Raw genomic sequence first — 54,281 nt, forward strand, 5'->3', positions numbered from 1 at the left:
TGTGCGTGGAGCGGCCCGCTGGCAAGGGCTGAGGCCCCGATGGCGGAGCGGACGGGCGGCGGGTGCCCGACCGGGCACCCGCCGCCGCCATTTGAGGGCGTGGTGGGTCGGTCGGTCCGGGGGTGGGGTGTCCCGCGCTGTCGCGCTGCGCACCGGGGGGAGCCCACCGGACACCTGGCTGGTGGGCGAAGGGCGAGGCCCGGGCGGGTCAGGCGATCCGGGTCGGGGCGTCCGCCAGGGTGTGGCCGCTGGTGGTGAGCAGGGTGGTGAGGGCGGCGGGGGTCAGGGAGCGGGGGGTGCGGAGGAAGAGTTCGTCGGTGGTGGGGTGGGGGTGGAGGGAGAGGAGGGTGATCCGGTGGTCGGCGAGGGTGGTGTGGGTGTGGGCGAGGGCGGTGGTGCGCACCCGCCAGAGGGTGGTCGGGGGCGGGGCGTGGGGGGACCACCAGGCGTGCAGGAGGGCGGCGGCGAGCAGGGCGACCGCGGAGGAGACGAGGACGACCGGGCCGTCGGAGCCGTGGAGGACGACCTTCGCGATCAGGTCGGCCGCGGTGACGGAGAGGAAGGCGGCGGCGAGCTCGACGGTGTCGCGGCGCCAGCGGCGGGCGCGGTGCAGGGAAGGCTTCGAGTGCTCCATGGCCTCCACCGTGCCCGACCGGTGTTTCCTGATCGCGAACCGACCGTGACCTGGTGGTTAAGGTCCGCGACGGTGTGTTACGACAGCAGGGCGCGGGCGGCGGTCCTGACCTCGGCGAGCAGCAGGTGGAGGTCCTGCTCGGTGGTCGCGGCGTTGAGCAGACAGGCGCGGAGCATCTCCTGCTCGCCGAGGCGGGCGCCGGTGACGAAGACCCGTCCGCGCCGCTGGACCACGACCGGCAGCTCGCGGTTGAGGGCGTTCAGGCCGGCCTCGTCCAGTCCGACGGCCCGGTGGCGGAACGCGACGATGGAGGTCTGGACCTCCGCGAGCAGCTCCAACTCATCGTCGGCCTTGACGAGTTCGCCGAGTCGGCGGGCGAGTGCGGTGCACTGGGCGATGTCCTGGGCGAGGCCGGTGCGGCCGCGGTGGGCGATGGTGGCCCAGACCTTGAGGGCGCGGAACGGGCGGGTCTGCTCGGTGCCGTACTCGGAGAACCAGCCGAGTGCGCCGGCCGCCTCGTCGCGCAGGTAGGACGGGACGAGGCTGAAGGTGCCGCGCAGTTCGTCGGTGTCGCGGACCAGCGCGCAGCCGCAGTCGACCGGGACGCCGAGCCACTTGTGGGGGTCGAGGGCGAGCGAGTCGGCCCGCTCCAGGCCGGCGTAGCGGTGGGCGATGGCGGGGTCGAGGCGGCCGAAGGCGCCGTACGCGCCGTCCACGTGCAGCCACAGGCCCTGCTCCTCGCAGAGGTCGGCGATCGGATCGAACGCGTCCACCGCGCCGGTGCCGACGGTGCCGGCCGAGGCGACCACCAGGAAGGGCAGCAGTCCGGCGGCGCGGTCGCGCTCGACGGCCGCTCGCAACTCGGCGGGGTCGAGGCGTCCGTCGGGGCCGGTGGTGACGGTGCGCAGGTGCCTGCTGCCGAGGCCGAGGAGTTCGGCGGCCTTGCGGACGCAGGAGTGGGTCTCGCCGGTGACGTAGCCGACCAGCGGCGGCAGGCCCGCCAGGCCGTCCTCGCGGAGGTCGTGGCCGGCCCGGCGGGCGGCGCGGTTGCGGGCGGCGGCGAGGCAGACGATGGTCGCCATCGAGGTGCCGGAGGTGAGCAGCCCGCCACCGGCCGGGTGCGGGAAGCCGACCAGTTCGGCGATCCAGCGGACGACGGCGCGTTCCAGGTGGACGTCGGCGTGGTCGCCGCCGGCCGAGCTGGGGTTCATCGCGGCGGCGGCGAGGGTGGCGAGCACCCCGGCGGGGGCGGGGGCGGAGTTGACCCAGCCGAAGAAGCGCGGGTTGCCGTTGCCCATGGGGTGGGGGAGGACGTCCCGCTCGATGGCGGCGAGCAGCTCGCCGAGCGGGCGGCCCTCGGCGGGTAGCGGGGCGTCGAGCAGGGCCCGCCGGGCGGTGTCGTCCATCGGTTGCCAGACCGGGCGGGCGGGCAGCGCGGCGAGGTAGTCCGAGACCAGGTCGGCGGTGGCGTGGGCGGCGCTGCGGAAGTCCTCGGTGGTCATGGCGTGCTCCAGGGAGGCCGTGGGTGGGGACCGGGCCAGGCGCGGCTTCCTCGGTGCACCCTGATCAGGCGATGGTCGGGTGATCCTACGCAAAGGGGCCCGCGCCGTGTGGCGCGGGCCCTCATGCTGGGATCCAGACCGGGCGGGTCAGTCCAGCGAGGCGGACAGTCCGCCGGCGGAGCGGCAGTAACCCTGCATCTCCTTGTCGGTGATCTTCGCGCAGAGCCGCCCGGCCGCGCCGCCGTCGGTGTAGTTGACCGTGTAGTAGCTGACCAGGCCCTCCGCGCAGGCCTTGCGCTGCCAGCCGTCGGCGGCGGTGGCGCACTGCTGGGCGGCCCAGTCCTCGCGGTCCAGGTTGTACTTCATGGTCCGGGAGCCGACGCCGCGGCTGCAGTCCACGGCTCCGCCGGCGGCCTTGCCGTTGAGGCACCACTTGAGGGCCTCGGCGTAGACCTCGGGGTGGTTCGGGTAGTCGTGCGAGGACAGGTAGAAGGTCGGGGCGTAGAAGTAGCAGGCGGACTGGAACAGCGACGGTTGGTCCTTGCACGGGTACAGCGGGTCCTGGGCGAGCTTGTCGGCGGGCAGGTTGGCCTTGGCCTGCTCGTCCTCCTCGTCCGGGCCGAAGAGCTGCATGAACAGGCCCTCTGAGCAGCGGATCCGGTTCTGCTCGGTGGTGAACTTGTTGCACAGGTCGCGGGCCTTGGCGACGTCCTGCTTGGCGACGAACATCGTGCCGTGGCCGACGCCGTGGATGCAGGGCCCGGTGTTCTTGGGGGCGCACAGCTTGAGCAGGTCCACGTCGGGCTGGGCGGAGGCGTTGAGCATCTCCTCGACCGCGCCGTGCAGGTAGCCGGCCGCGCAGGTCTCGTGCGGGAAGGAGATGACCTTCTGGAAGTCCTCGTGGTAGCGCTTGACCGCCGCGTGGCCGAGCTCGTGCGCGATCGGGTGGCAGAAGCGCACGGTGTACGGCTTCGCCTTGGTGATCTTGTCGAGGTCGGCGAGGGCGACGCCGGGGTCGGTGGCGTCCATCTCGGCCATCAGCTTGTTGCGCAGCGTCGAACGGGTCCACACCGCCGGGTCGCCCGTCGGAGAGGCGCCGGCCGTGACCGGCTGGGTGCCCGCGCCGCCGCCCGGGGCGTTCGGGGCGTCCGGGGTGGCCGGGGTCGTGCTGGCCGCCGCGGGCGACCAGTCGGTGACGGCCACCGAGCCGAGGCCCAGGACGCCCAGGAGCAGGGCGGTGAGAATCGCGAAGACTCGCGGCTGCATGACGGGATCCCCCGGCGGATCGAGGTGAACGGTTCGCTCCCATCCTGACGGCACGGGGGCGGGAGGCCGCGTTTTCGCCCGCCATTCGGGAGGTGTCCGCGACGCTACCGCATCGCTCCGACGCCCCGACGCGCCGGGATGGTTCCCGGGTGATCATGCCCTCGCGCATCCGCCGCTCCAGCGGGTCGGCGCACTCCTGGTGCGGGACCTCGGCGAGCGCCTCGCGGTACCGGGCCCGGCGATTGCCCTCCAGGTCGAGCTTGCGGAGCAGTTCGGCGTCGAGGAGTCGCTCGCGCGGGGCGGAGCCGGCGCCGGCGATGGCGGCGACGCTCGCGGCCCGGGGGAAGTCGTCGGCGGCGACCAGGTCGCCGGAGAGCAGCGAGCACAGCGGCACGTCGGGGTCCAGCTGGCGGTGGACGATGTCGTCCAGCAGGGCCCGGACGGTCGCGATCGTCGCCTCCAGGCCGTCGGCGTGCTCGCGCGCCTCCAGGGCAGGTGGCAGCGGGGCATCCGGTTGGTCACCCGCGCTGAAACTCGCGAAGTCTGCCCGATTTCGGGCAAGATCTTTGGCTTCGGTGTGAGCCGCGACCTAGAGTGCTCACTCGTGCCGAGCTCACCCCACCCTCACGAAGACCTCCTCGCCCACCTCACCCGGACCAGCCCGCTCGGGCCCCGGGAGGCGGCGCGGGTCGTGGCGGAGGTGCTGGCGTACTTCTCCGAGAGCACCGAGGAGTACGTCCGTCGCCGCCACGGCGAGCTCCAGGCACGTGGTCTGACCAACGAACGGATCTTCGCCCGGCTCGCCGAGGAGCTGGCCGCCCGCCGCGTCGCGGCGCCGGAGCTCTCGGCCCGCCAACTGCGCCGGATCGTCTACGGCTGAGCACCGGTCCGTTCCCTATACCTGGAGGAGTCCACGCATGTGCGGAATCGTGGCCTACATCGGCCCCAAGGACGCGACCCCCTTCCTGCTGGAGGGACTGGCCCGGCTCGAGTACCGCGGCTACGACTCGGCCGGCGTCGCCGTCGCCGGGCGCACCGGCGGGATCAAGCTCCGCAAGGTCAAGGGCCGGGTCGCCGACCTCGCCGCCGCCGTACCGGCCCGCTTCAAGGGCGGCACCGGCATCGGCCACACCCGCTGGGCCACCCACGGCGTCCCCAGCGACGCCAACGCCCACCCGCACCTGGACAACGCCGAGCGGATCGCCGTCGTCCACAACGGCATCATCGAGAACGCCGACGAGCTGCGCGCCAAGCTGACCGCCGACGGCGCGGTGTTCCGCTCCGAGACCGACACCGAGGTGCTGTCCCACCTGATCGCCGCCCACGCCACCGAGGGCGTCGAGCTCGAGGACGCCGTCCGCGCCGCGCTCGGCCGGGTCGTCGGCACCTACGGCATCGCCGTGCTGGACTCCGAGCAGCCGGACCGGATCGTGGTCGCCCGCAACGGCAGCCCGATCGTCCTCGGCATCGGCGAGAAGGAGATGTTCGCCGCCTCCGACGTCTCCGCCCTGGTCCGCTACACCCGCCAGGTGGTGCACCTGGAGGACGGCGAGCTCGCCACCGTCCGGGCCGACGGCTTCCGCACCTTCACCGCCGACGCCCGCACCACCCACCGCCAGCCGTCCACCGTCGACTGGGAGATCGACTCCTTCGACACCGGCGGCTACGAGCACTACCTGCTCAAGGAGATCCACGAGCAGCCCACCTCGGTCGAGCGCACCCTCAGCGGCCGGCTCGACGAGCGCTTCAGCACCGCCCACCTCGGCGGCCTCAACCTGGACGCCCGGGAACTGCGCGAGATCCGCCGGGTGAAGATCCTCGGCTGCGGGTCCGCCTACTACGCGGGCGAGATGGGCGCCCAGCTGATCGAGGAACTGGCCCGCGTCCCCGCGCACAGCGAGCCCGCCTCCGAGTTCCGCTACCGCAACCCGGTGATCGAGGCCGACACCCTGTACGTCGCGGTCAGCCAGTCCGGCGAGACCTACGACACGCTCGCCGCGGTCCAGGAGATCAAGCGCAAGGGCGGCCGGGTGCTCGGCGTCGTGAACACCGTGGGCAGCGCGATCGCCCGCGAGTGCGACGGCGGCATCTACCTGCACGCCGGACCCGAGGTCTCCGTCGCCTCCACCAAGGCGTTCACCTCCACCGTGGTCGCCTTCGCCCTGCTCGCCCTGCACTTCGGCCGCATCCACGACCTCTCGCCCGCCGACGGCCGCCGGATCGTCTCCGCGCTGCAGGCGCTGCCCGACCAGATCCGCGAGGTGCTCGACCAGAGCGCGGCGATCGCCGAGCTCGCCGCCGAGTACGCCGACTCGGCCGGCATGATGTTCATCGGCCGGGTCCGCGGCTACCCGGTGGCCCGGGAGGGCGCGCAGAAGCTCAAGGAGATCTCCTACGTCCACGCCGAGGCCTACCCGGCGAGCGAGCTCAAGCACGGCCCGCTGGCCCTGATCAGCCCCGAACTGCCCACTGTGGCACTGGTTCCGGACGACGAGCTGCTCGACAAGAACCTCACCACCCTCGGCGAGATCAAGGCCCGCTCCGGCCGGGTCATCGCGGTCGCGCACAAGCGGCCGGAGGACAGGCTCGTGGACCACTGCGTCCTGGTGCCCAAGAGCGAGCCCGAGTTGGACCCGCTGCTCCTCAACATCCCGCTCCAGCTGCTCGCTTACCACGCGGCGGTCGCGCTCGGCCGGGACGTGGACAAGCCGCGCAACCTGGCGAAGAGCGTGACGGTGGAGTAAGTCCGCTGGATCGTAGGGTGGTTGGGCCCGGTCGCGATGTGTGGCGCGACCGGGCCTCGCCGTTGTCAGAACACCGAGCAGCCCGAGAGGGTGGTGAGGGTGTCCAGGGCGGTCACGGCGGCGACCGAGTTGCCGGCCTGGTCGAGGCGGGGACCCCAGGCACAGACGGCCGCGCGACCGGGGAGTATCGCGAGGACGCCGCCCCCGACGCCGCTCTTGCCGGGCAGGCCGACCCGGAAGGCGAACTCGCCCGCGGCGTCGTAGGTGCCGCAGGTCAGCAGGACGGCGTTGATGCGCTTGGCCTCGCTGCGGGTCATCAGACGGGTGCCGTCGGTGCGGACGCCGTAGCGGGCCAGGAAGGCGCCGGCCAGCACCAGGTCGCGGCAGCTGGCGGCGACCGCGCAGTGGGCGTAGTAGTGCTCGAGCACGGTCTCGACCGGGTTCTGCAGGTTGCCGTGGCTGGCGATGAAGTGGGCGAGCGCGGCGTTGCGGTGGCCGTGCTCGGCCTCGGAGGCGGCGACCACCGGGTCGGTGTCCAGCAGTGGGTTGCCGGACTCGCGGCGCAGGAACTCCCGGACCGCGCCGGAGGCGTCGCCGGTCAGGGAGTGCAGGCGGTCGGTGACCACCAGGGCGCCCGCGTTGATGAAGGGGTTGCGCGGGATGCCGTGCTCGGTCTCCAACTGCACCAGCGAGTTGAACGGGTTGCCGGAGGGCTCGCGGCCGACGCCCCGCCAGAGCGCCTCGCCGCCGTCGCTGCTGTGGGCCAGGGCCAGGGCGAGCGAGAACAGCTTGGAGACGCTCTGGATGGAGAACGGCTGCTCCCAGTCCCCGACCCCGTACAGCTCACCGTCGACGGTGGCCACGGCCATGCCGAAGGCCTCCGGGTCGGCCTCGGCGAGGGCCGGGATGTAGTCGGCGACGTGGCCCCGGCCCGTGGTCGCCCGGGCGGCCGCCTCGGCGGCCGCCAGCAGGACGGGGTAGTCCAGGTTCTCCACATCGTTCAAGGTTCTTCACTCCAGGCACGGGCGGGTACGGACACGATCGGGACCGGGGCCGCCGTGCGGCGACACCCGGTCCGACCACTGATTATCCGTGCTCGATTATCCGTGCGGTGCTTTGGGTCAGGCGGCGGCCGGCGCCGGTTCGGGGGACGCGACGGGGGCTTGCTTGCGCAGGCCCTTGAGGAGGACGACGGCCGTGGTGGTGACGAGGGTACCGGCGGCGATCGCGAGCAGGTAGAGGAACGGGCTGCCGATCAGCGGGAGCACCCAGATCCCGCCGTGCGGGGCGCGCAGGGTGGAGCCGAAGGCCATCACCAGGCCGCCGGCCGTCATGCTGCCCGCGATGCCCGCCGGGATGACCCGCAGCGGGTCGGCGGCGGCGAACGGGATCGCGCCCTCGGTGATGAAGGAGGCGCCGAGCACCCAGGCGGCCTTGCCGTTCTCACGCTCCTCGGCGGTGAACAGGCGCCGGCGGACCACGGTGGCCAGGGCCAGGCCCAGCGGCGGGGTCATGCCGGCGGCCATCACCGCGGCCATCACCTTGAGGCTCCCGGCGTCCGGGGTGGCGCCTGCCGTGGTCAGGGCGCCGGCGGCGAAGGTGTACGCGACCTTGTTGAGCGGGCCGCCCAGGTCGAAGGCCATCATCGCGCCGAGCAGCACGCCCAGCAGGACGGCGTTGCTGCCGGAGAGCCCGTTCAGCCAGTTCGTCAGGCCGGTCATCGCGGAGGCGATCGGGGAGCCGAGCACGACGAACATCAGCAGGCCGACGGCCGCCACCGACAGCAGCGGGATCACCACCACCGGCATGATCCCGGCGATGGTCCGCGGGACCTTCCACCGCACCATCCAGAGCACCAGGAAGCCCGCCGCCAGTCCGGAGACGATGCCGCCGAGGAACCCGGCGCCGACCGCGACCGAGACCGCGCCGCCGACGATGCCCGCGGCCAGCGCCGCCCGGTCGGCGATCGCCCAGGCGATGTAGCCGGAGAGGACCGGCACCAGGAAGCCGAAGGAGGTCTTGCCGGTCTGGAACAGCAGGGCGGCCCAGCTGTCCGAGGACGACCAGTCGAAGTGGCCGAGGACGGAGGGCGCGGAGGCGATCCGGTAGCCGCCGATGGCGAAGCCGAGGGCGATCAGCAGACCGCCGGCGGCGACGAAGGGGATCATGTAGCTGACGCCGGTCATCAGGTAGCGGCGCAGGCGCTGGGCCCAGTGCTCGCCGCCTCCGGTCGTACTCGCCGTGGCCGCGGTCGTGGCCGGGCGGGCGGCGGAGCCGGCCTCGGCGACCAGGCGGGCGGCCTCGGCGACGAGCTCGTCCGGGCGGTTGACGCCCGCCTTGACGCCCACGTCCACGGTCGGCTTGCCGGCGAACCGGGCGCGGTCGCGGACCTCCAGGTCATGGGCGAGGATCACCGCGTCGGCGGCGGCGATCACCTCGGGGGCGAGCGGGGTGGAGCCGGCCGAACCCTGGGTCTCCACCTGGATGACGGCGCCGGCCCGGGCGGCGGCCAGTTCGAGGGCCTGGGCGGCCAGGTACGTGTGGGCGATGCCGGTGGGGCAGGAGGTCACGGCGACCAGGCGGAGGGTGGCGTCGGCCTCCGCCTCCGGGTCGGCCTCGTCCGCCGGCGCGGGGGCGGCCGGTTCCGGCGTCGGGCTCTCCTCGCCGTTGACCAGGGCCGCCACCGCCGTCGGGCTCTCGGCGGTCCGCAGGGCGCCGGTGAAGGCCGGGTCCATCAGCCGCCGGGCCAGCGAGGCGAGGATCCCCAGGTGGGCGTCGTCGGCGCCGTCCGGGGCCGCGATCATGAACACCAGGTCCGCGGGCCGTCCGTCCGGGGCGTCGAAGTCCAGGCCCCGGGCGCTGCGCCCGAAGGCCAGGCTGGGTCGGGTGACGTGCGGTGACCGGCAGTGCGGGATGCCGATGCCGTCGCCCAGGCCGGTGGGCGCCTGGGCCTCGCGGGCGGCGATGTCGGCGAGGAAGCCGTCGAGGTCGGTGACCCGGCCCGCGGCGGCCAGCCGCTGCGCGAGCGAGCGCAGGGCCTCGTTCTTGTCCGCGGGGGCGAGGTAGAGGTCGACCAGTGCGGGGGTGATCAGTCCGTCGCCGTCCTCTCCGGTCGGGGTGCTCGATCTGTCGCTCGACGTGTCGCTCATGGTGTCGCTCATCGTGTGGTCCTTCGACTGGTGCCTGAGAGTTGTCCCTTGCCCCCGGGGTGGTGTCCGCCCGGCCGTCCCACACGGCCGGGGCGGAGGTCCTTCGTCAGCCGCGTAGGGTCCGGTCCAGCGGGAGGTCCGCCGTCACGGTCACCGCGGCCGGGTCGAGGTCGGCCGGAGTCGGCATGACGCTGCCCGGCAGTTGGACGGCGGCCGCGCCGTGCGCCAGGGCCGCGGCGAGGGCCCGCGGTCCGCTGCCGCCCGCGCCGAGGAAGCCGGCCAGCGAGGCGTCGCCCGCCCCGACGTCGCTGCGGACGGCGGTGACCGGCGCGGTCCCGTACCAGCTGCCCTCCTCGGCGACCAGCAGCATGCCGTCCGGACCGAGGCTGGCGAGCACCTGCTGGGCGCCGAGCTTGCGCAGCTCGCCCGCCGCGTCCACGGCGTCGCCGAGGGTGGCGAGCGGCCGTCCGACGGCCTCGGCGAGTTCCTCGCGGTTGGGCTTGACCACGTCCGGGCGGGCGGTGAGCGCGGCGAGCAGGGCCGGGCCGGAGGTGTCCAGGGCGATCCGGGCGCCGCCCGCGTGCACCCGGCCGACCAGTTCCGCGTACCACTCGGGTGCCAGTCCGCGCGGGAGGCTGCCGCAGCAGGCCAGCCAGTCGACGGTCGCGCCGGTGAAGTCCTCCTGGGAGACCAGGTCCAGCAGGGCGGCCGACTCGGCGTCGGTGAGCTCGGGGCCGGCCGCGTTGACCTTGGTCAGGCTGCCGCCGGCCTCGGCGATCGAGACGTTGATCCGGGTGTCGCCGGCGATCGGCAGCGCGGCCACCCCGATGCCCTGGCGGCGCAGCAGTTCGGCGAGCAGCCGACCGGAGGGGCCGCCGAGCGGCAGGACGGCGGTGGTGCGGTGGCCGGCGGCGGTGAGCGCGCGGGAGACGTTGACGCCCTTGCCGCCGGGGTCGAGCCGGTCGTGCGCGGCCCGGTTGACCTCGCCGAGCGCGAGGGTGCGCAGCTCGTAGGTGCGGTCCAGGCTGGGGTTCGGGGTGATGGTGACGATCATGCGCGGATGACTTCCGGTCCGAGGTTCGCGATCTGGGCGGCCTGCTCGTCGGTCAGTCCAGTGTCCGTGACGAGGACGTCCACCTGGTCGAGCGAGCCGAAGCGGGCGAAGTGCCGGGCGCCGTGCTTGGTCGAGTCGGCCACCAGGACCACCCGGCGGGCGCCGGTCAGCATCGCCCGCTTGACGGCGGCCTCGGCGAGGTCGGGGGTGGTCAGGCCGTCCTCGACGGAGAACCCGTTGGTGGCGACCACCGCGACGTCCGGGTGGATGTCGGCGAGGTCGCGCAGCGCCCAGGAGTCGACGGCGGCGTGGGTGCGGTGGCGCAGCCGCCCGCCGATCAGGTGCAGCGAGAGGGACGGGTGGTCGGCGAGCCGGGCGGCGACGGGCAGGGCGTTGGTGACGACGGTGAGGGTGGAGTCGACCGGCAGCTGGGCGGCGAGCCGGGAGACGGTGGTCCCGGCGTCGAGCAGCACACTGCCCTCGGTGGGCAGCAGGGCCAGGGCGGCCTTGGCGATCCGCTCCTTCTCCGCCGCCGCGGTGGAGTCCCGCTCGGCCAGGCCGGGTTCCAGGCGCAGGGCTCCCGCGGGCAGCGCGCCGCCGTGCACCCGGTGCAGCAGTCCGGCCTGGACCAGGGCGGTCAGGTCGCGCCGGATGGTCTCCTGGGTGACCGAGAAGTCCTCGGCCAGCGTCGGGACGTCGACCCGGCCGCGCTCCTGGGCGAGGCGGAGGATCTGCTGCTGCCGCTCGGGTGCGTACATGTGGGATCGAGTCCGTTTCATGTCTGTTCGTGCCTGGTTAACCGAGAGCGTACGCCGTTCGGGCGGGAAAGCAAGCGATCGTTGAGTTTTTGTTTCTGTGGCTTTCATGCCCGAATCTGTTGACAGCTGGCTGAGAGCGGGCGTACAACCAATCGAAACAACACGCCGACGGGCGTGGAACCACCGGATCGGGTCCGGGCCGCGCGACTGCCCCCGCGTCGCGGACGGCCACCCACCCCGAACGGCCGACGGGCTCCCACCCCGGGCGGCCGGCCCCGCCCGCCCTCGAGATTGGACCCACCCCCATGTCCTCGATCCAGCTGCACTCGCTCCAGGTGGCGATCGGCTCGCGCAGCGGCCTGCACGCCCGTCCGGCCTCGCAGTTCGTCCAGGCCGCGGCCCGACAGCCCGTCAAGGTCACCGTCGGCCGTCCCGGCCAGCCGTCCGTCGACGCCCGCAGCCTGCTGTCCGTCCTGGCGCTGGCGGCCCGGGCGGGCGAGGTGCTCGAGCTGTCCGCCGAGGGCGAGCAGGCACGGGAGGCGGTCGCGGCGCTCGCCGAGGTGCTGGCGGCCGACCACGACGCGGCGGCCTGAGGGCGTCCTGCGTCGCGCGGTTGCGGCTGTTGCGGCGCGTTGCTCGGCGCCTGGACCGACGGGCCGGTGAGCAGGGTGCCGGCGTCCGAGTAGGGCCAGCCGTTGGGGACGCCGCCGTGCAGGCCCTTGATCTGCTGCATCATCACCGGCACCGGGGCGCCGGGCCCGGGCAGTCGACGTGGCCGTTGCCCAGGACGTGGCCGACCTCGTGGTTGACCGCGAGCGCGTGGTACAGCTCGGGCCGGCCCTGGTAGTACTCGGACGGCTCCGTCCAGCGTCTGAGGTTGATCACCGCCTGGTGCTGGACGCCGGAGTTCACCCAGCCGCCGGTGTCCGGCCCGTACTGGTCGCAGATCCGGTCGGTGGAACCCGGGGTGGCCAGGTGGACCGTGAAGTCCACCGGGTCGGCGGGGGGCGGTGTGGAACTCCGGGCCAGGGCGAGGAATCGGTCCGGGCCTGCGGCGGCGTGGTGCAGGTCGATCAGCGGCTCTGCGCCCGACTCCCGTACGGTGGTGGCCGGGTAGTCGGTGAGCTGCTCGACCGTGCCGCGCCGCGGGACCTGCTCGGCGGGCGCGGGCGTGGCGGTGACCACCGGGTTCACCCGCACCACCGGACGCAGCGCCGCCGGGGCGCGGGCGATCGACGCGGTGCGTCGGTGCATGGGTGGGCCGGTGCGCCCGGACGGTCCCCGTCGGGCGCGGGGCCCGGCCGGTTCCCGGAACCACTCGATGGTGCCACCCCGGCGGCGTGTCCCTGGGCGCGGCGGCTGGATTCCGCTGTTGTGGTGCAGATCGACCGGCCGATCATCCCCGACACGCCATTGGAGGCACCGCCATGTCCATCACCACCACCATCACCACCGTCCTCACCGTCGACGGCATGAGCTGTGGCCACTGCGAGCGGACCGTCAGCGCCGGGCTGGCCGCCCTTCCCGGCGTCACCGACGTCGTCGCGGACGCGCCGAGCGGCAGGGTCACCGTGGCCTCCGCCCGGCCGCTGGAGCCGGCGGCGGTCCGCAGCGCGGTGGACGGGGCCGGGTTCACCCTCGTCGACCAGGCCTGAGCCCCCGGGGGCCTGCCGGCTTCCGAGCGAGCAGGCAGGCCCCCGGCTGGGCTCAGCCCATGCTCTTCGCGCCGTCCAGGGACTCGCGGATGATGTCGGCGTGGCCCGCGTGCTGGGCCGTCTCGGCGACGATGTGCAGCAGCACTCGGCGGGCCGACCACTCGGTGTCCGGCTCGAACCAGGGGGCCTTCGGCAGCGCCCGGGTCGCGTTCAGGTCGGGCAGGGTGGCCACCAACTCATCGGTGCGGCGGGCGACTTCGGCGTACTCGGCGAGGACACCGGCCAGCGTCTCGCCGGGCAGCAGGCGGAACTCGTCGGCCCGGCGGGCGAAATCGGCCTCGGACCAGGTGGAGAAGTCGGGCATCGCGGACGCCCCCTCCACGATGAAGTTCGCCCACAGCCGCTCGACCCCGGTCACGTGCTTGACCAGACCGCCCAGGCACAGCTCGCTCGCGGTGGTCCGCCGGCCGGCCTGCTCGTCGGTGAGGTCGCGGGTGGTGAAGCGCAGGAAGTGCCGCTGCTTCTCCAGTGCCACCAGGAGGTCGGCGCGCTCGCCGGTGACGGGGGCGGGGGTGGTGGCGGGGGTGGTGGACGTGGTCATGGCCTTGGGCCTTCCGTTCGGTCGGTGCTCCTTCGGACAACGACCACGCTACGGGCCATTGCGGCCACTTCCTGTCCTGAATCCAGGACAGAATCGGGGCATGGCGAACACCAGCACCCGAACGCTGCGACTGCTCTCCCTGCTCCAGACCCACCGCTACTGGCCCGGCGAGGAACTCGCCGACCGGCTCGGCGTCTCCGTCCGCACCCTGCGCCGCGACATCGACCGGCTGCGCGAACTCGGCTACCCCGTCGAGGCCCAGCGCGGCGTCGACGGCGGCTACCAACTGGCGGCGGGCGCGGCGCTGCCGCCGCTGGTCATCGACGACGAGGAGGCGGTCGCTCTCGCAATCGGGCTGCAGGCGGCCGCCGAGAGCCCGGTCGAGGGCGTCGCCGAGGCCTCCGTACGGGTACTGGCCAAGGTCGTGCAGGTGATGCCCGCCCGGCTGCGCCGCCGGGTCGAGGCGCTGCGCGCGGTCACCGTCCCCGTCGACTGGGGCGCCTCCGCCGGCTCCGGCGTCGACCCGGACGCCCTCACGACGGTCGCCCTCGCCTGCCGGGACGGCGAGCGGCTCCGCTTCTCGTACACCGCCGCCACCGCCCACCGCACCGAACGGCACGTCGAACCGCACCGGCTGGTCTGCCTCGACCGGCGCTGGTACCTGGTCGCGTACGACCTCGAGCGCGGCGACTGGCGCACCTTCCGCCTCGACCGCCTCACCACCGCCGGGGCAACCGGCGCCCGCTTCGCCCCGCGCCCCCTCCCGGCCGCCGACGCCGCCGAGTACGTCCGCGCGGGCCTCGACGCCGGACCCCGGTCGAACCGTGTAGAGGCCCTCGTCGAGGCCCCGGCGGAGCGCGTCCGCGCCCACGTCGGCCGCTGGGGCGAGGTGGAGGAGGTCGACGCCTCCCGCTGCCGCCTGCGGATGACCGCCGACTCCCTGGACTGGCCCGCCATGGCCCTGGGCTCCCTGGGCGCGGACTTCCAGGTCGTCCGCCCACCCGAACTCCGCGACCTGATGGCCGAGTGGTCCACCCGCTTCGCCCGCGCAACGGAGTAGGAAGTCGACCCCGCCGACTTCCCACTCCAACTGCGACGCCACATGGCCGCGTTGGCCTCGCGGCTGACACGTCTTTGGCCTGGCGGGGCCGCCCATGGGCGGCCTGGCCGACTTTTCGTGCGGGGGATGCGGATCGGCCGACTTCCTGGGCCGTCGGTGCCGGTGCCGGTGCCGGTGGTGCTGTGGGGCGGGGTGATCTTGTCTGACGGGCTGCGCGCAGGAAGTCGGCCTGGTCGACTTTTGGTGCGGTGGGGTGGTGGCGCGGGCTGTGCTCGTCAGCTGAGGGAGTCGCTGACGGTGGAGTGGGAAGTCGGCCCGGTCGACTTCTGGTGTGGGCGGGGTTGTGGGGTGTCAGGGGGCGATGGACTCGATGGTGCTGCGGAGGCGGTGGAGGGCGGCGGGGAGTTCGGAGAGCGGGGGTGTGGCGAGGGCGAGGCGGATGGCGTTGGGGTGGGGGGTGGTGGCGAAGGCGTCGGCGGTGGAGATGAGGATGCCCTCGGCGGCGAGGAGGGCGGCGACCTGGTCGGGGCGTTGGTGGGGTTCCAGGGTGAGCCACTGGACGTAGGAGGTGGGGTGGGCGGTGATGGTGAGGCCGGCCAGGGCGGTGCGGGCGAGGTGTTGCCTGGCGGCGGCGTCGGTGCGGCGCTGCTGTTCGAGGCGGGTGACGGTGCCGTCGGCGAGCCAGCCGGTGGCGAGGGCGGTGGTGAGGCCGGGGGCGCCCCAGGCGGCCGCGCGCAGGTGGGTGGTGGCGGCGCGCAGGTGGCGGTCGGGGAGGACGGCGAAGCCGAACCGCAGGCCGGGGGCCACGTTCTTGGACAGGCCGGCGACGTAGCAGGTGCGGTCGGGGGCGAGGGCGTGCAGCGGTGGCGGCGGTGCGGTCTCCAGGAAGGCGTAGGTGCCGTCCTCGATCAGGGTGCAGTCGTGCTCGGCGGCGACGGCGGCGAGCCGCTCGCGCCGAGGTCGGTCCAGGACCCAGCCGAGCGGGTTGTGGACGGTCGGGATGGTGTAGACGGCGCGGACCGGCCGGGTGCGGCAGAGCCGGTCGAGCGCGTCGAGGTCCGGGCCGGCCGGGGTGGCCGGGACGGGGGTGAGGTCGAGTCCGTGGGCGGCGGCGAGCAGCTTGATGCCCGGGTAGCTGAGCGCGTCGACGGCCAGCACGTCGCCGGGGCGGGTGAGGGTGCGCAGGACGCAGTCCAGCGCCTGCTGCGCACCGCTGGCGAGCAGGACGTTCTCCGGCGCGGTGTCGACCCCGCGGTCCAGCAGGTACCGGGCCACCACCGCCCGGTCGTGCCGGTGGCCGCCGGGCGGATGCTGGCGCAGCAGGGCCTCGGCGTCGCCGGAGGAGGCGAGTGCGCGCAGGGCCTGGCGCAGCAGGTCGCGCTGCTCGGGGGCGAGCGGCTGGTTGAAGGACAGGTCGGCGAGCCGGGGTACCGGGAGGGTGCGGGAGGGTTCGATGCCGTCGTAGTCGGAGCGGACCCGGACGAAGGTGCCCCGGCCCTGCTCGCCCACCACCAGCCCGGCGGCGCCCAGTTCGGCGTACACCCGGGTGGCCGTGGCGAGGGCGATGCGGCGGTCGCGGGCGAGGGCGCGGTGGGTCGGCAGCCGGGTGCCGGCCGGGGGGCGCCGGAGCGGATCGCGGCCGCGTACTCGTCGACGATGGCCTTGTAGGAGGGCGATCGCATGGGTGGTGGCCTGCCGTTTCGTGGTCCGGCGCGGGGGTTCCCCGGAGCGTATCCAGGACAATGACTGGATTGTCCTGGATCGCCTTTCCTAGCCTCGGTCGGGTAGGGACCGAGGCGAAAGGGAGCAGCCGGCCATGACCGTCCGCAGCGAGCGGGACCAGTACGTCGTCACCCTCACCATCGACCGGGAGAAGAAGCTCAACGCTCTCGACTATCCGACGATGGACGCGCTGCTCGCCGAACTCGACCGGATCGACGCCGACGACACCGTCCGCGCCGTCATCCTGACCGGCGCCGGGCAGCGGGCGTTCAGCGCGGGCGCGGACGTCCCGTCCCTGGCGGCCAGCATCGCCGGCGGGCCCGAGCGGGCGCTGCGCGAGTTCGTCCGGCGCGGGCACACCCTGACCCGGCGGATCGAGGAGTTCCCCAAGCCGGTCATCGTCGCGGTCAACGGGCTGGCGTACGGCGGTGGTTGTGAGATCACCGAGGCGGCTCCGCTGGCGATCGCGGCCGAGCACGCGACCTTCGCCAAGCCGGAGATCTCGCTCGGCTTCCCGCCGCCCTTCGGCGGCTCGCAGCGGCTGCCGCGGCACGTGGGCCGCAAGCGCGGGCTGGAGCTGATCCTGACCGGTGACCCGATCCCGGCTGCCCGGGCGGCCGAGCTGGGCCTGGTCAACTCGGTCGTCCCGGTCGGCGAACTCCTGGAGGAGGCAAGGAACTTGGCCGAACGCATCATCCGGCACGCGCCGACCGCGGTGGCGGCCTGCCTGCGGGCCGTCACCCGGGGGATCAACCTGCCGATCGACGAGGGCCTCGCGGTCGAGGCGGCCGCCTTCGCCGCCACCGTGCCGACGGACGGCGTACGGGACGGGATCCGACGGTTCCTCGACCGCCGGCAGGCCCGCTGACCTCCGCCTGGAATTCGCTTGGCCGGAGCGGATTCGGGGCGGATCATGGTGGGATGTCCGATCTGCTTGAGCGCGTGAGCGCCTTCCGTGCCGCCTTCGCCCGCCGCCATGCGGCCGAGATCGTCGAACTGCCGGAGTTTCCCGGGCTCTTCGCGGTCCGGAACGCGCAGTACGTGCTCTCTCACGAGCACAACCAGCTGATCGTCACCGGGCCGGGCACCGATCCGGCGGCGCTGCCCGGTCTGGCGGCACGCTGGCTCGGGCAGCGCCGGCAGTACGCGATCACCGTGCTGGACGAGGAGTGGGGCGAGCGGGCCACCCCGGTGCTGGCCGAGGCCGGGTACGAGCGGAGCACCGTCCTCGTCATGGTCCGCGACACGGCGGGTTGCGCGCTGCCCGAGCCGGCCGCCCTGCCGACGGAGTTCGCCGCCATGCGGGAGGCCGTCCTGCGCCAGGAGTCGGAGTGGTACGAGGGCGAGGAGCTCATCCGGCAGCTCACCGACCGCCGGCCGACCCGGCTGCGCGGCGCCGAGCGGGTGCACTTCCTGGCCGCCCGGACGGCGGACGGCGAGGTCGCGGCCTGGGTCGACCTCTACCTCGAACCGGCCGCCGGGCTGGCCCAGGTGGAGGACCTGGTCACCGCCGCCCGGCACCGCGGGGCGGGCCACGGCGACACCCTGCTCGGCAGCGGCCTGGCGCTGGCGGCGGCCGCCGGGATCCCGCGGCTCTTCCTCCTCGCGGACGCGGACAGCTGGCCGCGCGAGTGGTATGCGCGGCGGGGCTTCACCGAGATCGGCCGCAGCCACTCCTTCCACTCGGCCTGACCGGGGTCCATTCGCCGCACGCTCCGGCCGGCGGACCGGCGGACCGGCGGACCGGCGGACCGGCGGACCGGCGGACGGGCGGACGGGTGGAAGGGTGGAAGGGCGGACGGGATCGACCTCGCCCAGTGGCTGAACGGGCCGTCTGGGAGCCGGTTTTGTGGAACCTGCGGTCCCATCGGTCGGAGCTGCTGCGGCAGTTGCGGTGCGCGCTGCTGGTCGAGGTGGGCGTGGGCCGGCCCCGCTCAGGCGGCGGGTGCGGGCGCGGGTGCGGGTGCGGGTGCGGGGGCGGGGGCGGCCGACGGTGCCGTCGCAGGGCCGCAGTGGGTGGCGACGGTGTCCGCGAAGGCGCGGGCGAGCGGGCCCAGGGTGGCCCATTCGCGGGCGGCCCAGCCGACGGTGAGGCCGGGCAGGTCGGGCAGCGGGACCAGCCGCAGGCCCGGGTGGCCGGGGCCCTGCCACTCGGGGAGGGCGGGTACGACGGCGTGGCCGAGGCCGAGTTCGGCCAGCAGGATCGCGGTGTCCCAGTCCGTGACGCTGGTGTCGAAGACCGGTCGGATGCCCGACTTGCCCAGCCAGTCGTCGAGTTGGGAGCGGGACACCGAGTTCTGCGGCAGTCCGATGAGCGGGGCGTCCTGCAGGTCGGCGGGTTCGATGCGCGCCCGGGCGGCGAGCGGGTCGCCGGCCGCCACGGCGAGGACCCAGGGCAGGGCGGCGACCGGCCGCTGCTCGATGCCCCGGACCGGGGTGCCGAGGGTGATCCAGGCGAGGTCGACGTGGCCGGCGGTGAGCGCCTCCAGGCAGTTGCGGCTGGAGACGCCGGTCTGGAACTCCAGGTTGACCTGCGGGAACCGCTCGCGGAAGTCCACCACGGCCGCGGACATGAAGTGGCGGATGCTGGTGGCGCCGGTGGTGATCCGCACCGACCCGCCCTCGCCGCGGGCGAGTTCGGCGATGGTCCGCAGCGCGTGGTCGATGCCGCCCAGACCGTTGGCCACCGCGGTCTGCAGATGGCGTCCGGCCTGGGTGGGCACCACGCCGCGCGGGTGCCGCTCGATCAGGGTGAGGCCCAGCTCGCGTTCCAGCCGCTTCACGTGCTGGCTGACGGCGGACTGGCTGCAGGCCAGGTCGCGGGCGACGGCGCTGAGCGAGCCGGCCCGGCACACGGCGGCGAAGACGCGGAGGTCGTCGAGGGTCACGAGCGCCCAGGGTACCGCCGGCTCCGAGTCCGTACCCGAGGGGGCCGACCCAAGGCCGAGCTTGGGGGTTTCCCAGGAAATCGGTGGATTGACTTGGATGTTCGGCTGGATCGATCATCGATGGCAGGGCCCGCGAGAAGGGCGGCAACCCGTCCGCTGTCTTCGCGCGTTCCGGACGCTCAGGCGGGGGCACGGCGGGTGCCGACCCGTACGGACGAGTACACCCCGAGGGTGTGAGTACGTCAGGCAATGGAGGGGGAGCGGTATGCGGTACGCCGATGGTCCGGGCACGCAGTGCGAGGTGTTCGTCCAGGCGCCGGTGGAGCGCGTCTGGGCGCTGGTGGCCGACATCGGCCTGCCCGCCCGGCTCAGCCCGGAGCTCCAGCGGGTCGCCTGGCTGGACGGCGCGGACGGCCCCGCCCTGGGCGCGCGCTTCGAGGGGCACAACGCCCGGCCGAACATGCGTGACTGGCGGACGGTCTCCGAGGTGGTGGAACTGGCCGAGCACCGCGCCTTCGCCTGGGCCGTCATGGATGCGGACGGCCGGTTCGGCGACCCGGTGTCGGAGGTGGCCGGCTCGCTGGCCCGGTGGCGCTTCGACCTGATCCCCGAGGACGGCGGCACCCGGCTGCGCCAGTCGGTGGTGATCGGCCCGGGGCGCAGCGGCGTCATCCTGGCCATCGAGGCCCGCCCGGAGGCCGAGGAGAAGATCGTCGACTTTCGCCTGGGGGAGCTGCGGACCGGGATGATGGCCACCCTGGAGGGCGTCAAGTCGCTCGCCGAGGCCGAGAGTTAGGGAACGGTGGAGTTCGAGGAGCTGTTGGCGGAGGTCCGGGCTTCAGCGGCGCGCCTCGGTGCCGACGTGGAGTCGCTGACCGACTGGCAGGCCCGCGAGCCGTCGCGGCTGCCCGGCTGGAGCCGGGGCCATGTGCTCACCCACCTCGCCCGCAGCACCGACGCCTACCGCTGGATGCTCGCCCTGGCCCGTACCGGCACCGCGCCGGGGCCGCGGGCCGACGCCGCCGAGCTGGCACGGCAGTTGGAGGAGGGCGCGGGGCGCGGCGCCGGTGTGCTGGTGGCGGACCTGCGGGACAGCCTGGACGGCCTGCTGCGGGACGCGGCGGAGTTGCCCGCCGAGCGCCGGACGGTGCTGGTGCCCGCGCTGGCGGGCTGGCGGCACCCGGCCTGGTACCTCCTGTGGCGGGCCTGGCGGGAGCTCGAGGTGCACGGCGTCGACCTGAACACCGGCCGTACGTCGGCAGGTTGGCCGGACGGCTTCGTGCTGACCGCCCTCGCGGAGACGGCCGCGACGCTGGGGGCGCGCGAGGTACCGCTTGCCCGGGTCGAGGCGGAGGACCTCGGCCGGGGCTGGGCGGTCGGCGGGTCGGGGCCTGTGGTGAGCGGCTCCGGGCACGAGATGCTCGCCTGGTTCGCCGGGCGCGGCCCGGTGGCGGGGCTGCGCGCGGACGGGCCGCTGCCGGTGCTGCCGGCCTGGCCGTTGCCGCCGGTGCCGGGCTGGGCGTAGGAGCGAGAGCCCGGCGGGGCGTGGAGCGCGGACGGTGAGGGCGAGCTCCTGCCGCGCGAACTCGTCGTCCGCGCGGGCCGGGTGGTCGCCCGCGACGGCGGGCTCACCGCCTGACCCACACCTGCGCGCCTGCCCGACCGACGGGCGGGCGGGGCGGCGGGTGCTCAGTGGTGCCAGGCCCGCCCGCCCGTGTTGTGGATGAACCGCTGCAGGACCTTCAGCGTGGTCAGGTACTCCTCGTCCGAGATGCCCGCATGGCGCTCGGCCCACAGCTCGCCCTGGAGCGCGGCGGTCTTCTCGAAGAAGGCCCGTCCCTCGGCGGTCAGTTCGAGCAGGCCCCCGGCGGACTCGGTGACCCAGCCGTGCTCGACGGTCGCGTCGATTTCGGCGTTCAGGGCCTCCTGGCCGGTGTCGAGGTAGTCGCGCAGCACGGCGCAGACGTCGTCGCGGGTCCTCGGCTCCTCGGCCCGGCCGAGCTGGGCGAGCACCCACCACTGCGGCTGCGTGGTGCCGACCTCGGCCAGCGCGCCGCGGGTGCGGCTGACGACGGCCTTGTAGGCCGCCCAACTCCAGTAGCCGATGGGCTGCTTGATCAGTTCGGCGTCGCTGTGCGAGTACTCCACGGCCGGGCCCTCCGCTTCTCGTCGATCACTACGGTGCGACCGATGCTAGGGGTTCAAGTCGACTTGAGGTCAAGTCCCGGCTTGCACTGCGGGACTTGGGGCCGATCAGCCGGTGGGTGTGCCGATCCGGTCGCGTTCCAGGGCGGAGCGCAGGGCTGCGAAGGTCCGGGCGGCTGCCGAGAGCGAGGCGGCGTCGAGGGTGCCCGTGAGGAGTTCGGTCAGGGTGTCGGTGAAGGTCCGCTGCGCCTCCCCGACGAGCCGGGTGCCGTCGGCGGTCAGGGCGAGCAGCGAGGACCGGCGGTCGGACGGGTTCGGCCGGCGGGCGGCCCACCCCTGCTTCTCCAGGCGGTCGATGCCCTTGCTGGTCGCTCCGACGCCGATGGCGAACTCGGCGGCGATGTCCGCGACCCGGCATCCGGGGTGGCGGCGCAGGTAGTCGAGGAACTCGTACTGCGAGGTGACGATGCCGTGCCGTTCGCGGAGGCGGTCGTTGAGGGCGTTGTACAGGCGGGTCTCGCACCTGACCAAGTCGGCGAACAGGCCGGGGAGTCCGGCTGCGAGGCCGACCCCGTTCGATGTATCTTCCACAGCATATAGTGTACGGGAAGCTACTTGCGGCAGGAGTGTGCCCATGAGCAGGGAACAGCGCATCCGGATCGACGGAATCCTGCGCCAGCTGGGACCGACCGGACCCCGGACGGTCGAGGAGATCCGGGCCGGGTTCAGGGAGGTGATGGCCGGAATGATCGTGCCCCACAGCCGCATCCGGACCGCCGCCACGACCCTCGGCGGCCGACCCGCCCTGCGCGTCGAGCCGAAGGCCGGGCCGGACGCGGCAGCGGAGGACGGCCCGGGCGCCGGGACGATCCTGTACTTCCACGGCGGTGCCTGGGTCTTCGGCTCGCCCGAGACCGCCCTCTCGCTGACCGGGAACCTGGTGGCCAGGACCGGCTTCGGGGCGTACTCGCTGGACTACCGGCTCGCCCCCGAACACCCCTTCCCGGCCGCGATCGAGGACACCCTGAGCGCCTACCGCGCCCTGCTCGACCGCGGCGAGGACCCCTCCACCATCGTCTTCGCCGGGGACTCCGCCGGCGGTGGCCTCGCCGTCACCACCTGCCTCGCCGCCCGGGACGCGGGCCTCCCGCTGCCCGCCGCCCTGCTGGCCTTCTCCCCGGGCCTCGACGCGACCCGGAGCGGCGAGAGCATGACGACCAAGGAGGGCGTCGACCCGATCTTCACCCGCGCGGCCCTCGAACACACCGGAGCCATGTACCTCGCCGGAGCCGACCCGCACCAGCCGCTGCTCAGCCCGGCCATCCACGCCGACCTCATCGGCTTCCCCCCGATGCTGATCCAGGTCGGCGGCAACGAGGTACTGCTGGACGACTCCACCCGCCTGGCCGCGCGGGCGAGCGCCGCGGGCGTGGACGTCGTCCTGGACGTCACCGCCGATGCGCCGCACGTGTTCCAGGCGTTCGCCGGCGTCCTCGACGAGGCGGACGAGGCGCTGGACCGTGCCGCCCTCTTCCTGCGTCAGCGGATCCGGGCCGGGCGGGCGGCGCGGGCGGCGGTCGAGTAGGCGCACCCGGCTGCGGTGGCCGCGATGGTCGGGGTGGCCGTCGCGGTCGAAGGGTCAGGCCTCGGTGCTCGCCCGGCGCAGCAGGTAGGCGCCGGAAGCGGCGGCGAGCGCGGCCATGCAGGCGGCGAAGACCAGGCCGGCGTGCGCCAGGCCGAGCGGACCGGTGAGCAGGCCGACGCCGATGACGGGGATCGAGATGCCGAAGTAGGCGACCACGAACAGCGCCGAGAGGGCGCCGCCGCGGTGCTCCGCCGGGCTCGCGGCGGCGACCTCGCCCACCGCGCCGCGCAGCCCCATGCCCTGACCGGTGCCGCCCACCAGTGCGGCGAGGACCAGCAGCAGCAGGACGGCCCAGGCGAGCGAGCACGCCAGCAGCGCCAGTCCTGCGATCAGCACCAGGCAGCCCAGCGGGATCGTCCGGGCGCTGCCCAGCCGGGGGGCGAGCAGCTGCCCGAAGGTGGACGCGAAGAAGGCCGCGAACACGACGAGGCCCACGACGGCGCGGTTGTGGACGTCCAGGCCCTGGGCGAGGAAGGCCGGGCTGACCGAGGTGAACAGGCCCAGCAGGGAGAACCCGGCGAAGGCGGCGATCCCGGCGGGCACGAACACCCGGCGCACTTCCGGCGGCAGTTCGGGCCGGTTGGGCCGGGCGGTGCGCAGCGGGCGGGCGTCGACGACCGTCTCCGGCAGCAGCAGGACGAGCCCGAAGGACACGGCGAGCAGCGCCAGGTGGACGGCGAACGGCAGCTCCAGGGGCTTCGGCGCGTACTGGGCGAGCAGGCCCGACAGCAGCGGTCCGCAGCCGAGGCCGCCCATGTTGGCCGCGATCGCGACGAAGTTCGCGCGGCCCTCGTGCCGGGATGGGGCGAGCTCCAGGACGTACGCGGTCGCGGTGCCGGTGAACAGACCCGCCGACAGGCCGGACAGCAGCCGACCGAGACAGAGCAGCGGCACGCTGTCCGCGGCCAGGAAGACGACGGCGCTGCAGGCCGCGCAGACCAGCCCGCAGAGCAGGACGGGGCGGCGGCCGACGGAGTCGGAGATGTTGCCGACCAGCAGCAGGATGCCGATGACGGCGAAGGCGTAGACCGCGAACACGACCGTCACGGTCAGCTCGGAGAAGCCGATCCGTTCCTGGTACAGCCCGTACAGCGGGGTCGGCAGGGTGGTGCCGGCCATGCAGACGGCGAAGGCGAAGGCTGCCAGGAGGTAGCCCGTCCGGGCGACGGCGGGGCGTACGGTCCGATGATCGGTCACCGGTCCACGATAGGTGCGCCACCCGTCCGGGCCACGGCGCACCGGCAGGTGCTGGGCCGACCGGTCGTACCCCGAGCAGTGCGCGTGGGGAGCGAGCTGACGGACCGCCATTCCGGTCGGCTCGCGCCGAAGGGCGCCGGGGATCGGGCTCGCAGGCCCTGACCGGCCAGCAGGTCGGTGGCGCGGGAGGTCTGCTCGTACAGGACGTGCTGTCCGGTGCGGGTGCGGATGATCAACGACACCTCCCGGGGTGAGTGGCCGGCCGCCCCGGCGGCCGGTGTCCAGAGTTCTCGAAGCCGATCGAAGCCGATCGAAGCACGAGTCGGGGACGGCCCGCATCCACCGGGGATTCCCGAACTCGCCACGGGCGGGTGAGCGTTGGGACGTAGTGTGGGTCCATGATCGAGGAGACATCGCCCGGAACGTCAGAGCGGTCGACGGCGGGGCGCAGGAGGCATGCCGCCCCCAGGCGGGCCGCGGCCGGTGGTGTGCTGCGGTCGTCCGCGCTGATGGCCGCCGGGACCATGGTCTCGCGCGCCACCGGACTGATCCGCCAGGTGCTGCAGGCCGCGGCACTGGGCACCGGGCTGCTGGCCACCACCTACAACCAGGCCAACACGGTGCCCACCAGTCTGTACTTCCTGCTGATCGGCGGCGCGCTGAACTCCGTCCTGGTCCCCCAACTGGTCCGGGCCCGGGCGCAGGACCCCGACGGCGGGGCCGGCTTCGAACAGCGCCTGGTCACGCTCGTGCTGTGCGTCCTGGGCGTCGGCAGCGCGCTGGCCACCTGGGCCGCGCCCGAGATCATCCGCATCTACCAGCAGGACACGCCCGACACCCACGACGCGTTCCGGCTGACCGTGGTCTTCGCCCGCTTCCTGCTCCCGCAGATCTTCTTCTACGGCGTGTTCAGCATCTTCGGACAGATCCTCAACGCCCGGAACCGCTTCGGGGCGATGATGTGGATCCCGGTCCTGAACAACCTCGTGCTGATCACCATGTTCGGCCTCTACCTCGGCCTGGTGACCGTCCCGGAGAACGTCGCGGACATCACCGACGCCCAGGTCCGGCTGCTCGGCATCGGAACCACCACCGCCCTGGCCCTGCAGGCACTCGCCCTGATCCCGTACGCCCACGCCGCCGGCTTCCGGCTGCGACCGCGCTTCGACTGGCGGGGCGCCGGCCTGCGCGGCAGCGTGAGCGCGGCGCGCTGGACCCTGTTGTTCGTCCTGGCCAACCTGGTGGCGAACACCGTGGTCACCCGCCTGGCCTCCGCCGCGGACGCCGCCCTGCCCGACGACGGGGTCGGCTACACCGCCTACAGCTACGCCCAGCAGATCTGGATGCTCCCCCAGTCGATCGTCACCGTCTCCCTGGTCACCGCGCTGCTCCCGCGGATGAGCCGGGCGGTGGCCGAGCACCGTGTCGACGGGCTGCGCGCCGACCTCTCCCGCGCGCTCCGGGTCAGCGGCGTCGTCATCGTCCCGGCGGCGTTCTTCTTCGCCGCCTTCGGCCCGCGGATCGCCCGACTGCTGTTCGCCCACGGAGCCGCCGACGCTGCGGCCACCGTCCCCCTGGGTCACATGCTGCAGGCCTTCGGCCTGGGGCTGATCCCGTTCTCCGCCCAGTACCTCCTGCTGCGCGGCTTCTACGCCTTCGAGGACACCCGCACGCCGTTCCGCATGGCGCTGTGGATCAGCGGCACCAACATCGCCCTGGCCGTGGCCTGCCACCTGCTGCTCTCCCCCCGGTGGGCGGTCACCGGAATGGCCGCCGCCTACGCCCTGTCCTACGCCGTCGGCCTGCTGCTCACGGCCCTGCGGCTCAGGCGGCGCACCGGAGGCCTGCTCGACGGCCGCCGGATCTGCCGCGCCTACGCCAAGTTGACCGCGGCCGCCACCGGCGCGGGAACCGCCGGCTGGCTCATCGCCCGCGTCTGCGGCCACGGCCCGGCACCGGCCTCCTGGACACCGGCCATCTCGCTGGCCGCGGGCGGCGTCGCGATGGCCCTGCTGTTCCTCCTGTTCGCCCGGCTGCTGCGGGTCGGGGAACTGCGCAGCCTGCCGGGGCTGGGCTGACCCGGCTGCCCGGTGCCGTCCGGCTCGGCCGGAAGTGGTGGAACGCATCAAGATCGACTCGAGATCCGGAACTGCCAGAGGTCGAACTGCCGGAGGGGGCCGGGCCGGTGGCACTGATCATCGGCTCCTCGGCCGGATACGGCCTGGCGGCCACCGTCGCCGGGCTCAAGCGCGCCGGGATCCGCGGCATCGCGGTCTGCTACCGGGTCTGATCGCAGTGCCCCGGGCTTCAGCCCGGTGGTGAAGCGATTCTGAGTCCTGCTCTGAGCTGCGCTGACGCACCCTCCCGCGCTGTTGTCAGTGCCCGAGTCACGACCACCGGAACCTGGGTATCAGCATCAATGTCAGTGCCGCGTGATTGCACGATGCCGGATGGTCGGCGTTCGTGAGCATGCTGGAGTACAAGGCCGTGAAGTACGGCCGGACCCTGATCAAGATCGGCCGGTTCGAGCCGACCTCTCAGGTGTGCTCCAACTGCGGTGTCAAGGACGGTCCCAAGCCCCTGCCCGTCCGTGTCTGGCAGTGCCGGGCATGCGGCGTTCGGCTGGACCGGGACGTCAACGCGGCCGTCAACGTCGCCCAGGCCGCCGGACTGGCGGTGACAGCCTGTCGAGTGCGGGTAAGACCGGGACCCGTCCCGGCACAGCGCGGAGAAGCAGGAACCCACCGAGACGGTCAGAAGACCGTGGTAGGAATCCCCGGGCCCTAGCCCGAGGAGCGGAAGTCAAATCGGTTCGCCGCTGACCGCGGCCATCTACCGGCAGGGCGCCATCGGCGCGGCCAAGGTCCACCTGGAGGCCACCGCCCGAACGCTGGACGAGCGGCTCCGCAAGTCGGTGGGCGGGCGGGCCGTGACCTCCGTCAACGGTGCCGCCGTCACCCAGTCTTCCACCGCCGTTCCTGGCATCGCCCTGTACACCGGCCTGCTGCGCGGTGTCCTGGGGGGAGGACATGGTCCCGCCGGTGCGTCAGCTCACCGCTGCCGCCCCGTTCGCCCCGGACGACGAGGGCCGGATCCGCCTGGACACCTGGGAGCTCACCGACGACGTCCAGCCGGCCGTCGCCGAACGCTGGGAGCGCGCCACGACCGACACCATCGCCGGTCTCGCCGACCTCGGCTGGTTCCGCGCCGAGGCCCAGCGCCTGTACGGGCTCTCCGTGCCGGGCGTCGACTACACCGCCGCGGTGGCCACCGACGTTCCCTGGCCCGCTCCCGGCTGCTGATCACGGGCTTGGGCTCGCTGCCGCTCCTCGAAGTGGGCGACGGCGGAGCCGACCTGGGTGAGAGAGACGGGAGGTGGGTGGTGCGAGGGATGGCCATGGCCGTCAGAGCTTCTCGGCCGCGCGGACCCGGTGGAGGTGGACGAGCACGTCGTAGCGGGCGCCGAGGGCGAGGGTGGGCAGCGGGTCGCGGCTGAAGGTGGTCCCGGCGTCGTAGGTCGGGTGGGCCGCGTCCAGCCAGGCGCGGGCCGCGGGCGGGGCCTGGCGCAGGTCGAGGTAGTAGTCGCGGGGGCGGACCCGGTCCAGGAGGTACTCGTTCATGCCGAGGGTCGCCGGGGGCACGGTGGTGCTCCGCCAGTCGTCGGTGAACGGGTCGGTCGCAGTGAGGAAGGAACCGCCGCCGAAGGTGAAGCCGATGCTGACGTAGTCGGCGCCGAGCGCGGCGCGCAGGTGGACGCCCTCCGTCGTGGGGTGGAGCGCCGGGTCGCTCGAGCGGTAGCCGACGTGGCCGTTGTGCGCCGAGAGCAGGACCCTGCCGCCGAGGCGGCGCTGCCACCACAGGGTGTTGTCGGCCATCGCCCGGTCGCGGAGCTCCTGAGCGGCGGTGACGCAGGGGCCGTCGCCGGTCCGCAGGGAGGCGAAGGCGAAGGTCCGGGCGATGTTCCGGGCGTGCTGGACGGCCCACTCGTACTGCTCGTCGCCGTCCCGCCCGGTGGCGGTGACCAGCTCCAGCGCCTGCTGCGCCAGGTCCGCGTTGCGCTGCCGCTCGGGGAGCGGGATCCGGCTCAGGTAGCCGATGGAGTCGTCGAACGACCGCAGGCCGGCGTACAGTTGCTCAACGCTCGACAGCGAGGCGGGGGCGGCCTTCCGTACGTACCCGGTGACCTCGGCGAAGGGCTGCTCGCCGATCCCGGGGAAGCCGAGGTCGGTACCCACGAAGTGCACCGGGCGCTGCGGATGGCTGCGGTTGTACGCGCGCATCCAGTCGATGAGGTCGGCGAACTCCCTTCGCTGCCAAGGCGATCCGGCCAGGGTGCGGCGGACCAGCTGCCGGGCGGTGCCGTCTCCCTGGCCTTGCACGTAAGCGTCGATCAGCAGGCCGGCCGACCAACTGGCCTCCAGGGCGAAGGTGGTGAAGCCCTTCTCCTCGACCAGGTAGCGGAACACCCGGTGCTTCAAGGTGAAGAACTCGTGCGAGCCGTGGGTGGCTTCGCCGAGGCCGACCACCCGGGCGTCGCCGACCATCGCGCCCAGCGCCCGCAGTCCCGCGGTCGGGGCGTCGGGGTCGGTGGACCGCAGGGGGTGGGCGATCCGGTCCAGCTCCTCGGTCACGGTCAGGGTCTGCGGCACCGTCCGTTGGTGCCCGGTGACGGCGACCGGAGCTGCCGCAGCGGTGGCCGGGGTGAGCAGGGCGGCGGTGCCGGTGATCGCGCTGCCGGTGGTGGCCGTCAGCAGGGTCCGCCGCTCGATCGGCTTCCGGGTCACGGTCATGGTGGCTGCTCCTCGGCTCGTCGGTTCAACTCGTCCGGCTGGATGGGCCGGTGAGAGAATCCTCGGCCGAGGAGGGGGTGGGGCGCGCTGGGGCGGGCCGCCAGGTTTCCCGGGGGGCTTCCCCACCCGCCCCGGGTCCTTGGGGGAACCGGGAGGGTTCCCCTGGGGCCACCTGGACGGCTGGGCGAACTGGTGGTAGCGGGCAGTGTCGGAAACTTCCCGCCCCGGCCCTGCGGTTCGACCAGGGCGCGCAGCCCGTCCTGGCCCATGCCGGGCTGGCACCAGGGGCGACCCGCAGCCGCACCGGCAGTTCGCCGGCCTCGTCGAGCTCGGCGTAGAGGTCGAGGCCGTCGCCGCCCGCGTCCATCGCGTGGCCGCCCGTGAGGCCGCTCGCGGCCATCGCGCGCAGGGCGGCGGCCAGGCGCTCGCGGCGCTCGGTGCGGGTGGGCTGCGTGCGCTCGACCAGTTCGCAGGCCGCGTTCTCGAGCAGCAGGCCGGTCGGGCGGCCGTCGGCGTCGCGGACCACCTCGGCGGCCTGGGCGAAGGTGCGCGGGCCGTCGACGCCGGCCAACTCCAGGGCGAGCGGGCTGGCGGGCATGGAGTGGGCGTCGAACAGCTGGAGCAGCGCCGGGACGCCGTCCAGCACGGGGGCGAGGGCGGCGGCCTCGACCGGGCGGTCACCGAAGACGTTCGGGTCCAGGCCCCAGGCGTGCAGCCAGGCGCCCGGCGCGAGGGCCTTGACCCCGACGGCGAGGGAGGGCGGCACGGACGGACGCCAGGTCGGTGCAGCCGGAGAGGTCCAGGCCGTGGGTGAGCTCGGCACCGGTGACCGGGTGCAGGCGGCCATCGACCAGGCCCGGAGTGACCACGGCTCCCTTGAGGTCGATCACCGTCGTTGCGGGGGCGGCGAGTTCGCGGATCGTCCGGTCGTCGCCGAGGGCGGCGATCCGGCCGTCGACCACCGCGAGCGCGGTCTGCGGGAGGAGGCCGCCGGATGCGGGGTCGAGCAGGCGGGCGGAGAGGAGGACGAGGGAGGTGCGCACTTCGGCTCCAGCGGTGGGGCGGGGCTATGGAAGGCCGGGTGTTGGGGGCTCAGGACTGTTGGGTGGGGGTGAGGGAGTCCTCCGGAAGGCCGAGTTCGCGTTCGGCGGTGGTGGCGATGAGCCGGGCGACGACCGGCGGGTGGTTGGCCAGGCCGGTGTTGGCGTGGGAGGCGAGGCCCTCGATCACCGCCAGGATCCCGACGGCCGTCAGCTCGGGGTCCTCGGTGCGGAACTCGCCCCGCTCGACGCCCTGATGCGGCGGGTGGTCCCGCACCGTAGCCCTGACGCTGGGGGCGGTCGGGCGCTGCGCAGGAGGTCGGCGGGTCCGACTTCCTGCGTCGGCGGTTGCGGGTGGTGGGGCGGTTGGGGGGAGTTTGGGGCGGTGGCGACGGTGGGCGTGCGGTCGGTGCGGCGGCGTTCGATCCGGATGGTCCGGCGGGCGGCGGGGAACAGCAGGTTCCTGACGGCGGCGACCTAGATGCGGCGGGTCTCGGATCGTCCGTGGCTGGTCTGCGGGATGTCCTTCCAGGGCAGGGGTGTTCAGCTGTCGGCGCAGGTGTTCCGGTGCTTCTGGTTGCCCTTGACGATCACGATGTAGCGGGCCTTGCGGTCCGGGAGGTAGCCGGCGTGCTCGCGCTGGGTGTGCAGGACATCGGCGGTGATCACCGTCTCGGCCGGGTCGGCGACGGTGTCCAGCAGGGGCTGCAAGCAGGTGATTCCGGGCATCAGCCGCCGCCCGGGCAGCAGGGATCGCGACGGATACCGAGGCGTTCGAGCACGCAGGTGGGGCGTAGGCGATCCACTCGCCGACCGTCGGAGCACGGCGGCCGAGGCGTGGTGCACTCCGCGCGGGTCACGTGGGTCGGGCGTTTCGGCCGGTCGCTCCCGCAGCCCCGGGATCTTCTCGGGGCGGGTTCGGGCTGTTCGCGGAGTTGGTCAAGAGCAGCCGGGATCGTTTGGGTGATGCGTCGGCAGGAACGGTCTTGCGCTCGGATCACGGAGCGTCGAGAACTCCATGATCTTCGAAGCCCGTGTGCGGGCTGGCCACAGCGGCCGGTGACGCGCGGCGCGCACCTGCGCGAGCTGCCGGAGGGTGCTCGGCTGGACGGCGGCCCCAGGCCGAGATCAGCGGCGCGAGTGTCAGGTCGAGTTCGCCCGCGTGGATGGCGGCCAGGTGCGCGTCGATCTCGGCGTCGTCGGCCAGGCCGGCCGCGAGCAGCTCGCCGCGCACATGCCTGATGGTCGCCGCCTCCAACTGGTCGCAGGCCAGCCCGCCGACCGGGAAAGACCCTGCCGCGGCGACATCCACCAAGCCGGCCTCACGCAATGCCGCCGGCAGTGTCCGGCCGTAGCGCAGGTCCGCGCCGCGGCGCATCAGCAGCTCCCGGACCGCGTCGCGCAGCCGGTTGGCCCGCCGCTGCGCGGGGCCGGTGTCGTCCAGGCACGCCAGTGGCTGCAGAGCGGTATCGGCGTCCTCGACCAGCAGCCAGCCGCCGGGCCGTAGCGCTGCCGCCATCGTGGCCAATGCGCGGGCCCGGTCGGGTACATGGACCAGCACGAGCCGGGCGTGCACCAGATCGAACGTCCCCGGCTCCGGGGGCGGATCGGCCGCGACGTCGTGCTGGCGCACCTCGTACCCGTCGCCTGCCTTCAGCCACGACGGGTTGATGTCCGTGGCCAGCACGTGCCCGGTCGGACCGACGGCCGCCGCGAGCGCCTCCGGGATACTGCGGCCACCGGCGCCCACTTCCCAGCAGCGCGAGCCAGCCCTGACCCCAAGTCGATCGAAGTGCCCGCGCGTCACACCGTCGAACAGCTCGGCCAGCCAAACGAATCGCTCGCCCGCCTCGGCACGCGCGTTGTCCAGCAGGTACCCGCGGGCGGAAGCGGACTCTCCGCCGAGCGCAGTGGTCCCGCCTGTCGGATCCGGTCGGCCATCGATGTGCGGCGGGTGGGGCGAGGAGGTCATGACTACATGGTCAACCTTTCCGGGCCGCCAGCGCCACAGCGCTGGGAGAGGGATGCCTCACACAGCCGGCGAACTCCGTACGTCCTACCGCACGGTTCTGCACCGTGACGCGCCTTTCCGTGTTGACGGTCGTGGGTGTGGGGGGCGTGGGAGGTCGGTGGGTTCGACTTCGTGGTCTGGTTCCGGCGGGGCGATCTGGCTTGCTGGGTGGGGATCGGGTGGGTGCGGCCGTTCGTGACGGGGCGTGCTGTGTCGTAGTGCCTGGGGCCGGGGTGGTTGGGCGGTGCGTGGGAAGCCGGAGGGGCCGACATCCTGTGTGATCCGGGCCGGCGGAGGGCGGTGTGGCGGGTCGCTTGGGCGGCGCGGTGAGGTGGGACGTTGACGGGTGGTTGGCTTTGGGCGGGCAAGAGCAGGGGCAGCTGAAGGTGTAGCCCGGTTGCTGGATGGTGAGGAGGCCAGGCACGGTCTGGTTGCCGGTTGCCGCCGCATGGGGGCTCCGGTAGGCGAACGGTGGTGCGGCACAGCTGAGTTGCTCTTCCGAACCGGTTTTTCGCCTGGCCGTTCGGCGGTGTGTCGGTGATCTCGGTTAGGGTGCGGACCGGCTGCGCCTGGCCATCGCAGGGCCGGCGCGAGGGGAGGGGCGTCATGATCGGCGTCGTGGGTGACGGTTCGCGCGGGGCCGAGGAGCGGGGCGGTGAGGGCATCCAGTGGCTGGCGGACGCGGGTGGGGAAGTGGGCGGCGTGGTGTTCGCGCGGGGGATCCCGCCCGAGGAACTCGCCCGTCGGATGGGGGCCGACCCGGCAGCTGCTAGCGGGCCGATCAGCGGGACGGAGATCTGGGACCTGGACATCGAGGTCTACCGCCCCGGTGACGACGGCGACGGCGTGATCCGGGTCGGTGAGGCGGACGGCTGGTCCTTCGCGATCGAGTACGGGGACTCCACCGGCGGGGAACTGCTCACCGAGATAGCGCGCGGCGGCGTCGAGGTGGTCCACTTCCGGCCGATGCCGGAGCAGCCGCCGGCCCTGCTCGACTACGCCCGGGACGGCGCCGTGCTGTGCGGCTTCGGCCTGGGGGAGGAGCGCTGGCGCTGGGGGCGGGAGCCCGACCTGCTCGTTCCGGAGCTGGTCGCGGCGAACGTCCTGGAGGCCGATGGTGTCACCCGCTGCGCTTCCGGGGGCGCGCCGTACGCGGGCGTCCGTCGGCGGACCCTCGGCGCGGTCGGGCGGCGGTTCGGGCTGCGGCTGCCCCGGGCGGTGCTGGGTGAACTGCGGCTGCCGGCGTACGTGGTGCGCGGCCGGCCGGGGCTGGAACCGCGCTGAGCGGAGCGGGGGCAGGACGGGGACGACGGGCACGCGGACGATGGTGGCGGTCATGGCAGGGCTCCTTCCCGGGCCCCTCCGGCGGGGCCCCGATGACCGTCATCCTCGCGCGCTGTGGACCGCGCGCACATGTGCCGATCGGGAGGTTCCGACCAGCGGATTTCCCCGGGAGGGGTGCTGATCGGCCAGTTCGGCGGCGGTAGGAAGAGTTCCTGGAGCGGCTCGACCCCGTAGTGCGGGCCGTCGCGCAGCAGCGCGAGGACGCAGTACCACCAGAACCAGGGGCCGACGAGGTCCTGCGGGCGGTTCCCGGCCCCGCTACTCCTCCCGACGCGACGGGCGCCAGCGCGTCAGGTGTTGGGCGAGGACGGCGCCCGGGTCCTCGGTGGTGTCGCGCAGCGCGACCATGGCGGCGGTGATCACGTCGCACAGCTCGCCCTGCAGATCGGCCATGGTGTGGCTGACGCCCTTCCGGGGATTGGCACCGAGCACGCCGAGCAGGGCCTCGGCGACCTCCCCGGCCTCCTCCTGGATCTTCACCACCTGCAGGTGCAGCAGCGACAGTCCGAGGCGCGCCCGGTGCTCGGAGAGGTGGCGGTGGATGTCGTCGACCACCGCCCAGTCCGGCGTCCGACCGGCCGCCAGCCGGTCCGCCAGTTGGCGCAGGTCGCCCTTGAGCGCGGGTGGCAGCTTCATCCGCTGGGCCTCGGCGAACGGGACCAGCCGCAGCTCCTGCCCCTCCCCGAGGACCAGCTCGGCCGGGTCGACGTCCACCAGTGCGTGGAAGGCACGCCGCCGGGTGGCGTGGGGGTCGGTCCCGGCCGGCACCGGGTGGAAGGGGCGCAGGCCGGGCACGTGCAGCCCGGTCTCCTCGCGCAGTTCGCGCACGGCGGTCTGGTGCGGCGTCTCGCCGGGCTCGCGGTGTCCGCCGGGGACCACCCAGTGGGCGGGCCACCGGATGTCCGGCCGGTCGTCGCGCAGTTGGAGCAGCACCTCCTGCCGGCTGGTGGTGATGAAGACGTCCACGCTGTCGAAATCGTCGTCGGTGCTCAAGCTGTCGGTGCTCAGGTTGTCGGTGTTCAAGCTGTCGGTGCTCAAGGTGCCCTCCGTCGTATTCATGTCCACGCCACTGCAGGTAGCAGGCGGTAAGGCTGCCACCCGGTGGGCCGGTTGAACCCTCACCCGGTCGGCCGGTGGCAGTCCGTTCGGCGCACTCCCCCCGTCCGGGGATTCCGACGGGCGCCGTCGGCCAGTGGCCCCTAGGGTCTGTGGTGCGCCGACGGTGCCGAGCGCCAGGGCGTACGCCTTCCCGACGCACCGGGGCGCACGCCGTCCCGTCGCGCGCCCGGTGCGCTCGGCACACCTGCCGCGCGCCGGTGCGCTCGGCACAACCGCCCGGCCGAAGCGGCGGACCGACCCCGTCCGGCCAACCCGAGAGGTGGACCGCTCCATGCACACCGTCGTCCGCGGCGCCGGCGCGCTCGGCCTGGTCGCGCTGCTGCTCGCCCCCGTCTCCGGCTGCCAGGGCGACGGCCGTTCCGCCGCCGAACCCGTGCCGATCTCCCCGGTCACCGGCGCGAGCGGCACCGGCCTGGCCGCCCAGCGGCTGGACTGGCGCCCCTGCCCGGCCCCCAGCGCCGCGCAGGGCGGCGGCACCCCGCCCGCGGGCGACTGGCAGTGCGCCACCCTCAAGGCCCCGCTGGACCACGCCAAGCCGGACGGGAAGACCATCGACCTCGCGCTGATCCGCAGCCGGGCCAAGGACGAGCAGCACCGGATCGGCTCGCTGCTCTTCAACTTCGGCGGCCCCGGTGCCTCCGGCGTGACCACCCTGCCCGCCCTGGCCCCGGCCTACGCCTCCCTCAACACCCGCTACGACCTGGTGAGTTTCGATCCGCGCGGGGTCGGCGACAGTGCCGGGGTGAAGTGCCTGGACGACCGGGCGATGGACGCCAACGCGGCCGTCGACAACACCCCGGAAACCCCGGCCGAGGTCAAGGCCCTGGACGTCAGCAACGCGCAGTTCACCGCCGCCTGCGAGCGCAACTCCGGCCCGGTGCTGCCGTACGTGGACACCGAGAGCGCCGCCCGGGACCTCGACCTGATGCGGCAGGTGCTCGGCGACCAGAAGCTCTCCTACTTCGGCATCAGCTACGGCACCGAGCTCGGCGGCGTCTACGCCCACCTGTTCCCCGAGGAAGTCGGCCGGGTCGTCCTGGACTCGGTGGTCGACCCGACGCAGGACCCGCAGCAGAGCGCGCTCGGCCAGGCCCAGGGCTTCCAACTCGCCCTCGACGACTTCATGAAGGCCTGCGCCACCCAGGACCCGGCCTGCCCGACCGGCAGCGGCGGCGCCGAGGGCACCGCGCGGATCACCGACCTGCTGCAGAAGCTCGAGAAGTCGCCGCTGCCCACCGGCAGCGGACGCCGGCTCACCGAGAGCCTGGCCATCACCGGCATCGCGGCCGCCCTGTACAGCCAGCAGACCTGGTCCGCGCTGGCCTCCGGGCTCACCCAGGCGATGCAGCAGGGCACCGGCGACGTCCTCCTCGAGCTGGCCGACTCACTGCTCGGGCGCGACCCCCAGGGGCACTACAACAACCTGAACGCGGCCAACCGGGCGATCAGTTGCGTGGACGCCCGGCAGCGCTACTCCGACCAGGACGTCGAAAGGCAGCTGCCGCGGTTCCGCACCGCCTCCCCGGTGTTCGGCCCCTTCACCGCCTGGAGCCTGACCGGCTGCACCGGTTGGCCCGTCCCCGGCAAGACCGACCACCCGGACGTCTCCGCCCATGGCGCCGCCCCGATCCTGGTGGTCGGCACCACCGGGGACCCGGCCACCCCGGTCGAGGGCGCCCGCACGATGGCACAGCAGCTGGGCGCGGGCGTCGGCGTCACCGTCACCCTGCACGGCGAGGGCCACGGCGGCTACAACACCGGCAATCCGTGTCTGAAGAAGACCGTGGACGCCTACCTGCTGGATGGTACGGTGCCCGCCGACGGGACCACCTGCAGCTGAGAAGTGGCCCAGGGCCGAGGGCGGTGATTGGTCCTGGAGATTGGTCCAATCGTGGCCCTAGGATCCTCGACGTGAACACGCACGTGAACGAGAACGTCACCAAGGTCGACTTCTACTTCGACCCCTCCTGCCCCTTCGCCTGGATCACCTCCCGGTGGATCCTCGAGGTCGAGAAGCAGCGCGAGCTGGACCTCACCTTCCGGGTGATGAGCCTGTCCGTCCTCAACGAGGGCCGCACCGACCTGCCGGAGCGCTACCAGCGCCTGATGACCACCGGCTGGGGTCCCGTCCGGGTCTGCATCGCCGCCGCCGAGAAGCACGGCGTGCACGTGCTGCGCGATCTGTACACCGAGCTCGGCACCCGCCTGCACGACCAGGACCGGGCCGCCGACGACACCGTCATCCGCGAGGCCCTGGTGGCCGCCGGGCTGCCGGAGGAGCTCGCCGACGCGGCCGGCAGCACCGCGTACGACGTCGCGCTGCGCAAGAGCCACCACGAGGGCATGGACCCGGTCGGCGAGGAGGTCGGCACGCCGACCATCCACGTCGACGGCGTCGCCTTCTTCGGCCCGGTGCTGAGCGCGATCCCGCGCGGCGAGGAGGCGCTGCGGGTCTTCGAGGGCGTCCGGCTGCTGGCCGGGTACCCGAAGTTCTTCGAGCTCAAGCGGACGCGGACGGGGTCGCTCGACTTCTCCTGACGCCCGAGGCGCCGCGGCCGGTCCAGTCCGGTCCGGTCAGCGGCGGCGCTGCTTGATCCTGATCAGCCCCGACCGGGGACGGCCGACGACGGTCCCGGTCGGGGCTGCCGTCTCCGCCGTCCCGGCGGCCTTGTCGACGATGTGTCCGGTGCCGGTGCTCGACCTGTCCACCCCGACGCCCCAGCCGGCTGGGACGACCGGCCTGATGTGGCCCGAGCGGCACGTCGCCGCGACGGAGCCTCGGGGTCCGGGCAGACGGCCCCGGTGAAGTCGATCCCGCCCGTCGACGGGGGCTCAGTTCCCGCTCTGGCGAAGGTCCCTGAGCGTCGCCGCGAGCGGCCAGGTGAGCAGGACCAGCAGGATTCCGCCGACCGCCGCGACGGTCGCGTGGCCGGCCGTCCAGGTGACCAGCAGGGCAGCCCCGGCGAGCACACCGGCCGCGGTGAGGGCGCCGAGGCCCAGCCGGAGCCGGGTCGGGTGCGGCGTGGCCAGTGCGAGCCGACCCGCCGGGCTCGCCACCGTGCGGCAGGTCTGCCAGCCGCCGACGGCCAGGACGGTCCACCAGCAGGCGACGGCGGCGAACCGGTAGTCGGTGGCCGCGAGGGCCGAGCCCGCCGCGGAGTGCACGAGCGCCACCAGGCCCGCGCCCGCGAGCGCCGGGGCGGTGAGGCGGTGGGCGGCGGTGGCGAGCAGGGCGCGCAGTGCGGCGAGGTCGCGGCGGGGGAGCGGGGTGACCAGGGCCAGCCCGGCCAGCAGCAGCACCTGATCGAGCGGCGCCGCCCAGGCACCGCCGGGCGCGGCGGTCTGACGGGCACCCTGTTCGGCGGCCAGCGTACCGACGAACCCGGTCGCCAGCGCCACGGCGACGGCCAGCACCGCGGCCCGGTCGCGCCGTTCGGCACGGTGCTCGGCGGGCCAGACCGCCGGGTGCAGCCACAGGTCGGCGATCGCGGCCAGCAGCCCGGGCCAGGCGCGCCAGCCGGACTCCCGCACCTCTCGGGCCAGCTCCTCCGCCAGCTCCTCGCCCCAGCGCTCGCGCATCGGCGCGGGGTAGAGCCGGGACAGGTCGACGGGCCGCCGCGCCCGCCCGCCGGTCATGCCGGGTCCACCTTGAGACTGGCCAGCCCGGTGGCGGCCACCTTCGCCATCGACCGCAGCTCCCGTTCCAGCACCTGCCGGCCCTGCGGCGTCAGCCGCACCGGCCGTTGGCGCGGTTGGGCGTCGGTCGTCCCGGCGGGTTCGATCAGCTGCTTGGCCTCCAGGCGGGTGAGCGCCCCGTAGAGGCTGCCGGGGCCGAGCTTCTGCCCGATCAGCCGCTCGATCGCGGCGTTGACGGCGTAGCCGTGCAGCGGGCCTTCGGCCAGTGCGCAGAGCACCAGCGTCTGGGCGTCGTACGCCTGCATGGGGTCACTCCCTCGGGGACGGCGGTGTCGGTTCACGGTACTACGTGACGAGTAGTACGTGCCAAGTACTACGCGGTGTGTACTATCGCGGCATGGTCGAACAGAGCGCACCCGTGGCCGAACGCGGCCAGGGGGCAGGGGAGTCGGCGGGCGGCTGGGTCTGGCTTCCGGTCGCCGCAGGGCTGGTGCTGGTCGGACTGGTGGCCGTACGGCTGCCGGTCGGGGTGCTGGGAACCCTCGTGCGGGTCCTTCCGGCGGAGCAGCGGCTGGCGGAGCAGGTGGCGCCGGGCGTGCCCTGGCTGCCGGACCTGCTGGTGCGGGGCGGAAGGGGCGGCGATGGGTGGCGGTGAGGCGGTGGCGCGGCCTGCTCGGAGGTCCGCAAGGGGAACGCGGTTCCGGGCTGTGCCGACGGGCGGCGACCGCCTCCTGGAGCCCCGGGTGCCGTGGAGGCGGCACCCGGCCTGCGGAGGAGCGGCGCCGGTGCGGCGGACGAATTCGGGAGGACGGGGATGAGCAGGGTGCAGCTTCGGGCACTGTGGAGCGCGCTGGTGCTGGCGGTGGCGTTCACCGGCTTCGGGTACGTGACCACCCAGGCGCGGTCGCTGCGGGCGGTGAGCCCCTGGCAGGGGGATCCGTACGACGCGGTGGTGTCGTTCACGCTGTTCCTGGTCCCCGCGCTCGCCGGGGTGACGACCGTACGGGCCCGACTCTGCCGAGGTGGCGGGCCGCAGCCGGAGTACCGGGTGGACCAGCTGCTGCGGGCCGCCCGGCTGGGCGTCGCCCTGGTCGCGGTGACCGTCGCCACCGACGCGACCGCCGCGGTGCTGCGGGCGGAGCGTGAGCTGTGGGACGGGCGGACGGCCTGGCTGATCGCCGCGCTGCTCCCGCTGGCGGCGGGCGCCGGATGGTGCCTCGTCCTGCTGCGGCGGGCCGTCCGCGAACTGCCGCCGCAGGAGCGGCGGCGGCCGGGCGGGGACTGGCTCGACGACCTCGCCCTGCTCGCCGCGCCGCTGGCCGACCTCCGCGCCCTCACCCGCTTCCTGCGCCGCCACATCGCGGCCGCCGCGGCGGGGCTGAGCCTGCTGGCCGCCGCGGCGGTGGTCAGCGGGCAGACGGCGGGGGAGGGCTGGCCCGGGGTTTGGCTCGTCCTGGTCGAGCTGAGCGTCTTCGCCAGCGGATTCTTCGCCTTCTGCCTGCTCTGCGACACCCTGCTGCGGATCGCCGCCCCAGCGCGGCCGCCCGGTGCCGCCCGGGCCACTGCCTTCGCGGCGGCGCTGGCCGTACCGGTGAGCGGTGGCCTGCGGGCGGCGGTCTGGTCAGTGGTCGGACTGCCGGGCCGGGTGGACTCGCCGGTCAAGCTGTTGGTGCTGATGGCCGGGTGCGCGGTGCTCGCGGGCGCGGTGACGCTGGCCGCCGTACGGAAGCGGAGGACGCGGTGAGCGAACTGGTGGAGTGGGTGGACGAGCGGGACCGGGTGCTCGGCGTCATCGAGCGGGCCGAGGCGATCCGGCGCGGCCGGCTGCACCGCGTGGCCGCCACCGTCTGCCGGGACCGGGCCGGGCGGGTCCTGGTCCACCGCCGCCCGGACGGGGTGAGCCGTTTCGCCGGGTGCCACGACGTGATGCTGGGCGGCGCCCTGGGGGTGGGGGAGTCGTACGGCGCGGCGGCGGAGCGCGAGCTGCGGGAGGAACTCGGGGTGGCCGTGCCGGTGCGGCACCGGTTCACCTTCCTCTGCCGGGGCGCGATCGCGCCGTACTGGCTGGGCGTGCACGAGGCGGTCGTTCCGCCGGACTGCGTCACCGCCGACGGCGTCGATCCGGCGGCGATCGCCTGGTACGGCTGGCTGACCCTGCCCGAGCTGGCCGCGGCCGTGCGGCGGTGGCCGTTCGTGCCGGACGGGCAGGTGGCGTTCAGCCGATATCTGCTCGGGCTCCCGTCCGGGACCGGAGGGGTCGACCATGGAGGGGAAGGCCCGGAGCAGGGCCCGGGCGGTGTGTCCGAGAGGTGGTGAGCGCGGATGATCGTACGAACGCGTCTGCGTGCCGCCCGTCACCCAGCGACCCCGCCCGGCTCCGGCCGCGCCCCCGGAACCGGGCCGGGCCCGGGCCCCGGCGGAGGCCCCGGCGGTACCCCGCCCAAGCCGCCCCCACCCGCACTGCGCCGCTGGCTGCTGCCCATCGCGGTGCTGGTGACCCTGCTCCTCCTGGCCCTGTTCTCCAAGTCCGCCCCGACCGGCACCCGCTACGGCTACACCGACTTCCTGAACCGGGTCGACGCCGGCCAGGTGCAGACCGTGGACGTCACCGACACCGGCGGGGTGTCCGGCACCCTCAAGGACGGCACCCACTTCACCAGCCAGATCCCGACCGCCCTGGACACCTCCCAGCTCAGCCACGCGCTCTCCGACCAGCACGTGAACGTCACCGGCAGCCGCAGCGGCGGCGGCAGCTCGATCTGGTCCACCCTGCTGCTGTTCCTGCCGCTGCTGATCTTCGGCGGACTGTTCCTCTGGTCCGGCCGGATGGCCGCGCGCTCGCTCGGCGGCGGGCTGAGTGCGATCGGCCGCTCCCGGGCGAAGATCATCGAGGCCGAGCGGCCCGCCACCGGCTTCGCCGACGTGGCCGGGTACGAGGGGGTGAAGCAGGAGGTCAGCGAGGTGGTCGACTTCCTGCGCAGCCCCGAGCGCTACGCCGCCGCCGGAGCCAAGGGGCCGCGCGGGGTGATCATGGTCGGCCCGCCGGGCACCGGCAAGACGCTGCTCGCCCGGGCCGTCGCCGGCGAGGCCTCGGTGCCGTTCCTCTCCGTGACCGGCTCCGGTTTCGTGGAGATGTTCGTCGGCGTCGGCGCCTCCCGGGTCCGCGACCTGTTCGAGGAGGCCCGCAAACGCGCGCCGTCCATCATCTTCATCGACGAGATCGACGCGGTCGGCGGCCGTCGCGCGGGCGGCACCCGGATCGGCGGCAACGACGAGCGCGAGCAGACCCTCAACCAGCTGCTCTCCGAGATGGACGGCTTCGACCAGAGCACCGGCATCGTCGTCATCGCCGCCACCAACCGGCCGGACGCGCTCGACCCGGCGCTGCTGCGCCCCGGCCGCTTCGACCGGCAGGTCACCGTGCCGCTGCCCAACCAGGCCGAACGGGCGGCCATCCTCGCCGTGCACACCCGTGGCAAGACCCTCGCCCCGGACGCCGACCTGGGCCGGATCGCCCGCGGCACCCCCGGCTTCTCCGGCGCCGACCTCGCCAACCTGGTCAACGAGGCCGCCATCAACGCCGTGCGCGCCGAACGGGCCACCATCACCGCCGCCGACCTCGACGACGCCCGCGACCGGGTGCTGCTCGGCCGCCGGGAGTCCTCCAACGCGCTGCTGCCCGAGGAGCGGCACGCCGTCGCCGTGCACGAGTCCGGGCACGCCCTGATGGCCGCGCTGTGCGAGCACGCGGACCCGGTCGCCAAGGTGACCATCCTCCCGGCCGGGGTCGCCCTCGGCGCCACCGAGCAACTCCCCGAGGCCGAACGGCACCTGTACAGCGAGAGCTACCTGACCGACCTGCTCACCGTCCAACTCGGCGGACGGGCCGCCGAGCTGGTGGTCTTCGGCGAGGGCTCGACCGGCGCCGCCAACGACCTCGCCAACGCCACCTCGGTGGCCACCCGGATGGTCCGCGAGTTCGGCCTCTCCCCGGACCTCGGCCCGGTCGGCTACGCCAGCGGCTCCCCGCAGTACCTCGGCGACCACCCCGAGGACCTGCTGCGCCGCCCGTACTCCGAGCAGACCCAGCGCGCGGTGGACGAGGCGGTGGCCGCCCTGCTGCGCGGCGCCGAGCGCCGGGCCGTCGGACTGCTGCACGAACACCGGTACCACCTGGACGAGTTGGCGGCGCTGCTGGTCGCCCAGGAGACCGTGGACGGCCGGGTGGTGCTCGACATCCTCGGGCACCCGGCGGCGGAGGCGGGGCGGGAGGCGGAACCGGAGGCGGGCCGGACCCTGGGCGCCAAGCCGGAACCGGACGCGGGTCGGGCCTCGGACGCGGAGGCGGGCCCGGGGGCGGCGGCCTGAGGCCCGTCCCGGCACCCGTCGGGCCGGGGCCGCCGCAGGCCCGGCCACGGCCCGGGTGGATGATGTCGTGGTACCGACTTGAAGGAGCCGACCATGACCGAGACCCTGCCCGCGGACGTTCAGCGCGAGATCGCCCTGGCCCTCGGGGTGGCGCCCGCCGCCGACCCCGCGAAGGAGGCCGAGCGCCGGGTGACCTTCCTCGCCGACCAGCTGCGGGCCTCCGGCGCGCGCACCCTGGTGCTGGGGATCAGCGGCGGGGTGGACTCCACCACCACCGGGCGGCTGTGCCAGCTCGCGGTCGAGCGGCTGCGCGCCGAGGGGTACCAGGCGGCCTTCACGGCGATGCGGCTGCCCTACGGCGTCCAGGCGGACGAGGCGGACGCCCAGCGCGCGCTCGAGTTCATCCGGGCCGACGAGGTGCTCACCGTCGACATCAAGCCCGCGACCGACGCGGCCCTCGACGCCCTGCTGGCGGCCGGCCTCACCTTCCGCGACCACGCCCACGAGGACTTCGTGCGCGGCAACGTCAAGGCCCGCCAGCGGATGGTCGTCCAGTACGCGGCCGCGGGCGCCGGTGGCGGCCTGGTCGTCGGCACCGACCACGCGGCCGAGGCGGCCGTCGGCTTCTTCACCAAGTTCGGCGACGGCGCGGCCGACGTGATGCCGCTCTCCGGCCTGACGAAGCGTCAGGTCCGTTCGGTGGCCGCCTTCCTGGGTGCTCCCGCCGAACTGGTCGGCAAGGTCCCCACGGCGGACCTGGAGAACCTCGCCCCCGGCAAGCCCGACGAGGACGCGCTCGGCGTCGAGTACGACGCCCTGGACGACTTCCTGGAGGGCCGCCCGGTCACCGAGCAGGTCTTCCACACCGTCGTCGGCCACTACCGCCGCACCGAGCACAAGCGCGGCCTGCCGATCATCCCGGGCCAGGCGTGACGGACGTCACCGACCGGGACGGCCGCGCGGCCGGCGCCGTGCTCGGGGCGGCCGTGGGTGACGCCCTGGGCGCCCCCTACGAGTTCGGCCCGGCCGGCGCCCTCTCGGCCCGCTTCCCGGCCGGGCGGGCCGAGCTGGTCGCCGGCGGCGGCTGGGAGCGCGGCGAGGCCACCGACGACACCCAGATGGCCGTCCTGGTCGCCGAATCCCTCATCGAGCGCGGGGAGTTGGACCTTCCGGACATCTTCGACCGGTTCTGCCGCTGGGCCGCCGCCGAGCCCAAGGACATCGGGATCCAGACCGAGTCCGTCCTCGCCAGCGGCCACCCCTGGGACCTCGCCGCCGGCATCCACTTCGACAGCACCCTGCGCGCCGCCGGCAACGGCTCGCTGATGCGCGCGGCCACCTCCGCCGTCGCCTTCGCCCGCGCCGGACGGGAGGCCACCATGGACGCCGCCCGCCGGATCGCCGCGCTCACCCACGGTGACCGGGCCGCCTGGGAGGGCACGGCGATCTTCCACGAGCTCGTCCGCCTCGCCCTCGACGGCGCCGACCCGCTCGCCGAACTCCCCGCCGTCCTGGCCGCCGTCCACCCCGACCACCGCGAGCGCTACGCCACCGTCCTCGCGCCCGACTGGCATCCCGACCGTGCCAGCGAGGCCAACGGGGCGGTCTGGCCCTGCCTGGGCTCGGCCGTCTGGGCCCTGCGCACCACCGACGGATTCGAGCGGGCCGTGCACGCCGCCGTCGATCTCGGCGGCGACACCGACACCGTCGCCGCCGTCGCCGGTGGGCTGGCCGGCGCCCGCTACGGCCTGGCGGCCATCCCGCCGCGCTGGAGCGAGCCGCTGCACGTCCCCCTGCCGGGCTTCGGCGGGCGGGTCCTGCGGGCGCGCGAACTGCTGTGGATCGCGGAGCGGTTGGCGACCTGACGAGCGCCGTGGCGGGCCGGCCTCAGCGGCCGGCCACCGCGAGGAACAGCCCCAGCGGCAGCAGCAGGTGCGAGGCCGGCGCGCTGAGCGTCGCGCAGCGCCAGCGCCGGTGCGGCGTGGACCACTGGCCGGCGATCGCGACACCGAGCACGGCGGCGAACAGGACGCTGCCGGCCAGGACGCCGGTCTGCGTCACCGCCGCCCGGTGCTCCGCCGCGGTCTGCTCGCCCGCCCAGCGCCGGATCCGGGTCAGCAGGACGACGTCGATCGCGACCGTCGGAACGCCGAACAGCGCCGCTCCGACCGTGTCGCCGTTCTCCGTGCCCAGGCCCCTGATCCCCGTGCCCGTCACCGCACCGCCCCCCCTTGATCGTCCGCGCGTTCGGATCGCTACCGTACCGAGTGAACGCTTCTACGCCGAAGGGGGAAACAGTGTGGATGAAGTGACGGTACGTCCGGTGGCCCGGGTGGTCGGGGGACGTGACGAGGTGCGGGACGACGGCTGGGGGAGCGTCGCGGCGGTGATCCGGCTGGACGGAGGGCAGTTCACCGAGGAGGCGCTGTCCGGGCTGGCGGAGTTCTCGCACCTCGAGGTGGTGTACCACTTCGACCGCGTCCCGGAGGGCAAGGTCGAGCGCGGCGCCCGGCACCCGCGCGGCAATACCGAATGGCCGCTGGTGGGCATCTTCGCCCAGCGCGGCAAGAACCGCCCCAACCGGATCGGGGTCTCGCGCTGCACGTTGGTGCGGGTGGAGGGGCTGGACCTGCACGTCACCGGGCTGGACGCGGTGGCGGGCACGCCGGTGCTGGACATCAAGCCGTACCTGGCCGAGTTCGGTCCGCGCGGGGAGGTCCGCCAGCCCGCCTGGTCGACCGAGGTGATGCGTGCCTACTACGACGACGAGGCTGGGCGATGACGCGCGAACGGCTGGCGGTGGTGTCCGGCGGCGGGACCGGGATCGGGCGGGCGATCGCGGCCCGGCTGGCCGGGGACGGGTACCGGGTGGCGATCCTCGGGCGGCGGGCGGCGGTGCTGGAGGAGGCCGGGGCGGCGATCGAACTGGGTGCGGGGCCGGGGGCGGTCGTGCCGGTGGCGGGCGACCTGGCCGATCCGGCGGCGGTCGAGCAGGTGGCCGCCCGGATCGCCGAACTCGGGCCGGTGGACGTCCTGGTGAACAACGCGGGCGCCATCATCACCCCGCCCCAGGACGGCAGCCTGGCCGCCCTGGCCGCGTCCTGGCGGCGCGACCTGGACACCAACCTGCTCACCGCCGTGCTGCTGACCACCGCGCTCCAGGGCGCGCTGCGCCGCCCCGGCGGCCGGCTGGTGGTGATCAGCTCGGCGGCCGCCCAGCGCGGTGGCGCCGGTCCGCACTCGGCGGGTTCGTACGCGGCCGCGAAGGCGGCCCTGCACGGCTGGGCGTTCGGCCTGGCACGGCAGTTGGGGCCGGACGGGATCACGGTGAACGTGCTGGCGCCCGGCTACGTCGTGGACACCGAGATCTTCGGCGCCGACTGGAGCGAGGAGTTCCACGCCCGGAAGGTCGCCGACACCCTGGTCGGCCGGGCCGGCACCCCCGCCGACGTGGCCGAGGCGGTCGCCTACATCGCCTCCCCGGCGGCCGGCTACCTCACCGGACAGGTGATCGGGCTGAACGGGGGTGCGGTGCTGGGCAGATGAGCTGTTCATCGGTCGTCGACCACCCGTGCCCACGGTGAGTGGAAGTGACACGCACCGGGCCCGAACGGAGGAGTTTCCGCTGTCCAGGATCATCACCACCGCCATGCCCGCGCACGGGCACGTCAACCCGCTGCTGGCCATCTCCGCCGACCTCGCCGCGCGCGGCCACGAGGTGGTCTTCCTCAGTGGCGCGCGGTTCGCGGCCGCCGCCGAACGCGCTGGGGTGCGCTTCGTCGCGCTGCCCGCCGAGGCCGACTGGGACGACCGCGACCTCGACGCCACCTTCCCGGGGCGGGCGAGCCTGCCGCCAGGGCCGGAGCGGGCCGCCTTCGACGTGCGGCACGTCTTCCTCGACCCGGTGCCGCACCAGTACCGGGCGCTGCTGGCGCTGTTGGCGGACTTCCCGGCCGACGCCGTGATCGCCGACGCCTTCGTCCAGGGCGCGCTGCCGCTGGCGCTCAGCCGGCCGAGGGCGGAGCGCCCGGCGCTGATCGGGGTCGGGATCACGCCGTCGATGCTGCCGAGCGTGGACACCGCGCCGTTCGGGCTGGCGCTGCCGCCGCTGCCGGGGGAGGAGGGGCGAGCGCGCAACCGGGCGCTGCAGGAGGAGATGGACCGGCGTGGCGAGCCGCTGCGGAGGTACGCGGAGAAGGTGTTCGCGGAGGCGGGCGTCCAGCTGCCGCCGGGCCCGCGCACGCTGATCCCGGTGGCGGTTGCGGACGTGTTCCTGCAGCTGACCGTGCCGGGCTTCGAGTACCCGCGCAGCGACGCGCCCGCCTCGTACCGGATGATCGGCGCGCTGCCCGGGATCGTCGGCGCCGAGCAGCCGCTGCCCGAGTGGTGGGACGAGGTCACCGGCGAGCGGCCGGTCGTGGTGGTGACCCAGGGGACGCTGGTCAACGACGACCTGGGCGAGCTGGTCGCGCCGACGGTCGCCGCGCTGGCGGACCGGGACGTGCTGGTGGTGGCCGCCACCGCCCGGCCGGACGGGCCGCGGGCACTGGCCGAACTGCTGGGCGGCGGCCTGCCGGGCAACGTCCGCGCCGCCGGGTACGTGCCGTTCGACCGGCTGCTGCCGCACACCGACGTGCTGGTGAGCAACGGCGGTTACGGCGGGGTGCAGACCGCGCTGCGGTACGGGGTGCCGCTGGTGGTGGCCGGGGCGAGCGAGGACAAGCCGGAGGTGGCGGCCCGGGTGCAGTGGGCCGGGGTGGGGCTGGACCTGCGCACCGGCCGCCCGGCGCCGGAGGCGGTCGGCCGGGCGGTCGAGCAGGTACTGGGCGACGGCCGGTTCCGCGAACGGGCCCGCGCGCTGGGCGCGGAGTTCGCGGCGTACCAGCCGTTCGACACCATCGCCGAGCTGGTCGAATCGCTGGGGCGCCGCGAGGGCTGAAACGATTCACCAGAGGGGGTGGGGGAGATCAGTCCCCGTCGGCGTCCGCCTCCGCGGTGGGCGCGGCGGCGGCCCCCTTGCTGATGCCGAGCTTCACCTCGGCCGTCGTCCAGTCGGTGGCGATCGCCTGCTGGGCGGCGGCCAGGGTGACCTGCCCCTTGCAGATCGCGGTGTGCAGGTGGGTCTCCACCGAGTCCTTGGGGTTGTTGGGGCCCTTGCCCGGGACGTGGCCGGGGGAGGGCGGCTGGGTCCACAGGTTGCGCGCGTCGTTGGGGTCGCCGCCGAGCTGCAGGCTGATCAGGTGGTCGTACTCGGCGTCGCCCATCGGGCCGGTGTAGCCGTAGGACTTGGCGTTGTCGGCCTTCTCCTTGCCGGTGATGTTCACCGGCGGGCGGATCGTCGAGGTGTAGCCGCCCGGCTTGCAGATGGTGTCGTTGATGTTGCCCTGGTTGACGGCCGGGCTGATCGCGCCCGGGGTGCAGTTCGGGTCGGGCAGCGGCTGCTTGTCCGCCGTGTAGCGGTAGTGGCAGCTGCCCGCCGCGGGTTGCGGCTGGGCGTCGTAGGAGCTCTTCGGACCGGGCCCGGTGACGATCTTGGCCGGGGCGGGCTGGGCGGCGTCGCCCGCGACCGCCGGGGCGGAGCTGTGGGCGCTCTCCTTGCCGTGGGAGCCGTCCTTGGCGGTGTGGCCGCCGCCGGACGAGCAGCCTGCGGCTGCGGCGAGCAGGACGGCCGCGGCTATGGCGAGGGCGCCTCGGGCGGGAGCCGGCACGGAGTTCCTCCAGGTCGTTGCGGTGTCACGGACGGCCGGGGCATGGGTGCCGGAGGCCGCGTCAGCGGACACTACCGTGTCGAGGGGGCCGAACGGGTGATGCCACGTCCGGGCGCGGTAGGACCGTCGCGGGCGCGCGGAATCGTTTCCGCATCCTTGACGCGCCGCCAGGCCCGCCCGCGCCCGGTCCGCCTGGTGGAGGCCCGCGCCCCCACCGCCACCAAGGCAGCTACCGCTGCCGGTTTTACCGCGCCGCGATCCAGTCCGTGACCACCTCGTCCAGCACCGCCAGCGGCAGGCTGCCGTGCCCGATCAGCTCGTGATGGAACTCACGGACGTCGAAGCGCGCGCCGAGCGCGGCCTGCGCCCGCTCGCGGTGCCGGACGAGTTCGCGGCGGCCGATCATGTACGCGGTGGCCTGGCCGGGCCAGGCGATGTAGCGGTCGATCTCGTTGCGGACGTTGGACTCCTGGGTCGCGGTGTTCTCCCGCAGGTAGGCCATCGCCCGCTCCCGGGACCAGCCGTAGTGGTGCAGCCCGGTGTCCACCACCAGGCGCACCGCCCGCAGCGCGTCCATCGAGAGCATGCCGAAGCGGGAGAGGTCCGAGCTGTACAGGCCCATCTCGTCGGCCAGCCGTTCGGTGTACAGGCCCCAGCCCTCGACGTGTGCGGTCAGCGCGGCGGTCGACCGCTGCCGGAACCGCGGCAGGTGGTGCAGGGTGTGGGCGAGCGCGATCTGGAAGTGGTGGCCGGGGATGCTCTCGTGGAAGGCGATCGCCTCGTACTCGTAGGTGAACCGCGTCTCAGGGTGCAGGGTGTTGATCCAGTGGGTGCCCGGCAGGCCGCCCGGGCCCGGCGGCTGGTAGTACGCCAGTGGTGCGGTCTCAGCCTCGACCGGATCGATCTCACGGGTCACGCAGTCGGCGATCGGGTACGGGCGGAACCAGTCGGCCGAAGCCCGGCGGGCCCGCTCCAGCGCGCCGTCGACCAGGGCGATCAGCTCGGCCGCGCTGCCGAAGCGCAGCGAGCGGTCCTCGCGCAGCGCGGTCAGCACGGCGTCCGGGGAGGTGATGCCCAGCACCTTGCCGCCCAGCTCGGCGAACTCCTCGCGCAGGGCCGCCACCGTCTCCAGGCCGATCCGGTGCACCTCCTGCGGGTCCAGCCCGGGCCGGGTGAAGCGGGCGACGGCGTCGGCGTAGCCCTCCGCGCCGCCCGGCACGTGGCAGACCCCCGCCGCGGAGTCCGGCCGGGCGTCCGCCGCCAGCCGCTGGGCCAGCCCGGCCCGGTAGCGGGCCACCGCGGGGCGGACGCCGTCGCGCACGACGGTCCGGGCCCGCTCGAACTCCGGACGGCCGCGCAGCGGCTTCAGCATCTGGTCCTCGGCCGGATCGCCGGCCAGGTAGGTGTCCAGCTGGGTGACGGCGGCGTCGACCCCGCTGCGCAGCGGGTGGCGGCCCTCGGCGGCGGCGTCCAGGGCGCGCCGCAGGGCGGCGTCGAAGTAGCCGGGCAGTCCGGCCAGCCGTTCCAGGTAGGCGTCGGTGCCCTCGTGGTCGACGGCGGTCATCGCGAGGGCGCCGAAGGCGGAGTTCTGCGGGGCGACGATGGTGGCCGAGACGCTGAACTCGGCCAGCCCGTGGGTGATCTCGCCGATGCCGTTGGCGATCAGCCGCTCCAGCACCCGGTGGGTGATCCGGTCCTCGCCGGTCAGCGCGTCCAGCGGTACGGCGGCCAGCCGGGTGCCGAGACCCCGGAGCACCTCGCGGTGGCGCAGCGCGGCCGCGCGGGACGGGTCGGGTACCTCGTGGGCGTGGCCCTCGGTGCCGCTGAGGGTCGCGGTGAACGGGTCGTGGGCGTTCCTCGCGGCGAAGAACTCGTCGCCGAGGGCGGCGAGTTCGTCCCGAGGGGAGCAGGCGGTCGGGCTGTCGCCCGGCTGGTCGGTCATTGGGCGATTATTCGGAGTCGGCGGCGGCGCGGTCAATACGCGGCGGACGGAAGGCAGTTCCGCCCGCTCGCCGTGAACGCGCCGCCGCCGAAGCGGAATTCAGTATTCAGGATTCCGGGTTCCGGGCTCCGCCGGACAGGCCCTACACGTCCTAGCGGCCCTGGGAGTCCTTGGCGGCCTTCGCGGCGGCCTCCTTCTCGTGCTTCGCCTTGATCCGGGCCTCCTCCTTGCGGACGTCGACCTGGTTGGCGCGCTCGTGCTGGAGCCACAGCGGGTTCTCGGCCTTGATCGCGTCGATCTCGGCGGTGGTGAGCGCCTCGGTCACGCCGCCGCGGGCCAGGCCCGAGATGGAGACGCCGAGCTTGGCGGCGACCACCGGGCGCGGGTGCGGGCCGTTCTTGCGCAGCTCTTGGAGCCACTGCGGCGGCTCGGCCTGCAGCGCGTTGAGCTCCTCGCGGGAGACCACGCCCTCCTGGAAGTCGGTCGGCGCCGCGGCGAGGTAGATCCCCAGCTTCTTGGCCGCCGTGGCCGGCTTCATGGTCTGGCTGGTCTTCTGCTTGAGCGATGTCATGGTGACAAGGGTAAGGGAGCGCGCGGGCGCTTCCGGTCACGGTCGGTAGCCTTGCCCTGTGACAGACATGCAGGTGAACCCGTCCTTCCGGCTCGCGTACGTCCCGGGCGTGACCCCCGGCAAATGGGCCCGGGTCTGGGTCGAGCGGCTTCCGGACGTCCCGCTCGACCTGGTCGCGGTGCCCTCGACGGAGGGCGAGCGGACCGTTCGCGAGGGCGAGGTGGACGCCGGTCTGGTCCGGCTGCCGGTCGACAAGGGCGCGCTCAGCGCGATCCCGCTGTACACCGAGACCACCGTCGTGGTCTTCCCCAAGGACCACTGGCTGGCCGCCGCCGAGGAGGTCGCCCTCGACGACCTCGCCGAGGAGGTGGTCTTCCACCCGCTGGACGACACCCTCGGCTTCACCGCCGAGACCCTGCCCGGGCGCCCGGCGATCGCCCGCCCGGACACCACGGCGGACGCGGTCGAGCTGGTGGCGGCCAACGTCGGCGTCCTGCTGGTGCCCCAGTCGCTGGCTCGGCTGCACCACCGGCGGGACCTCACCTACCGGACGGTGGTGGAGGCGCCGCAGTCCCAGGTGGCGCTGTCCTGGCCGCAGGAGCGGACCACGGACCTGGTGGAGGAGTTCATCGGGATCGTCCGTGGGCGCACCGTCAACAGCTCGCGCGGCCGCGGGGCCGGGCAGGCCGCCGAGGCCCAGCCGAAGAGCCAGCCGAAGAAGGCGGCGGCGCCGCGGAAGCCCCAGCAGCAGAAGGCCGGGGGACAGAAGGCCGGCGGCCAGAAGCCCGGGGGACAGAAGTCCGGCGCGCAGAAGGGGCGGGGCGGCGGCCCGGCCGCGGCCCGGCGCGGCAAGCCGAAGCGGCGCTCGTAGCGGCGAAGCGGCGCTCGTGGCGGCGCCCGGAGGGTAGCGTCGGCCCCGTTCCGGACGGTCGTGGTGGGAATGGTGGGAGGAGCGGGGCCGTGTGGCATGACCTGGTGGTCGTCCAGATTCCGATCGTGGAGAAGATCCTCCGGACGATCGCCGTCTACGTGCTGATCCTGCTGCTGTTCCGGCTCGCCGGGAAGCGCGGGCTGGCGGGGCTGAACACCTTCGACATGGTGGTGGTGTTCCTGCTCTCCAACGTGGTCCAGAACGCGATCATCGGCAACGACAACAGCCTGCTCGGCGGCGCGATCGGCGCCGTCACCCTGATCGTGGTGAACGCCGTGGTCACCCGCTGGCTGGCCCGTGACCTGCGGGCCGCACGCGTCCTGGAGGGCGAGCCCACCACGGTCGTCCGGGACGGCAAGCTGGTGCCCGGCGCGCTGCGCGAGCTGGCGCTGCGCCCGTCCGAGCTGGAGCACGCGATCCGGCTGCAGAACGGCGACAACGTCAGCGGAGTCGCACGGGCCCGGCTGGAGCCGGACGGGCAGTTGCTGGTCACCCTCAAGGCGGCCGAGCAGAGCGCCACCAAGGGCGACGTCGACGAGTTGCGGGAGCGCTTGGCGGCGATCGAACGGCTGCTGACCACCATCGCCGCCGACCGCCGGCCGCCGCGGGGATGATCACCCCCTGCCGCGCGCCGGGGCAAGGGTGGCGGTGCGCCGTCGGTGGCGGGCGGTGACGGCGGCGAGGGCGAAGCCGAGGGCGGCGGCGAGGAGGTGGCCGATGGTGGTGAACGCGGGGATCGGGCCGGGCCATTCGTGGTCGCCGGCGAGCGGCCAGGCGAGGACGAAGGCGGCCCAGGGCAGCCGGGCCCAGCGGGGCAGCGCGAGGATCGCGAAGGCGAGGGCGGCCTGGGCGCCGTAGCTGATGCCGTAGTCCGAGGCCTCCCGCACGTCGGCGGGGTACCAGCCCTGCTGCAGGGCGAGCAGGATCACCAGGGCGGTGATCAGGGTGGCGCCGACGTGGCCGGCCAGGAACACCGCGGCGGCGCGCGGCGTGCCGAAGCGGCGTTCGGCCCAGGCGAGGGCGACGACTATGCCGAGGCCGAGGGTGATCAGGGTGCCGCCGAAGCCGGTGGAGGCGATGTTGGTGAGGGTGCCGTCGTAGAGCAGGGCACTGCCGATCATGGCGCGGACCGGGTGGTCGTGCAGGTTGTCCAGGTTGGTGCTGATGTAGCCGCGCAGGTCGTCGGCCCGCTGGTCGGACAGCCCGTACTCGACCCAGGCGTGTCCGAGCAGCAGCAGACCGACGTAGCCGAGGGTCAGCGGCGAGCGCCGCGGGTACGTGCGGACGGCGCGAGGCAGCCCGGTGAGGAGCCCCAACGGGCGTCGTGGGTTCATGTGCTGATGGTGTCCCGGTCGAGCGGAGGGTCGGGTCGGCCCGGATGCGACCGCCCGTTCCGGGACAGTACCGAACCCCGGTGGGGACCGGCTCGGCGCGTCCGTCAGCGGATGCGGCGGGTGAGCGTCGCGGTGAAGGAGCGGGGGGCGAGCGAGGAGCCGCGGTGGGGGCGGATCGGGCGGTCGCGGCTGGGCGTGACGGTCCAGCGGGCGGCGATGGTGGCGAGGGCGAGGGCGGCCTCGGTGGTGCCGAAGGCGTCGCCGATGCAGCGACGGGCGCCGAGCCCGAAGGGGGTGTAGGTGCCGGCGGCGGGGCGGGCGGTGGTGAGCCAGCGATCGGGGTCGAAGCGGTCGGGGCAGGGGAAGAGGTCGGCGCGCCGGTGCAGCAGGTAGGGGCTGTAGAGGACGGTGGCGCCGGCCGGGAGGCGGTGGCCGCCGAGTTCGGTGTCGACGGTGACGGTGCGGCTGAGGATCCAGGCGGGCGGGTAGAGCCGGAGGGTCTCGCTGACGATCCTGGCGGTGAGCGGCAGGGCGGGCAGGTCCTCGTGGCGGGCGGGTCGGCCGTCGAGGACGGTGTCGAGTTCGGTGTGCAGGCGCTCGCGGACGGCCGGGTTGGCGGCGAGCAGGGTCCAGGCCCAGGAGAGGGTGGCGGCGCTGGTCTCCATGCCGGCCAGCAGGAAGGTGACCACCTGGTCGTGGATCTCGCCGTCGGACAGGCCCCGCCCGTGCTCGTCGCGGGCGCTGAGCAGCATGGAGAGCAGGTCTTGGTGGTCGGTGCCGGCCGCGCGGTAGTCGGCGATCAGCAGACGGGTGATCTCCCGCAGGTTCCGCTGGGCGCGTTTGAAGCGGCGGTTGCCGGGGGTGGGGATCCGGTCGGCGCCGGGCAGCGGGAGCATCATCCGGCGGGCGACGCCGCGGGTGACCGCGTCCATGGCGTCGTGGACGGGCAGCGAGTCGGCCCGCTCGTGCGCGGCGAACAGGCAGCGGGCGGTGACGGCGGTGCTGAGCCGGTACATGGCGGCGGGCACGTCGACCACGTCGCCGTCGCGCCAGCGCGCGGTGGTGTCGGCGATCTCCTCGGCCATCATGGCGGCGTAGCCGGGCAGCCGGTCGCGGTGGAAGGCGGGCTGGAGCATCCGGCGCTGGCGCCGGTGGGCACTGGCGGGGCAGGTGGCGAGGCCGTTGCCGAAGGCCTCGCGGGCCTTCTCGATGATGATGCCGCCCTTGTCGTAGGTGCGGTCCTCGGTGAGCAGCCGGTGCACCAGGTCGGGGTGGCAGACGACGTAGGCGTCGAGCGGGCCGAGCCGCAGCCGGACCAGGTCGCCGTGGGCGGCCAGGCCGGCCACGAAGTCGAGCGGGCTGCGGATGAAGGAGGGGGCGTGACCGAGCAGGGGGAGCGCGCCGGGCGCGGTGACCGAGGTGTAGTGGGCGGTCGGGTGGTACTGGGTGGTCACAGGCGTCACCTCG

The 54,281-nt window shown here is 74.0% G+C and carries 54 protein-coding genes and 3 pseudogenes; 28 read left to right on the top strand and 29 right to left on the bottom strand.

Annotated features, from left to right (window positions below):
* Positions 1–208: 208 nt before the first annotated feature.
* From ACWCYO_RS10695 to ACWCYO_RS10705, 3 genes are all read right to left on the bottom strand, one after another.
* Positions 209–634: a hypothetical protein gene (locus ACWCYO_RS10695; protein WP_270141558.1), complete on the bottom strand. Its 426-nt coding sequence runs from the start codon at positions 632–634 to the stop codon at positions 209–211.
* Positions 635–711: 77 nt separating this feature from the next.
* Positions 712–2,136 carry a pyridoxal phosphate-dependent decarboxylase family protein gene (locus ACWCYO_RS10700; RefSeq protein WP_449783993.1) on the bottom strand — a complete coding sequence of 475 codons (1,425 nt, stop codon included), beginning with the start codon at positions 2,134–2,136 and terminating at the stop codon, positions 712–714.
* A 147-nt stretch (positions 2,137–2,283) separates the two neighbouring features.
* Positions 2,284–3,402 (bottom strand): hypothetical protein, encoded by a 1,119-nt coding sequence (locus tag ACWCYO_RS10705; RefSeq protein ID WP_270141555.1) that lies wholly within the window; start codon positions 3,400–3,402, stop codon positions 2,284–2,286.
* A gap of 604 nt (positions 3,403–4,006) precedes the next feature.
* Between ACWCYO_RS10705 and ACWCYO_RS10710 the strand changes: the two genes are divergently transcribed.
* A complete protein-coding gene (locus ACWCYO_RS10710; protein ID WP_449783994.1) occupies positions 4,007–4,282 on the top strand; it encodes a hypothetical protein in 276 nt (91 codons plus the stop codon).
* Between the two features lie 37 nt (positions 4,283–4,319).
* On the top strand, positions 4,320–6,146 hold the full coding sequence (glmS, locus tag ACWCYO_RS10715) for a glutamine--fructose-6-phosphate transaminase (isomerizing) (protein WP_449783995.1): 1,827 nt from the start codon (positions 4,320–4,322) through the stop codon (positions 6,144–6,146).
* 65 nt (positions 6,147–6,211) lie between these two features.
* Here the strand turns inward: glmS and ACWCYO_RS10720 are convergent, their stop codons facing one another.
* From ACWCYO_RS10720 to ACWCYO_RS10735, 4 genes are all read right to left on the bottom strand, one after another.
* Positions 6,212–7,132 carry a glutaminase gene (locus ACWCYO_RS10720; protein ID WP_270150796.1) on the bottom strand — a complete coding sequence of 307 codons (921 nt, stop codon included), beginning with the start codon at positions 7,130–7,132 and terminating at the stop codon, positions 6,212–6,214.
* A 135-nt stretch (positions 7,133–7,267) separates the two neighbouring features.
* On the bottom strand, positions 7,268–9,295 hold the full coding sequence (locus ACWCYO_RS10725; RefSeq protein ID WP_449784060.1) for a PTS fructose transporter subunit IIABC: 2,028 nt from the start codon (positions 9,293–9,295) through the stop codon (positions 7,268–7,270).
* Between the two features lie 106 nt (positions 9,296–9,401).
* Entirely contained in the window at positions 9,402–10,349 is a 948-nt protein-coding gene (gene pfkB / locus ACWCYO_RS10730; RefSeq protein WP_270141553.1) for a 1-phosphofructokinase, read from the bottom strand.
* Entirely contained in the window at positions 10,346–11,107 is a 762-nt protein-coding gene (locus tag ACWCYO_RS10735; RefSeq protein WP_270141551.1) for a DeoR/GlpR family DNA-binding transcription regulator, read from the bottom strand. Before ACWCYO_RS10735 ends, pfkB begins: the two co-directional genes overlap by 4 nt.
* Before the next feature lie 305 nt (positions 11,108–11,412).
* Here ACWCYO_RS10735 and ACWCYO_RS10740 point away from each other — a divergent pair, with 305 nt between their 5' ends.
* Complete coding sequence (locus ACWCYO_RS10740; protein ID WP_270141549.1) at positions 11,413–11,700, top strand: HPr family phosphocarrier protein; 288 nt, start codon at positions 11,413–11,415, stop codon at positions 11,698–11,700.
* A 142-nt stretch (positions 11,701–11,842) separates the two neighbouring features.
* On the opposite strand, the gene ACWCYO_RS10745 is transcribed toward ACWCYO_RS10740, so the two are convergent.
* On the bottom strand, positions 11,843–12,361 hold the full coding sequence (locus tag ACWCYO_RS10745) for a DUF3152 domain-containing protein (protein WP_270141547.1): 519 nt from the start codon (positions 12,359–12,361) through the stop codon (positions 11,843–11,845).
* Positions 12,362–12,534: 173 nt separating this feature from the next.
* Here ACWCYO_RS10745 and ACWCYO_RS10750 point away from each other — a divergent pair, with 173 nt between their 5' ends.
* Entirely contained in the window at positions 12,535–12,762 is a 228-nt protein-coding gene (locus tag ACWCYO_RS10750; protein ID WP_270141546.1) for a heavy-metal-associated domain-containing protein, read from the top strand.
* A gap of 52 nt (positions 12,763–12,814) precedes the next feature.
* Here ACWCYO_RS10750 and ACWCYO_RS10755 read toward each other — a convergent pair whose 3' ends face one another.
* The gene (locus tag ACWCYO_RS10755) at positions 12,815–13,363 is read right to left on the bottom strand and encodes a DinB family protein (RefSeq protein ID WP_270141545.1); all 549 of its coding nucleotides are present in this window, start codon (positions 13,361–13,363) and stop codon (positions 12,815–12,817) included.
* A 100-nt stretch (positions 13,364–13,463) separates the two neighbouring features.
* Here ACWCYO_RS10755 and ACWCYO_RS10760 point away from each other — a divergent pair, with 100 nt between their 5' ends.
* On the top strand, positions 13,464–14,423 hold the full coding sequence (locus tag ACWCYO_RS10760; protein ID WP_449783996.1) for a helix-turn-helix transcriptional regulator: 960 nt from the start codon (positions 13,464–13,466) through the stop codon (positions 14,421–14,423).
* Positions 14,424–14,774: 351 nt separating this feature from the next.
* Here the strand turns inward: ACWCYO_RS10760 and ACWCYO_RS10765 are convergent, their stop codons facing one another.
* A complete protein-coding gene (locus tag ACWCYO_RS10765) occupies positions 14,775–16,166 on the bottom strand; it encodes an aminotransferase-like domain-containing protein (RefSeq protein ID WP_449783997.1) in 1,392 nt (463 codons plus the stop codon).
* 73 nt (positions 16,167–16,239) lie between these two features.
* Here ACWCYO_RS10765 and ACWCYO_RS10770 point away from each other — a divergent pair, with 73 nt between their 5' ends.
* Both ACWCYO_RS10770 and ACWCYO_RS10775 read left to right on the top strand, forming a co-directional pair.
* Complete coding sequence (locus ACWCYO_RS10770; protein ID WP_449783998.1) at positions 16,240–17,013, top strand: crotonase/enoyl-CoA hydratase family protein; 774 nt, start codon at positions 16,240–16,242, stop codon at positions 17,011–17,013.
* A gap of 53 nt (positions 17,014–17,066) precedes the next feature.
* Positions 17,067–17,837, top strand: coding sequence for a GNAT family N-acetyltransferase (locus ACWCYO_RS10775; RefSeq protein WP_449783999.1), 771 nt, complete (start codon positions 17,067–17,069; stop codon positions 17,835–17,837).
* A 242-nt stretch (positions 17,838–18,079) separates the two neighbouring features.
* Here ACWCYO_RS10775 and ACWCYO_RS10780 read toward each other — a convergent pair whose 3' ends face one another.
* Positions 18,080–19,033: a LysR family transcriptional regulator gene (locus tag ACWCYO_RS10780; RefSeq protein WP_270141538.1), complete on the bottom strand. Its 954-nt coding sequence runs from the start codon at positions 19,031–19,033 to the stop codon at positions 18,080–18,082.
* A gap of 265 nt (positions 19,034–19,298) precedes the next feature.
* Here ACWCYO_RS10780 and ACWCYO_RS10785 point away from each other — a divergent pair, with 265 nt between their 5' ends.
* Positions 19,299–19,829: an SRPBCC family protein gene (locus ACWCYO_RS10785; RefSeq protein ID WP_449784000.1), complete on the top strand. Its 531-nt coding sequence runs from the start codon at positions 19,299–19,301 to the stop codon at positions 19,827–19,829.
* A gap of 6 nt (positions 19,830–19,835) precedes the next feature.
* A complete protein-coding gene (locus ACWCYO_RS10790; RefSeq protein ID WP_449784001.1) occupies positions 19,836–20,558 on the top strand; it encodes a maleylpyruvate isomerase family mycothiol-dependent enzyme in 723 nt (240 codons plus the stop codon).
* A gap of 164 nt (positions 20,559–20,722) precedes the next feature.
* Here the strand turns inward: ACWCYO_RS10790 and ACWCYO_RS10795 are convergent, their stop codons facing one another.
* Together ACWCYO_RS10795 and ACWCYO_RS10800 are read right to left on the bottom strand one after the other, a co-directional pair.
* Positions 20,723–21,181 carry a MarR family winged helix-turn-helix transcriptional regulator gene (locus ACWCYO_RS10795; protein WP_449784002.1) on the bottom strand — a complete coding sequence of 153 codons (459 nt, stop codon included), beginning with the start codon at positions 21,179–21,181 and terminating at the stop codon, positions 20,723–20,725.
* 105 nt (positions 21,182–21,286) lie between these two features.
* A complete protein-coding gene (locus ACWCYO_RS10800; RefSeq protein ID WP_449784003.1) occupies positions 21,287–21,769 on the bottom strand; it encodes a MarR family winged helix-turn-helix transcriptional regulator in 483 nt (160 codons plus the stop codon).
* A gap of 43 nt (positions 21,770–21,812) precedes the next feature.
* On the opposite strand from ACWCYO_RS10800, the gene ACWCYO_RS10805 reads away from it, so the two are divergent.
* Positions 21,813–22,763, top strand: coding sequence for an alpha/beta hydrolase (locus ACWCYO_RS10805; protein ID WP_449784004.1), 951 nt, complete (start codon positions 21,813–21,815; stop codon positions 22,761–22,763).
* A 54-nt stretch (positions 22,764–22,817) separates the two neighbouring features.
* Here ACWCYO_RS10805 and ACWCYO_RS10810 read toward each other — a convergent pair whose 3' ends face one another.
* A complete protein-coding gene (locus tag ACWCYO_RS10810) occupies positions 22,818–24,020 on the bottom strand; it encodes an MFS transporter (RefSeq protein WP_449784005.1) in 1,203 nt (400 codons plus the stop codon).
* A 398-nt stretch (positions 24,021–24,418) separates the two neighbouring features.
* Between ACWCYO_RS10810 and murJ the strand changes: the two genes are divergently transcribed.
* The 4 genes and pseudogenes from murJ to ACWCYO_RS10830 all read left to right on the top strand — a co-directional run.
* Complete coding sequence (murJ, locus tag ACWCYO_RS10815; RefSeq protein ID WP_449784006.1) at positions 24,419–26,098, top strand: murein biosynthesis integral membrane protein MurJ; 1,680 nt, start codon at positions 24,419–24,421, stop codon at positions 26,096–26,098.
* Positions 26,099–26,205: 107 nt separating this feature from the next.
* Complete coding sequence (locus ACWCYO_RS10820; RefSeq protein ID WP_449784007.1) at positions 26,206–26,310, top strand: hypothetical protein; 105 nt, start codon at positions 26,206–26,208, stop codon at positions 26,308–26,310.
* Between the two features lie 146 nt (positions 26,311–26,456).
* Positions 26,457–26,807, top strand: a pseudogene (locus ACWCYO_RS10825) (zinc ribbon domain-containing protein); the annotation flags it as partial.
* Between the two features lie 13 nt (positions 26,808–26,820).
* Positions 26,821–27,322: pseudogene (locus ACWCYO_RS10830) on the top strand (enoyl-[acyl-carrier-protein] reductase FabV); the annotation flags it as partial.
* A gap of 102 nt (positions 27,323–27,424) precedes the next feature.
* Here the strand turns inward: ACWCYO_RS10830 and ACWCYO_RS10835 are convergent.
* The 5 genes and pseudogenes from ACWCYO_RS10835 to ACWCYO_RS10855 form a co-directional block, all read right to left on the bottom strand.
* Positions 27,425–28,810: an erythromycin esterase family protein gene (locus tag ACWCYO_RS10835; RefSeq protein WP_449784008.1), complete on the bottom strand. Its 1,386-nt coding sequence runs from the start codon at positions 28,808–28,810 to the stop codon at positions 27,425–27,427.
* A gap of 215 nt (positions 28,811–29,025) precedes the next feature.
* Positions 29,026–29,853: pseudogene (locus ACWCYO_RS10840) on the bottom strand (amidohydrolase family protein); the annotation flags it as partial.
* Positions 29,854–29,902: 49 nt separating this feature from the next.
* Positions 29,903–30,127, bottom strand: a complete 225-nt coding sequence (locus tag ACWCYO_RS10845) for a hypothetical protein (protein WP_449784009.1) — start codon at positions 30,125–30,127, stop codon at positions 29,903–29,905.
* A 266-nt stretch (positions 30,128–30,393) separates the two neighbouring features.
* Complete coding sequence (locus tag ACWCYO_RS10850; RefSeq protein WP_449784010.1) at positions 30,394–30,561, bottom strand: hypothetical protein; 168 nt, start codon at positions 30,559–30,561, stop codon at positions 30,394–30,396.
* 286 nt (positions 30,562–30,847) lie between these two features.
* Complete coding sequence (locus ACWCYO_RS10855; protein WP_270141521.1) at positions 30,848–31,822, bottom strand: methyltransferase domain-containing protein; 975 nt, start codon at positions 31,820–31,822, stop codon at positions 30,848–30,850.
* A gap of 645 nt (positions 31,823–32,467) precedes the next feature.
* Between ACWCYO_RS10855 and ACWCYO_RS10860 the strand changes: the two genes are divergently transcribed.
* A complete protein-coding gene (locus ACWCYO_RS10860; RefSeq protein ID WP_449784011.1) occupies positions 32,468–33,145 on the top strand; it encodes a DUF6461 domain-containing protein in 678 nt (225 codons plus the stop codon).
* A 318-nt stretch (positions 33,146–33,463) separates the two neighbouring features.
* Here the strand turns inward: ACWCYO_RS10860 and ACWCYO_RS10865 are convergent, their stop codons facing one another.
* Positions 33,464–34,243 carry an NUDIX domain-containing protein gene (locus tag ACWCYO_RS10865; RefSeq protein WP_270141517.1) on the bottom strand — a complete coding sequence of 260 codons (780 nt, stop codon included), beginning with the start codon at positions 34,241–34,243 and terminating at the stop codon, positions 33,464–33,466.
* Positions 34,244–34,595: 352 nt separating this feature from the next.
* On the opposite strand from ACWCYO_RS10865, the gene ACWCYO_RS10870 reads away from it, so the two are divergent.
* Both ACWCYO_RS10870 and ACWCYO_RS10875 read left to right on the top strand, forming a co-directional pair.
* On the top strand, positions 34,596–36,164 hold the full coding sequence (locus ACWCYO_RS10870; protein WP_270141516.1) for an alpha/beta hydrolase: 1,569 nt from the start codon (positions 34,596–34,598) through the stop codon (positions 36,162–36,164).
* A 71-nt stretch (positions 36,165–36,235) separates the two neighbouring features.
* Positions 36,236–36,862: a mycothiol-dependent nitroreductase Rv2466c family protein gene (locus tag ACWCYO_RS10875; protein ID WP_270141514.1), complete on the top strand. Its 627-nt coding sequence runs from the start codon at positions 36,236–36,238 to the stop codon at positions 36,860–36,862.
* A 36-nt stretch (positions 36,863–36,898) separates the two neighbouring features.
* On the opposite strand, the gene ACWCYO_RS10880 is transcribed toward ACWCYO_RS10875, so the two are convergent.
* From ACWCYO_RS10880 to ACWCYO_RS10890, 3 genes are all read right to left on the bottom strand, one after another.
* Positions 36,899–37,033, bottom strand: coding sequence for a hypothetical protein (locus ACWCYO_RS10880; protein ID WP_449784012.1), 135 nt, complete (start codon positions 37,031–37,033; stop codon positions 36,899–36,901).
* Positions 37,034–37,156: 123 nt separating this feature from the next.
* Positions 37,157–37,960: a hypothetical protein gene (locus ACWCYO_RS10885; protein WP_449784013.1), complete on the bottom strand. Its 804-nt coding sequence runs from the start codon at positions 37,958–37,960 to the stop codon at positions 37,157–37,159.
* Positions 37,957–38,265, bottom strand: coding sequence for a PadR family transcriptional regulator (locus tag ACWCYO_RS10890; RefSeq protein ID WP_449784014.1), 309 nt, complete (start codon positions 38,263–38,265; stop codon positions 37,957–37,959). The genes ACWCYO_RS10885 and ACWCYO_RS10890 overlap by 4 nt, the downstream gene beginning before the upstream one ends.
* A gap of 92 nt (positions 38,266–38,357) precedes the next feature.
* On the opposite strand from ACWCYO_RS10890, the gene ACWCYO_RS10895 reads away from it, so the two are divergent.
* The 6 genes from ACWCYO_RS10895 (at position 38,358) to ACWCYO_RS10920 (ending at position 44,193) form a co-directional block, all read left to right on the top strand.
* Complete coding sequence (locus ACWCYO_RS10895; RefSeq protein WP_270141506.1) at positions 38,358–38,615, top strand: hypothetical protein; 258 nt, start codon at positions 38,358–38,360, stop codon at positions 38,613–38,615.
* A 159-nt stretch (positions 38,616–38,774) separates the two neighbouring features.
* On the top strand, positions 38,775–39,704 hold the full coding sequence (locus ACWCYO_RS10900; RefSeq protein WP_449784015.1) for a hypothetical protein: 930 nt from the start codon (positions 38,775–38,777) through the stop codon (positions 39,702–39,704).
* Positions 39,701–40,276: an NUDIX hydrolase gene (locus tag ACWCYO_RS10905; RefSeq protein ID WP_449784016.1), complete on the top strand. Its 576-nt coding sequence runs from the start codon at positions 39,701–39,703 to the stop codon at positions 40,274–40,276. Before ACWCYO_RS10900 ends, ACWCYO_RS10905 begins: the two co-directional genes overlap by 4 nt.
* 6 nt (positions 40,277–40,282) lie before the next feature.
* The gene (gene ftsH / locus ACWCYO_RS10910) at positions 40,283–42,328 is read left to right on the top strand and encodes an ATP-dependent zinc metalloprotease FtsH (protein WP_449784017.1); all 2,046 of its coding nucleotides are present in this window, start codon (positions 40,283–40,285) and stop codon (positions 42,326–42,328) included.
* A gap of 93 nt (positions 42,329–42,421) precedes the next feature.
* Positions 42,422–43,261 carry an ammonia-dependent NAD(+) synthetase gene (gene nadE, locus ACWCYO_RS10915; protein WP_270141500.1) on the top strand — a complete coding sequence of 280 codons (840 nt, stop codon included), beginning with the start codon at positions 42,422–42,424 and terminating at the stop codon, positions 43,259–43,261.
* Entirely contained in the window at positions 43,258–44,193 is a 936-nt protein-coding gene (locus ACWCYO_RS10920; RefSeq protein WP_449784018.1) for an ADP-ribosylglycohydrolase family protein, read from the top strand. Before nadE ends, ACWCYO_RS10920 begins: the two co-directional genes overlap by 4 nt.
* 22 nt (positions 44,194–44,215) lie before the next feature.
* Here ACWCYO_RS10920 and ACWCYO_RS10925 read toward each other — a convergent pair whose 3' ends face one another.
* Positions 44,216–44,545, bottom strand: a complete 330-nt coding sequence (locus ACWCYO_RS10925; RefSeq protein WP_449784019.1) for a hypothetical protein — start codon at positions 44,543–44,545, stop codon at positions 44,216–44,218.
* A 91-nt stretch (positions 44,546–44,636) separates the two neighbouring features.
* On the opposite strand from ACWCYO_RS10925, the gene ACWCYO_RS10930 reads away from it, so the two are divergent.
* The 3 genes from ACWCYO_RS10930 to ACWCYO_RS10940 all read left to right on the top strand — a co-directional run bounded on the left by ACWCYO_RS10930 (position 44,637) and on the right by ACWCYO_RS10940 (position 47,267).
* The gene (locus ACWCYO_RS10930; protein WP_270141494.1) at positions 44,637–45,110 is read left to right on the top strand and encodes an SAM-dependent methyltransferase; all 474 of its coding nucleotides are present in this window, start codon (positions 44,637–44,639) and stop codon (positions 45,108–45,110) included.
* Positions 45,107–45,874 (top strand): SDR family NAD(P)-dependent oxidoreductase, encoded by a 768-nt coding sequence (locus tag ACWCYO_RS10935; RefSeq protein ID WP_449784020.1) that lies wholly within the window; start codon positions 45,107–45,109, stop codon positions 45,872–45,874. Before ACWCYO_RS10930 ends, ACWCYO_RS10935 begins: the two co-directional genes overlap by 4 nt.
* A gap of 103 nt (positions 45,875–45,977) precedes the next feature.
* Complete coding sequence (locus ACWCYO_RS10940; protein WP_270141491.1) at positions 45,978–47,267, top strand: nucleotide disphospho-sugar-binding domain-containing protein; 1,290 nt, start codon at positions 45,978–45,980, stop codon at positions 47,265–47,267.
* A gap of 28 nt (positions 47,268–47,295) precedes the next feature.
* On the opposite strand, the gene ACWCYO_RS10945 is transcribed toward ACWCYO_RS10940, so the two are convergent.
* The 3 genes from ACWCYO_RS10945 to ACWCYO_RS10955 all read right to left on the bottom strand — a co-directional run bounded on the left by ACWCYO_RS10945 (position 47,296) and on the right by ACWCYO_RS10955 (position 50,549).
* Positions 47,296–48,036, bottom strand: a complete 741-nt coding sequence (locus ACWCYO_RS10945; protein WP_270141490.1) for a hypothetical protein — start codon at positions 48,034–48,036, stop codon at positions 47,296–47,298.
* Positions 48,037–48,280: 244 nt separating this feature from the next.
* Complete coding sequence (locus ACWCYO_RS10950) at positions 48,281–49,978, bottom strand: DUF885 domain-containing protein (RefSeq protein ID WP_449784021.1); 1,698 nt, start codon at positions 49,976–49,978, stop codon at positions 48,281–48,283.
* Positions 49,979–50,129: 151 nt separating this feature from the next.
* Positions 50,130–50,549 (bottom strand): DUF5997 family protein, encoded by a 420-nt coding sequence (locus tag ACWCYO_RS10955; RefSeq protein ID WP_270141485.1) that lies wholly within the window; start codon positions 50,547–50,549, stop codon positions 50,130–50,132.
* Positions 50,550–50,607: 58 nt separating this feature from the next.
* Here ACWCYO_RS10955 and ACWCYO_RS10960 point away from each other — a divergent pair, with 58 nt between their 5' ends.
* The gene (locus tag ACWCYO_RS10960; protein ID WP_405000592.1) at positions 50,608–51,420 is read left to right on the top strand and encodes a LysR family substrate-binding domain-containing protein; all 813 of its coding nucleotides are present in this window, start codon (positions 50,608–50,610) and stop codon (positions 51,418–51,420) included.
* Between the two features lie 89 nt (positions 51,421–51,509).
* A complete protein-coding gene (locus ACWCYO_RS10965; protein ID WP_449784022.1) occupies positions 51,510–52,094 on the top strand; it encodes a DUF421 domain-containing protein in 585 nt (194 codons plus the stop codon).
* Here ACWCYO_RS10965 and ACWCYO_RS10970 read toward each other — a convergent pair whose 3' ends face one another.
* Together ACWCYO_RS10970 and ACWCYO_RS10975 are read right to left on the bottom strand one after the other, a co-directional pair.
* Entirely contained in the window at positions 52,095–52,814 is a 720-nt protein-coding gene (locus ACWCYO_RS10970; protein WP_449784023.1) for a rhomboid-like protein, read from the bottom strand. It lies immediately after the preceding gene.
* A gap of 104 nt (positions 52,815–52,918) precedes the next feature.
* Positions 52,919–54,268 (bottom strand): cytochrome P450, encoded by a 1,350-nt coding sequence (locus tag ACWCYO_RS10975; protein ID WP_449784024.1) that lies wholly within the window; start codon positions 54,266–54,268, stop codon positions 52,919–52,921.
* Positions 54,269–54,281 lie beyond the last annotated feature (13 nt).

It is taken from the genome of Kitasatospora sp. NPDC001683 (genome assembly GCF_053596495.1).

Excerpts from the sequence above, each read along its gene's own strand:
- ACWCYO_RS10695 (WP_270141558.1), bottom strand. The coding sequence starts at position 634 with ATGGAGCACTCGAAGCCTTCCCTGCACCGCGCCCGCCGCTGGCGCCGC.
- ACWCYO_RS10700 (WP_449783993.1), bottom strand. The coding sequence starts at position 2,136 with ATGACCACCGAGGACTTCCGCAGCGCCGCCCACGCCACCGCCGACCTG.
- ACWCYO_RS10705 (WP_270141555.1), bottom strand. The coding sequence starts at position 3,402 with ATGCAGCCGCGAGTCTTCGCGATTCTCACCGCCCTGCTCCTGGGCGTC.
- glmS (WP_449783995.1), top strand. The coding sequence starts at position 4,320 with ATGTGCGGAATCGTGGCCTACATCGGCCCCAAGGACGCGACCCCCTTC.
- ACWCYO_RS10725 (WP_449784060.1), bottom strand. The coding sequence starts at position 9,295 with ATGAGCGACACGTCGAGCGACAGATCGAGCACCCCGACCGGAGAGGAC.
- pfkB (WP_270141553.1), bottom strand. The coding sequence starts at position 10,349 with ATGATCGTCACCATCACCCCGAACCCCAGCCTGGACCGCACCTACGAG.
- ACWCYO_RS10735 (WP_270141551.1), bottom strand. The coding sequence starts at position 11,107 with ATGTACGCACCCGAGCGGCAGCAGCAGATCCTCCGCCTCGCCCAGGAG.
- ACWCYO_RS10740 (WP_270141549.1), top strand. The coding sequence starts at position 11,413 with ATGTCCTCGATCCAGCTGCACTCGCTCCAGGTGGCGATCGGCTCGCGC.
- ACWCYO_RS10745 (WP_270141547.1), bottom strand. The coding sequence starts at position 12,361 with ATGCACCGACGCACCGCGTCGATCGCCCGCGCCCCGGCGGCGCTGCGT.
- ACWCYO_RS10750 (WP_270141546.1), top strand. The coding sequence starts at position 12,535 with ATGTCCATCACCACCACCATCACCACCGTCCTCACCGTCGACGGCATG.
- ACWCYO_RS10755 (WP_270141545.1), bottom strand. The coding sequence starts at position 13,363 with ATGACCACGTCCACCACCCCCGCCACCACCCCCGCCCCCGTCACCGGC.
- ACWCYO_RS10760 (WP_449783996.1), top strand. The coding sequence starts at position 13,464 with ATGGCGAACACCAGCACCCGAACGCTGCGACTGCTCTCCCTGCTCCAG.
- ACWCYO_RS10770 (WP_449783998.1), top strand. The coding sequence starts at position 16,240 with ATGACCGTCCGCAGCGAGCGGGACCAGTACGTCGTCACCCTCACCATC.
- ACWCYO_RS10775 (WP_449783999.1), top strand. The coding sequence starts at position 17,067 with ATGTCCGATCTGCTTGAGCGCGTGAGCGCCTTCCGTGCCGCCTTCGCC.
- ACWCYO_RS10785 (WP_449784000.1), top strand. The coding sequence starts at position 19,299 with ATGCGGTACGCCGATGGTCCGGGCACGCAGTGCGAGGTGTTCGTCCAG.
- ACWCYO_RS10805 (WP_449784004.1), top strand. The coding sequence starts at position 21,813 with ATGAGCAGGGAACAGCGCATCCGGATCGACGGAATCCTGCGCCAGCTG.
- murJ (WP_449784006.1), top strand. The coding sequence starts at position 24,419 with ATGATCGAGGAGACATCGCCCGGAACGTCAGAGCGGTCGACGGCGGGG.
- ACWCYO_RS10835 (WP_449784008.1), bottom strand. The coding sequence starts at position 28,810 with ATGACCGTGACCCGGAAGCCGATCGAGCGGCGGACCCTGCTGACGGCC.
- ACWCYO_RS10855 (WP_270141521.1), bottom strand. The coding sequence starts at position 31,822 with ATGACCTCCTCGCCCCACCCGCCGCACATCGATGGCCGACCGGATCCG.
- ACWCYO_RS10860 (WP_449784011.1), top strand. The coding sequence starts at position 32,468 with ATGATCGGCGTCGTGGGTGACGGTTCGCGCGGGGCCGAGGAGCGGGGC.
- ACWCYO_RS10870 (WP_270141516.1), top strand. The coding sequence starts at position 34,596 with ATGCACACCGTCGTCCGCGGCGCCGGCGCGCTCGGCCTGGTCGCGCTG.
- ACWCYO_RS10885 (WP_449784013.1), bottom strand. The coding sequence starts at position 37,960 with ATGACCGGCGGGCGGGCGCGGCGGCCCGTCGACCTGTCCCGGCTCTAC.
- ACWCYO_RS10890 (WP_449784014.1), bottom strand. The coding sequence starts at position 38,265 with ATGCAGGCGTACGACGCCCAGACGCTGGTGCTCTGCGCACTGGCCGAA.
- ACWCYO_RS10895 (WP_270141506.1), top strand. The coding sequence starts at position 38,358 with ATGGTCGAACAGAGCGCACCCGTGGCCGAACGCGGCCAGGGGGCAGGG.
- ACWCYO_RS10900 (WP_449784015.1), top strand. The coding sequence starts at position 38,775 with ATGAGCAGGGTGCAGCTTCGGGCACTGTGGAGCGCGCTGGTGCTGGCG.
- ftsH (WP_449784017.1), top strand. The coding sequence starts at position 40,283 with ATGATCGTACGAACGCGTCTGCGTGCCGCCCGTCACCCAGCGACCCCG.
- nadE (WP_270141500.1), top strand. The coding sequence starts at position 42,422 with ATGACCGAGACCCTGCCCGCGGACGTTCAGCGCGAGATCGCCCTGGCC.
- ACWCYO_RS10935 (WP_449784020.1), top strand. The coding sequence starts at position 45,107 with ATGACGCGCGAACGGCTGGCGGTGGTGTCCGGCGGCGGGACCGGGATC.
- ACWCYO_RS10940 (WP_270141491.1), top strand. The coding sequence starts at position 45,978 with ATGCCCGCGCACGGGCACGTCAACCCGCTGCTGGCCATCTCCGCCGAC.
- ACWCYO_RS10950 (WP_449784021.1), bottom strand. The coding sequence starts at position 49,978 with ATGACCGACCAGCCGGGCGACAGCCCGACCGCCTGCTCCCCTCGGGAC.
- ACWCYO_RS10955 (WP_270141485.1), bottom strand. The coding sequence starts at position 50,549 with ATGACATCGCTCAAGCAGAAGACCAGCCAGACCATGAAGCCGGCCACG.
- ACWCYO_RS10970 (WP_449784023.1), bottom strand. The coding sequence starts at position 52,814 with ATGAACCCACGACGCCCGTTGGGGCTCCTCACCGGGCTGCCTCGCGCC.